The sequence below is a fragment of the Subtercola sp. RTI3 genome (assembly GCF_035018625.1).
Taxonomy (GTDB): Bacteria; Actinomycetota; Actinomycetes; order Actinomycetales; family Microbacteriaceae; genus Subtercola; species Subtercola vilae.
The window spans coordinates 1-42,819 of the sequence record NZ_JASJXO010000034.1 but is presented as its reverse complement, the minus strand read 5'-3'; the positions used below and the strand labels follow the sequence as shown (position 1 = coordinate 42,819).

At 68.2% G+C, this 42,819-nt stretch carries 33 protein-coding genes; 17 read left to right on the top strand and 16 right to left on the bottom strand.

Features of this window, described 5'->3' with window-relative positions; all coding sequences use genetic code 11:
- Nucleotides 1-372: 372 nt before the first annotated feature.
- Nucleotides 373-1,365: a rhodanese-related sulfurtransferase gene (locus QN358_RS12750; protein WP_323512609.1), complete on the top strand. Its 993-nt coding sequence runs from the start codon at nucleotides 373-375 to the stop codon at nucleotides 1,363-1,365.
- On the opposite strand, the gene QN358_RS12745 is transcribed toward QN358_RS12750, so the two are convergent.
- Nucleotides 1,282-2,742, bottom strand: coding sequence for an LssY C-terminal domain-containing protein (locus QN358_RS12745; RefSeq protein WP_323512608.1), 1,461 nt, complete (start codon nucleotides 2,740-2,742; stop codon nucleotides 1,282-1,284). The two genes, QN358_RS12750 and QN358_RS12745, sit on opposite strands and share 84 nt — an antisense overlap.
- 176 nt (nucleotides 2,743-2,918) lie before the next feature.
- On the opposite strand from QN358_RS12745, the gene QN358_RS12740 reads away from it, so the two are divergent.
- From QN358_RS12740 to QN358_RS12730, 3 genes are read left to right on the top strand one after another with little or no spacing between them, the layout of a single operon-like run.
- Nucleotides 2,919-3,833 carry an ABC transporter ATP-binding protein gene (locus QN358_RS12740; protein ID WP_136642967.1) on the top strand — a complete coding sequence of 305 codons (915 nt, stop codon included), beginning with the start codon at nucleotides 2,919-2,921 and terminating at the stop codon, nucleotides 3,831-3,833.
- Nucleotides 3,830-4,648, top strand: a complete 819-nt coding sequence (locus QN358_RS12735; RefSeq protein WP_323512607.1) for an ABC transporter permease — start codon at nucleotides 3,830-3,832, stop codon at nucleotides 4,646-4,648. Before QN358_RS12740 ends, QN358_RS12735 begins: the two co-directional genes overlap by 4 nt.
- A 26-nt stretch (nucleotides 4,649-4,674) precedes the next feature.
- On the top strand, nucleotides 4,675-5,700 hold the full coding sequence (locus tag QN358_RS12730; RefSeq protein ID WP_323512606.1) for an MDR family oxidoreductase: 1,026 nt from the start codon (nucleotides 4,675-4,677) through the stop codon (nucleotides 5,698-5,700).
- A 46-nt stretch (nucleotides 5,701-5,746) separates the two neighbouring features.
- Here the strand turns inward: QN358_RS12730 and QN358_RS12725 are convergent, their stop codons facing one another.
- The 12 genes from QN358_RS12725 to hemE form a co-directional block, all read right to left on the bottom strand.
- Nucleotides 5,747-6,133 carry a hypothetical protein gene (locus tag QN358_RS12725; RefSeq protein WP_136642965.1) on the bottom strand — a complete coding sequence of 129 codons (387 nt, stop codon included), beginning with the start codon at nucleotides 6,131-6,133 and terminating at the stop codon, nucleotides 5,747-5,749.
- 4 nt (nucleotides 6,134-6,137) lie between these two features.
- Nucleotides 6,138-7,526 carry a glutamate-1-semialdehyde 2,1-aminomutase gene (hemL, locus tag QN358_RS12720; RefSeq protein WP_323512605.1) on the bottom strand — a complete coding sequence of 463 codons (1,389 nt, stop codon included), beginning with the start codon at nucleotides 7,524-7,526 and terminating at the stop codon, nucleotides 6,138-6,140.
- Nucleotides 7,527-7,580: 54 nt separating this feature from the next.
- The gene (hemB, locus tag QN358_RS12715; RefSeq protein ID WP_136642963.1) at nucleotides 7,581-8,552 is read right to left on the bottom strand and encodes a porphobilinogen synthase; all 972 of its coding nucleotides are present in this window, start codon (nucleotides 8,550-8,552) and stop codon (nucleotides 7,581-7,583) included.
- A 90-nt stretch (nucleotides 8,553-8,642) separates the two neighbouring features.
- The gene (locus QN358_RS12710; RefSeq protein ID WP_136642962.1) at nucleotides 8,643-9,434 is read right to left on the bottom strand and encodes a uroporphyrinogen-III synthase; all 792 of its coding nucleotides are present in this window, start codon (nucleotides 9,432-9,434) and stop codon (nucleotides 8,643-8,645) included.
- Entirely contained in the window at nucleotides 9,431-10,417 is a 987-nt protein-coding gene (hemC, locus tag QN358_RS12705; RefSeq protein ID WP_323512604.1) for a hydroxymethylbilane synthase, read from the bottom strand. Before hemC ends, QN358_RS12710 begins: the two co-directional genes overlap by 4 nt.
- 97 nt (nucleotides 10,418-10,514) lie before the next feature.
- A complete protein-coding gene (locus QN358_RS12700; protein WP_323512603.1) occupies nucleotides 10,515-11,726 on the bottom strand; it encodes a ferrochelatase in 1,212 nt (403 codons plus the stop codon).
- On the bottom strand, nucleotides 11,723-12,505 hold the full coding sequence (gene hemQ / locus QN358_RS12695; protein WP_323512602.1) for a hydrogen peroxide-dependent heme synthase: 783 nt from the start codon (nucleotides 12,503-12,505) through the stop codon (nucleotides 11,723-11,725). Before hemQ ends, QN358_RS12700 begins: the two co-directional genes overlap by 4 nt.
- A 50-nt stretch (nucleotides 12,506-12,555) precedes the next feature.
- Nucleotides 12,556-12,909, bottom strand: a complete 354-nt coding sequence (locus QN358_RS12690; RefSeq protein WP_136642959.1) for a DUF3618 domain-containing protein — start codon at nucleotides 12,907-12,909, stop codon at nucleotides 12,556-12,558.
- The gene (locus QN358_RS12685; RefSeq protein WP_323512600.1) at nucleotides 12,902-13,375 is read right to left on the bottom strand and encodes a phage holin family protein; all 474 of its coding nucleotides are present in this window, start codon (nucleotides 13,373-13,375) and stop codon (nucleotides 12,902-12,904) included. Before QN358_RS12685 ends, QN358_RS12690 begins: the two co-directional genes overlap by 8 nt.
- A gap of 17 nt (nucleotides 13,376-13,392) precedes the next feature.
- Entirely contained in the window at nucleotides 13,393-13,716 is a 324-nt protein-coding gene (locus tag QN358_RS12680; RefSeq protein ID WP_237280450.1) for a hypothetical protein, read from the bottom strand.
- Between the two features lie 48 nt (nucleotides 13,717-13,764).
- Nucleotides 13,765-15,324, bottom strand: a complete 1,560-nt coding sequence (locus QN358_RS12675; RefSeq protein WP_323512599.1) for a protoporphyrinogen/coproporphyrinogen oxidase — start codon at nucleotides 15,322-15,324, stop codon at nucleotides 13,765-13,767.
- Nucleotides 15,325-15,346: 22 nt separating this feature from the next.
- Nucleotides 15,347-16,489 carry a uroporphyrinogen decarboxylase gene (gene hemE / locus QN358_RS12670; RefSeq protein WP_237280448.1) on the bottom strand — a complete coding sequence of 381 codons (1,143 nt, stop codon included), beginning with the start codon at nucleotides 16,487-16,489 and terminating at the stop codon, nucleotides 15,347-15,349.
- Nucleotides 16,490-16,583: 94 nt separating this feature from the next.
- Here hemE and QN358_RS12665 point away from each other — a divergent pair, with 94 nt between their 5' ends.
- Nucleotides 16,584-17,993, top strand: coding sequence for a glutamyl-tRNA reductase (locus tag QN358_RS12665; protein ID WP_323512598.1), 1,410 nt, complete (start codon nucleotides 16,584-16,586; stop codon nucleotides 17,991-17,993).
- An 11-nt stretch (nucleotides 17,994-18,004) separates the two neighbouring features.
- Entirely contained in the window at nucleotides 18,005-19,036 is a 1,032-nt protein-coding gene (locus QN358_RS12660) for a GNAT family N-acetyltransferase (protein WP_323512597.1), read from the top strand.
- 74 nt (nucleotides 19,037-19,110) lie between these two features.
- On the opposite strand, the gene QN358_RS12655 is transcribed toward QN358_RS12660, so the two are convergent.
- Nucleotides 19,111-20,010 (bottom strand): serine hydrolase, encoded by a 900-nt coding sequence (locus QN358_RS12655; RefSeq protein ID WP_136642955.1) that lies wholly within the window; start codon nucleotides 20,008-20,010, stop codon nucleotides 19,111-19,113.
- A 28-nt stretch (nucleotides 20,011-20,038) separates the two neighbouring features.
- Nucleotides 20,039-22,051: a M13 family metallopeptidase gene (locus QN358_RS12650; protein WP_136642954.1), complete on the bottom strand. Its 2,013-nt coding sequence runs from the start codon at nucleotides 22,049-22,051 to the stop codon at nucleotides 20,039-20,041.
- A gap of 88 nt (nucleotides 22,052-22,139) precedes the next feature.
- On the opposite strand from QN358_RS12650, the gene QN358_RS12645 reads away from it, so the two are divergent.
- Nucleotides 22,140-23,591 carry an MATE family efflux transporter gene (locus QN358_RS12645; protein WP_323512596.1) on the top strand — a complete coding sequence of 484 codons (1,452 nt, stop codon included), beginning with the start codon at nucleotides 22,140-22,142 and terminating at the stop codon, nucleotides 23,589-23,591.
- Between the two features lie 38 nt (nucleotides 23,592-23,629).
- Here QN358_RS12645 and QN358_RS12640 read toward each other — a convergent pair whose 3' ends face one another.
- The gene (locus tag QN358_RS12640; protein WP_323512595.1) at nucleotides 23,630-24,433 is read right to left on the bottom strand and encodes an MBL fold metallo-hydrolase; all 804 of its coding nucleotides are present in this window, start codon (nucleotides 24,431-24,433) and stop codon (nucleotides 23,630-23,632) included.
- Between the two features lie 228 nt (nucleotides 24,434-24,661).
- Here QN358_RS12640 and QN358_RS12635 point away from each other — a divergent pair, with 228 nt between their 5' ends.
- From QN358_RS12635 to QN358_RS12590, 10 genes are all read left to right on the top strand, one after another.
- Nucleotides 24,662-30,721, top strand: a complete 6,060-nt coding sequence (locus QN358_RS12635) for an Ig-like domain-containing protein (RefSeq protein WP_323512594.1) — start codon at nucleotides 24,662-24,664, stop codon at nucleotides 30,719-30,721.
- Nucleotides 30,722-30,773: 52 nt separating this feature from the next.
- Complete coding sequence (locus QN358_RS12630) at nucleotides 30,774-31,751, top strand: AAA family ATPase (protein ID WP_136642950.1); 978 nt, start codon at nucleotides 30,774-30,776, stop codon at nucleotides 31,749-31,751.
- Between the two features lie 55 nt (nucleotides 31,752-31,806).
- Entirely contained in the window at nucleotides 31,807-33,213 is a 1,407-nt protein-coding gene (locus tag QN358_RS12625; protein ID WP_323512593.1) for a DUF58 domain-containing protein, read from the top strand.
- Nucleotides 33,213-35,618, top strand: a complete 2,406-nt coding sequence (locus tag QN358_RS12620; RefSeq protein WP_323512592.1) for a transglutaminase-like domain-containing protein — start codon at nucleotides 33,213-33,215, stop codon at nucleotides 35,616-35,618. Before QN358_RS12625 ends, QN358_RS12620 begins: the two co-directional genes overlap by 1 nt.
- Nucleotides 35,615-37,210: an RDD family protein gene (locus tag QN358_RS12615; RefSeq protein ID WP_323512591.1), complete on the top strand. Its 1,596-nt coding sequence runs from the start codon at nucleotides 35,615-35,617 to the stop codon at nucleotides 37,208-37,210. The genes QN358_RS12620 and QN358_RS12615 overlap by 4 nt, the downstream gene beginning before the upstream one ends.
- Nucleotides 37,207-38,073 carry a PP2C family protein-serine/threonine phosphatase gene (locus QN358_RS12610; RefSeq protein ID WP_323512590.1) on the top strand — a complete coding sequence of 289 codons (867 nt, stop codon included), beginning with the start codon at nucleotides 37,207-37,209 and terminating at the stop codon, nucleotides 38,071-38,073. Before QN358_RS12615 ends, QN358_RS12610 begins: the two co-directional genes overlap by 4 nt.
- A complete protein-coding gene (locus QN358_RS12605; RefSeq protein WP_323512589.1) occupies nucleotides 38,073-39,629 on the top strand; it encodes an FHA domain-containing protein in 1,557 nt (518 codons plus the stop codon). Before QN358_RS12610 ends, QN358_RS12605 begins: the two co-directional genes overlap by 1 nt.
- Nucleotides 39,626-41,380, top strand: coding sequence for a serine/threonine-protein kinase (locus tag QN358_RS12600; protein WP_323512588.1), 1,755 nt, complete (start codon nucleotides 39,626-39,628; stop codon nucleotides 41,378-41,380). Before QN358_RS12605 ends, QN358_RS12600 begins: the two co-directional genes overlap by 4 nt.
- Nucleotides 41,377-42,156 (top strand): hypothetical protein, encoded by a 780-nt coding sequence (locus QN358_RS12595; protein ID WP_323512610.1) that lies wholly within the window; start codon nucleotides 41,377-41,379, stop codon nucleotides 42,154-42,156. Before QN358_RS12600 ends, QN358_RS12595 begins: the two co-directional genes overlap by 4 nt.
- 3 nt (nucleotides 42,157-42,159) lie before the next feature.
- The coding region (locus QN358_RS12590) for an FHA domain-containing protein (protein WP_323512587.1) at nucleotides 42,160-42,819 on the top strand (660 nt) is incomplete at its 3' end.

Here is a 42,819-nt window from a genome sequence, read left to right as displayed (position 1 = left end):
TTCACGACCGCGCAACGGGCCGCTATGGCCGCACGGGATGGTGGGTGTGTGTGGCCGGGCTGCGACCGCGGCCCGTCGTGGTGCGAAAGCCACCATGTTGATGACTGGAAACACCAAACGTATGCTCCCGGGCGTACAGATATCGATAACGGGGCGCTGCTGTGCCACTTCCACCACACACATGTGCATTCCTCTGAGTGGAAACTCGCCATGCAGAACGGCGTCCCGGTTTTGATCCCACCGAAAAGCATTGACTGGGAACAAACCCCACGACCATGCAGTCAAATCAGATCCAGACGACGCGGACCCTTGCCCACGGCACCGCTACCACCATGGGTAAGACAGCCGCTTTACCGCGACTAAAATCGTGGGGTGGCCGTTTCGAAGATCATTCTGTATTACGTTTTTGCGCCACTAGCCGACCCCGATGCCCTGCGGTTATGGCAGCGCGACCTGTGCGAGAGTTTGGGGCTTCGCGGGCGCATCCTGCTGTCGCAGCACGGCATCAACGGCACTCTCGGCGGCGAACTCGATGCAGTGAAGAAGTACCTTCGCAAGACCCGCGACTACCCAGCGTTCAAGAACCTTGACGTGAAGTGGAGCGAAGGCACCCCCCTCGACCCTGCTACCGCGACCACTCAGGCACCGCACGGCTTCTCCCCCGATTTCCCCCGCCTGAGCGTAAAGGTGCGCGACGAGATCGTCAGTTTCGGCGCTCCCGGCGAGCTGGTCGTGGACGATCAGGGTGTCGTGGGCGGCGGCACCAAACTCTCACCCCATGAACTGCACACCCTGGTAGAGGCGAAGAAACTCGATGGCGAAGACGTCGTGTTCTTCGACGGGCGCAACGGTTTCGAGGCCGAAATCGGTCGCTTCGACGGAGCAGTCGTTCCCGATGTCGCCACCACCCGCGATTTCGTTGCCGAACTCGACAGTGGCAAGTACGACCACCTGAAGTCGAAGCCCGTCGTCACCTACTGCACCGGCGGCATCAGGTGCGAGGTGCTCTCGTCACTGATGGTGTCGCGAGGGTTCGAGAACGTCTTTCAACTCGACGGTGGCATCGCCCGCTACGGCGAGACGTTCGGCGACAGCGGGCTCTGGCAGGGCTCGCTGTATGTGTTCGACAACCGGCTGTCGCTCGAATTCACGTCTGACGCGAAAACGATTGGTGCGTGTTACCGCTGTGGTGCATCCACCAGCGAAATGCAGAATTGCCACGACCTCGCCTGTCGCGAACAGCTGGTCATCTGCCCAGCCTGCGCGGCCGAGGCTGTGCCTTCATGCAGCCTGCACCCGACGAGCGAGCGCACGCCGAGCACGCCGGCGATCGCGGCGCTCCCGCACGAAGACGCGCGCATCTGAGCTCGAGAGCGCGAACAGCACGAGAATGTCGAAGCTGAGGTTCACCAGACCCGTGGCGAGCGTGACGCCGATGCCCGTGGTGATGAAGTCGGCAGCAACAAGAGCGACAGCCACCAGGCTCAGCGTCATGGCAACGAACCGCGCCCAGTTGAACCCCCAGAACATCAGCTGCGCCAGAAGCAGGTAGCCGAGGAAGGCGGAGGCGGCTGCGCCGACGACGATCCACAGCACGATGTTCGCGAGCTGGTCGCTCGTGATGTCACTACCCGACGGCAGGTCGATGCGAATCGTCGCCACTGAGTCGGCCCACGTTGTGATCAGCGAAATGACCGACCCCAGACCGATCACACCGCGGGCGATCATCAGCAGATAGCTCAGGTAGATCGAGATGGGCCGCTTCACCCGGTTCGATGCCGCGGTGTTTCGAGCATTCTGCACCACGGCCTGGCCGAGCAGCGAGGCATCAGCCGGCAGCACAGCATCATCGACCTCGGCGGCCCCGGCGGCGCCCTCTGGCGACACGTCGAGTGCGGTCAGCGTGATCACGGGCAGATCGCCGTCTGTGGTGATGGCATCTCCACCGCCGTTGACAGCGTGGTAGCCGGTCGAGAAGTTGCGAATCACGCTCACCGACGCGGCGGGGTTGGCCTGCTCGATGGAGTTCACGATGTGGTCGCGCTCTTTGTCGGTCTCGCGTTCGATGCGATGGGTCACCTGCAGAGTGAAGAGCGAGAGACCCACGTTGCGGTCGTACGTTCCCGCGGCCATCCATTCGGCCGAATGCCCGCCGGGAAGCAGCCAGCCCTCTGGCGTCTTCCAGAAGCGCACGTGGTGACGTTTTGCAGGGTTGCCCGCCACCTCCTGCTGGTACGTGAAGTCTTGAATGGTGCCGAACAAGTAGAGCGGGCTGACCGGCGCATCAGAGTAGCTGCGGCGAAAGAGCGTCGACGTCACGATGCGCAGAGAACTGCGAAAACCCACCTCGTCGGCCCGGTGCCAGCCTGCCGCGAGCATCGCCGTGTGCAGCTGCGCCTCAGCGCCGAACAGCGCCAGGTTCACCGGGTCGCCCAGCAGCCCCTCGTGCGTGCGGGCGCGGCCGATGAAGTAGTCGGGCACATAGATGAGAGTCAGCATGCTGTGGATGCGCGGCAGCAGCAGATACGCCAGCAACACCCAGAACACCAGCAGAAACCACACATACTGCAGCCCTCGGCTGAACGATTCGGTGAAGACGAGGTAGGCGAGCCAGGCCGCCGCCACAGCCCCCAGAAAGAAGTACAGGTTGTCGAGAAGCCGCGGCAGAGACACCCGCCGCCGACCCGGAGCGAGCGGGCTACGGGGTGCGATGCCGATCTTTTCGAGCACACTGCCTGCCATGCTCCAACCGTATGGCAAACACGCCGCGAAAACACCGGGCGGACACCCTCGGCTGAGTCCAGGCAGTCGCGCCCTCCCGACCGTGCGCCGAGGAGCCCCCACCCCCTAAGGTGGAGGCACCCACCCGCACGCGATGTGTTCGCAGTTTCACCCTGTCGTGCACCGAGAGGAACCTGATGCCCGCCGGCGTCACCATCGAATTCACCCACTTGACGAAGCGCTTCGGCTCGGGTTCCGGCTCCGTCGACGCCGTGTCAGACCTGTCGTTCACCGTCGAACCAGGGCAGATCACCGGTTTTCTGGGCCCCAACGGCGCCGGCAAGACCACAACCCTGCGCATGCTGCTCGGGCTCGTGGCGCCCACCTCGGGCACCGCCACCTTCGGCGGCGTCTCGTACCGCTCGCTCGCGCACCCGCTGAGCACGGTGGGTTCCGCGCTCGAGGCCGCAAGTTTTCACCCGGGGCGCACAGCCGCAGACCACCTGCGCGTCTATGCCCAGGCCGCTGGCCTACCCCGCCAGCGCGTGGGCGTCGTTCTCGAGCAGGTCGGGCTCGAACAGTACGGCTCGCGCCGCGTCGGGGGCTACTCCCTCGGCATGAGGCAACGACTCGGCCTCGCGAGCGCACTGCTGGGCGACCCGAGTGTGCTGGTGCTCGACGAGCCCATCAACGGGTTAGACCCGGAGGGCATCCGGTGGATCCGCCTGTTTCTTCGCCAGCTCGCCGCCGAAGGCCGCACCATTCTCGTGAGCTCACACCTTCTCTCAGAGGTGCAGCAGAGCGTCGACGAGGTCGTCATCATCGCGCACGGCACCCTCATCCACCGTGGCTCACTCGCCAGCCTCGACATGACCGAAACCCGGCAGGTGATTGTGGATGCCCCCGACCGCGTCGCCCTACAGCTGGCCCTCACCGCCGCCGGCTACCACTTCAGCAGCCTGCGAGGAGGCGTCATCGTAGAGAACGCTGATGCCGAGGCTGTCGGACGCACCGCCTTCGACGCCGGAGTCACCCTCAGCTCGCTCTCGCAGAAACGCACCGGCCTCGAAGACTCGTTTCTCGCGCTCGTCGGCGAAGAGGGAGCCCTGTGAGCGAGCAACCCGTGCGCCAGCTCGGCCACGCCATCCATGCCGAGTTCACCAAGATCACCACCACACGGCTCTGGTGGATGCTCGCCCTCATCATGATCGTCTATGTAGCCCTCGTCGCCGGCGGCCTCACCGCCATTCTGGCTTCAGTGGGCGGCAGCCGCGGCCCGCAGATCACCGATGCCCAGCGCGCACCGCTCATCTACAGCTTCGGTTCGTCGATCGGCTACGTGTTTCCCGTGCTGCTCGGCGCCCTTGTCACCACGTCGGAGTTTCGGCACAAAACCCTGACCCCCACTTTTCTGGCGATGCCCCGCCGCGGCCGCATCCTCGTCGCCAAGCTCGTTGCCCTCACCGTGTTCGGCGGGCTGTTCGGCGTTCTCGCAATGGCCTCCTCCATCGGCGCCGGTTCGGGTGTCATGGCCCTGTTCTCACAGGATGCCCGGCTCACCGACCCCGCCATCTGGGCGCTGGCCGGCCGAGCCGTTCTCGCCATGGCCCTCTGGTGCTCGGTCGGAGTCGGCCTCGGCGTCCTCATTCCCAGCCAGGTGGCGGCCATCGTCATCGTGCTGGCGTTCACCCAGTTCGTCGAACCCATCCTGCGCTTCGCCTCGGGCCTCACCGACGTCACCGCCCAGATCGGGCAGTATCTCCCCGGGTCGGCCAGCGACGCCCTCGTCGGCTCCAGCTTCTACTCGCTCACAGCGCCGACCGTTGTGGGACTCGACTGGTGGCAGGGTGCGCTCGTCTTGCTCGCCTACGCCGTCGCGGCGAGCTTTCTGGGCTTCTTCACAAGCTGGCGGCGCGACGTCACCTGAGCCCTTTCGCGGCGTAGGCTTTTGGCATGTTCAGAAGCATTGTGGTCACCGAAGACACGCCTGCAGAGCCGGGCACCGCCGAACTGCGAACCGTCGACGACGACTTTCTGCAACCCGGTGCCGTGACCATCGCCGTCGAATATTCGAGCGTCAACTACAAAGACGGGCTGGCCCTCGCCGGGTCGCGCGGGGTCGTGCGCAGCTTTCCGCTCATCCCCGGCATCGACCTCGTGGGCACCGTCGTTTCGGTCGACGAGGGCGGCGCAACCAGCCAGGCCAGTGCCCGGTTCGCACCCGGAGACCACGTCATCCTGAACGGCGATGGCATCGGCGAGAAGTTCTTCGGAGGCTTCTCTGAACGCGCGCGGGTGCGCCCGGATGCCCTCGTGAAGCTGCCCGCAGGGCTCACCGCCAAGCGGGCGGCCGCCATCGGCACCGCCGGCTTCACCGCGATGATCGGAGTGCTCGCACTCGAGAAGCTGGGCATCCAGCCGTCGTCGGGCGAGATTCTCGTCACCGGAGCCGCCGGCGGCGTGGGCTCGGTCGCCATCGCGCTGCTCGCCGGGCGCGGCTACAGCGTCACCGCCTCGACCGGGCGGGCAGACACCGAAGGCGACTACCTGCGGAGCCTCGGAGCCACCACCCTGCTCAACCGCTCAGAACTGGCCGACCCGGGCAAGCCGCTGCAGAAGCAGCGCTGGGCCGGCGCCATCGACTCGGTGGGCAGCACGACGCTTGCGAACATCGTCGCCCAGACGAACTACGGCGGCTCCGTCGTGAGCTGCGGGCTCGCCCAGGGCGCCGACCTGCCGCTCTCCGTGATGCCGTTCATTCTGCGCGGGGTGACGCTCACGGGCGCGAACTCTGTCGAAGCACCCATTGCCCTTCGCGAAGAAGCCTGGGCCGCCCTCGCCGCCGAGCTCGACCCGGCCCTGCTCGACTCGATGACCAACACCATCGGCCTCACCGACGTGCTCGGCCCGGCCGGCGCGGGCTCTCGCATCCTCGCCGGCTCGGTTCGCGGTCGCACCGTCGTCGACGTGCGCGCCTGACCCGCGCACCCCGCCGGCAAAAAGGGGCGGCGGGTACCGGGTAGAGCTAGTCTGCGGCGATCGCGGTGGGGTCGGCGGCCTCGAGCGGCGGCAGGCGGAGGGCGCGCAGCAGCGTGAGCGAGTGCTTCGTCGTCACGATGATGCGCGAGAACTCCGAGTTCTCGAGGTCGATCACCACCGACGTACGCGTGCCTTTGATGAGCAGAAAGTCTTTGCCGTCGTGGTACTTCCACGACCCGATGGCGAGCGTCAGCGGCACGGCCGTTCCGGGAGCCCGGATGCCGCGCACCCACACCCACGGGTCGTCGGTGAGCACGGCGGCCCGGATGTTCTCGAGCGGCACCTCGATGTCGCTGCGCCTCAGCGCCATGATCTTCTCGGCTCGCGTCAACCTGATCTCGAGGCGATCGGGATGCACGAACAGAACTGACATGCCCCTAGTCTGCCGGTGAAACCGCGGCAGCGGCGCGAGCCGCGCCCGGAAGGGCAGACACGATGCGCTCGAGAGCCGCGTCGTCGTAGGCAGCCGACACGAACCAGGCCTCGAACACCGACGGCGGCAGTGAGACACCGGCGTCGAGCATGTGATGGAAGAACGGCGCGTACCGGAACGACTGCTGCTGCTGAACCTCGGCGTACGTTCGGGGGCCAGCGAAGGCGCGCCCGCTCTGCCACTCGCCGAACGCGAAGCTGAACAGGTTGCCGGCGCGCTGCACCGTGTGCGCAACGCCTTCGGCACTCAGCGCCTCTGAAACGGCGGCCGAGACGATGGATGCCGCACTGTCGAGCGTGGCGTACACCGAAGCATCGGCGAGCCTCAGTGTCGCAAGGCCCGCGGCCACAGCCACCGGGTTGCCGCTCAGTGTTCCCGCCTGGTAGACCGGGCCGAGAGGGGCCAGGTAGTCCATGATGTCTGCCCGCCCGCCGAGGGCCGCCAGGGGCATCCCGCCGCCGACAACCTTGCCGAAGGTGAAGAGGTCGGGCTGGTAGGCCAGGTCGGCACCGAGGTCACGGGCATCCGCGCTGCCTGTGACACTGCCCCCGCCCACCTCGAGCCCCCACCACCCGGCGGCGCTCACACGGAACCCCGTGAGCACCTCGTCGACGATCAGCAACGCACCGTTCTCGTGCGCGATACCGGCCAGCGCAGCATTGAACCCGGGGTCGGGCGCCACGACCCCCATGTTCGCGGCAGCGGCCTCGGTGATGAACGCGGCGATCTGACCGGGGTAGGCGGCGAACACCTCGCGCACGGCGTCGAGGTCGTTGTACGGCAGCACGAGTGTCTGCGCGGCGGTCGCCGCCGTCACCCCTGCCGAACCGGGCAGCGCCAGCGTCGCCAGACCCGAACCGGCCTCGGCCAGCAGCGAGTCGGAGTGCCCGTGGTAGTGCCCGGCGAACTTCACCAGCAGGTCACGCCCGGTGAACCCGCGGGCGAGACGGATGGCCGTCATGGTGGCCTCGGTTCCGGTGGAGACCAGCCGAACCTTCTCAACCGGTGAGAGCCCGCCCGCCGTGACGCGCAAACGAATGGCCTCGGCCAGTTCGGTCTCGCCAGGGGTGCTGGCCCCGAACGAGAGGCCCCTGGCCGCGGCATCCTGAACCGCCTGAATCACCTCGGGGTGCGCGTGCCCCAGAATGGCCGGCCCCCATGAGTTCACGAGGTCGACGTATTCGACCCCGTCGGCGTCGGTCACGTGCGCCCCCGACGCCTTCACCATGAACCGCGGAGTGCCGCCCACCGAGCGGAACGCCCGCACCGGCGAGTTCACGCCCCCCGGGATCGACAGGCTCGCGCGGGCGAACAGAACGTCAGACTCAGACACGGTGGTGGCCTCTCTCAAAACTACGGCTGCTCGAAAACTGGGGCTGCTCGAAAACTACGGCTGCTCGCGCAGGGTTCGGGCGATCTCGGGCGCGTAGTACGTGAGCACGACGTCTGCTCCGGCGCGACGGATGCTCGTCACCGACTCGAAGATGGCTCGTTCACGATCGATCCAGCCGTTCGCTGCCGCGGCTTCGATCATCGCGTACTCGCCCGACACCTGGTAGGCCCACACCGGAACCGGCGACATGGCGGCCACGTCGGCCAGAACGTCGAGGTAACTCATGGCCGGCTTCACCATGACGATGTCGGCGCCCTGCTCGAGGTCGAGCATGGTCTCGTGCAGGCCCTCGCGGCGGTTGGCCGGGTCTTGCTGGTAGGTCTTGCGGTCGCCACGCAGAGTCGACCCGACCGCCTCGCGGAACGGGCCGTAGAACGCTGAGGCGTACTTGGCCGAGTACGCGAGAATCGCCGTGTTCTCGAACCCCTGGGAATCGAGAGCATCGCGCACAGCGGCCACCTGGCCATCCATCATTCCCGAGAGCCCCAGCAGCTCTGAGCCCGATTCGGCCTGGGCAATGGCCATGTCGCGGTAGCGCAGCAGGGTGGCGTCATTGTCGACCCGCCCGTCAGCGTCGAGAACACCGCAGTGGCCGTGGTCGGTGAACTCGTCGAGGCACAGATCGGTCTGCACCACGAGCGCATCGCCCACCTCGGCGACCACCACACGCGTGGCCTGGTTCAGAATGCCGTCGTAGTCGGTGGCCCCCGAACCCACCGCGTCTTTGGCGTCGGGAACACCGAACAGCATCACGCCACCGAGCCCCAGGTCGGCGGCCTCGTTCACGGCCGCGCGCACGCTCTCAGTGGTGTGCTGCAGGATACCGGGCATCGAATTCAGCGGGCGCGGCTCGCTGCCCTCGCGCACGAACAGCGGCAGTACGAGGTCGGCCGGGTTCAGCCGGGTCTCGGCAACCAGTCGGCGCATGGCGGGAGTAGCGCGAAGGCGGCGCGGGCGAACGTTCATGCCTTAAACCCTACGCGTGTGCAAGGGCTGTAAGCACCTATTGGGGACGGGCAGAGTCGATCCATGCCCATCGCGTCACGGCCCGCGAGGCTACAGAGAGGCGCGAGCCGTTTCGACAAGGGCGTTGATGAGCGATACCGACGAGCGTTCGGCGGCGATCAGGTCGACGCGGAGGCCGTAGGAGCGGGCATCCTGGGCCGTCACCGGCCCAATGCACGCGACGATGGTCGACACCGGAACCGGCCCGAGCTGCAGCTCGACCTGCTCGGCAACGCTGCCGGAGGTCACGAGAATGGCGCGATAGAGGCCTGCCGCGATGTCGGCCTTGATGGTGGGGTCGACCGGCACTCCGATGGTGCGATAGGCGATGACCGATTCGACCGAATGGCCTCGCTTGATGAGGCCGTTACTGAGCACGGGCTTCGCGAGCGCGCTGCGCAGGGTGAGAATGCGAAGCGATGCCCCGGCTTCTTCGAACTGCTTCATCTCGCTCAGTAGCCCGGTGGCCGAGTTGTCTTCGAGCGGCACGAGGTCGACCTTGTACCCCGCCAGCGTGAGCGCAGCAGCGGTGGTCTCGCCGACTGCGGCAATACGAGTGGATGCCGGAACCGTCGCCTGATGCGCAGAAAGCACGTCTACCGTGGTGGCGCTCGTCACGGTCAACCAGTCGAAGGCCCCCGTGGCGAGTCGTTCGAGAGCGTTCTCGAGCGCAGCAGAGTCTTCGGTGGGCGCGAAGTTGATGAGCGGGGCGACCGTGGGCGCAGCACCCATGGCGCGAAGGTCGGAGGCGACGCCGTGGCCCCAGGGCCCGCCGCGCGGAACGAGCACGCGCCAACCGGCGAGCGGCTTCGTGGTGGTGGGGCCCGTTGTGCTGTCGCTCACGAGGCCGCTCCCAACTCGGCGAGCTCGCCAGCGCCGTCGCTCAGAAGCTGCAGGGCGATGTCTGTTCCGAGGCCCACCGCGAGGGCGTCTGCCTCGGCACCGGACTCTGCGGCGGCACCGGAGTCTGCGGCGGCACCGGAGACAAAGAAACCGGCCGGGAGCTTCACCGAATTCGTGCTGCCGAGTTCGCTCGACCCGTCTGCGCTGTACACCACGGCGGTGAGGGTCAGCGTGTCGCCGTCGATGGCAGCCGAGGCGCCGATGGGTGCCGTACACCCTGCCTCGAGAGCCGCAAGCACCGCACGTTCGGCGGCGATCGAAATACGAGTGGCGGGATGCTGGATGAGTGCCAGTTCGGGAATGCTGTCCTCCTCGCGCGCTTCGATGGCCAGTGCACCCTGGCCGGGAGCGGTCGGCCACAGTGCGAGATCGAAGAATTCGGAGACAGCATCGAGCCTGCCCAGCCTGGTCAGCCCCGCGGCAGCAAGCACCACAGCGTCTAATTCCCCGCTCGACACCTTTGCCAGCCTGGTGTCGACATTACCTCTAATGTCGACAACAGTGGCATCTGGCCTCAGACTCAGCAGCTGGGCGACGCGTCGGGGCGACCCCGTGCCGATCGTGGCGCCTTCCGGCAACTCGGCGAGGGTCAGGCCATCCCGCGTGATGAGGGCGTCGCGCGGGTCTTCGCGGCCCGGAACCGCACCGAGCACGAGGCCCGGGTACGCCGCCGTGGGCAGGTCTTTGAGCGAGTGAACGACGAGATCGCACTCACCCGCGACGAGTGCCGCCCGCAGCGCACTCGCGAACACGCCGGTGCCACCGATGCTCGACAGAGACGCCCGCGAAGTGTCACCTTCGGTCGTCACGACCGTGATGACCACGTTGACACCGGTCAAACGGGTCAACTCAGCGGCGATCATGCCCGTCTGGGCGAGCGCCAGAGCGCTTCCGCGCGTGGCGATGGTGAGAGTGCGAGGCATCAGTGAGAAACGATTCGGTTAGTGTCGGTGCGATGCGGGCCCGTTCTGGGGGCCCGTTCAGTGAGCTGAATGTCTGAATCAGCCAGGTGAACGCGATCTACGGTGCCAGACCAGCCAAAGCCGGCTTGAAGCCGAGGCGAACGTTCTCGCAGCAGCCCGAACGACACACGTCATACCACGGCCCCAGCTCGGTCAGCGAAGGGCGTTCGGCAGTCGGTGTTCCATTCACGCGTTCGAGCACCAAGTCAATCAGCCCCTCGACGTACTTTTTGTGCACCCCGGGGGTAGGAACACGAACACTGTACAAATCGTTATCTGCAGCCGTCACGGTGGCCTCGTTGTCGAGATCCCACTTCACCTCCATGTGGTCGCTCACAAATCCGAGCGGAACGATCACGACCGCACGAATGCCGCGTGCGGGCAGTTCGCCAATCGCGTCGTTGATGTCGGGCTCGAGCCACGGCTGCGTGGGCGGGCCACTTCGTGACTGAAAGACGAGCTGCCACTGGGGCATGGATGTACGACCCACCCCGACCGCGGCCATCACGACCTCGGCCACCGCCCGGTGTTGCGCTTCGTACGCGCCGCCCGCCCCGAAACCGCGCTCGGGCGGACCAGACCTGTCGGCGTCACTCGAGGGAATCGAGTGCGTGGTGAACAGAACCTCGACCTCGGTGGCGAGGTCGATACCGGGCCGCGCCTGTTGCACCTGGGCCAGGCCGTCGGCGAGCCCGTCGATGAAGGGCGCGACAAAACCGGGGTGGTCGAAGAACTGACGCACCTTGTCGATCTGGATGACGCCGTTCAGGCCGGTCTCGTCGAGCGCCTTCGCGTAGTCTTCGCGGTACTGGCGGCAGCTCGAGTACGAGCTGTAGGCGCTCGTACCGATGGCGATGAGCTTCGTGTAGCCGGCCTCGTTCGCCTCGACGAGCGCGTCGCGCAGGTACGGGTCCCAGTTGCGGTTGCCCCAGAGCACGGGCAGATCGATGCCGCGGGCGGCGAGTTCGTGTTCGAGGGCCGCCTTCAACTCACGGTTCTGCTCGTTGATCGGGCTGATTCCGCCGAACGCACGGTAGTGGTGGGCAACCTCTTCGAGGCGCTCTTCGGGGATCCCGCGGCCGCGGGTGACGTTCTTCAGAAAGGGAATCACGTCGTCTTGGCCTTCGGGTCCACCGAAGGAGGCGAGCAGAATCGCGTCGTACGCCACGGCGACCGTGACGTGCTCAGGGCCTTGCGCGGCGGCGGGTGTCGCGCCGCGTACGAGGTCGGGCGCGACGTCTGTTGATGCGGGGGTTGATGCATCGGTCACAGGAGTACCTCCACGATGTCGGTGGTGGGAATGCGGCGGCCCGTGAAGAACGGCACCTCTTCGCGAACGTGGCGACGGGCATCCGTCTGCCGGAGGTCACGCATCATGTCGACGAGGTTCAGCAGGTTCTCGTCTTCGAGCGCAAGGATCCACTCGTAGTCGCCGAGGGCGAAGCTCGCAACGGTGTTCGCCAGCGTCGTGCGAAAGGCGGCGCCCTTCATGCCGTGGTCGCGGAGCATCGCGCTCCGCTCGGCGTCGGGCAGCAGGTACCACTCGTACGAACGCACGAACGGGTAGACGGTCACCCAGGTCTGCGGCGGTTTGCCCAGCATGAACGAGGGCATGTGGCGCTTGTTGAACTCCGCGTCGCGGTGCACACCGAGCGCGTTCCACACCGGCGCGAGCGTGCGGAGCAACGTCGTGCGGCGCAGCTGGCGAAGGGCCCACTGAAGGGTCTCGGGGGTGTCGCCGTGAATCCACACCATGAGGTCGGCGTCAGCACGCAGGCCCGATACGTCGTACCAGCCGCGCAGGGTCACGTCGCGCTGTTCGATGCGTGCGACGGCCGCGTCGAGTTCGGCCACAGCCGCCGCAGCGGCACTGCCGGCCGTAGCGTCACTGTCAGCCACAGCATCACTGTCAGCCAGGCCGAGCGGCGCATGCCGGTCGCGGGCGAAAACCGCCCATAGGGCGTACCCCGTAACCATTTCTCCGGCCGGCTCACTGGTCGAAGCGATGGTCGAATTGGGCATGGCCCGATCGGATGTCGGGTTTGTCATTGTCTTCTTTCTCGGCCGGCGACCCAGGGTCGGCGCCGGCAATTGGCCACTCAGCGCCGGGTAAGAGCGCGAACACCCAGCCAGATGCCGGTGCCCACCACAGCCGCGGCACCGGCAGCGCCGGCCACCAGAACTGCGGGGTTCTCCTCGCGGAGTGTCTTGATCTTCGCCTTCACGCGCCGGGCAGCCATTGTGGCCTGCTTCGGAACGTTCAGCTTGTACTCGATGGCGTCAAGAGTCTCAGCGAGGTCTTGGCGGTTCTTCACGACGTCTTTCTGAATCTGCTCGTGACTGCGTGTGTCGGTGGGCTTGTCAGGTTTCGCCGGCTGGTTCTTCTTCAGCCCTGCCGCTGCGGCCTTCGATGCCGCACCGAGCGGTGCGCTCGCGTGTGAGATGTCACTCATGTTTGGCACCCAGTTCTTTCGTGTCGCCGGAAGCTTTCGTCTCGCCGGGAGCTTTCGTCTCGCCCAGCCCCTTGACCGCGTTGACGTCTTTCTTCAGGCTCGTGATCGACTCTTCGGACACCGGCGGAATGCCCTTCTTGATCGACGACACCCCGACAAGAGCGAGGATGATCGCGATCACCAGTAGCCCGGCCGCCACGATGAGGGCCGACAGCCACGCCGGCAGCGCGGTGGCGATGCCGAGAATAGCGGCGGCCACCAGCACGGCGAACACGAAGAACAGCAGAAAGAGTGCTGCCGCAATGAGCCCGGCACCGATTCCCAGCTTCGAGAGCCGCTTGACGACCTCGGACTTCAGCAGGGTGAGCTCGTCTTTGACGAGGGTGGTGACGAGGCTCGGCAGGGCCGAAACAAGTTCAGCCAGTGACTGTTTCTGCTTCGGGTTGGGGGTCGGGATACTGGTCACGAAACGTTCCTCCCCGCTCAGGCCGCGGGCGGCGTGAGCGGCGGTTTCGTTGCAGACGCTGGTGCCGTCTGACGGTACTCAGAGACCCCGGTGCCGCTCGAACGGTCGAGGTGCAACAGCGAACCGAGCAGTTTTCTGATCTGCTTGGCCAGCCCGCCCGACGCAGCGTCGATGCGCTGGTTGGCAAAACCCTTCAGGGACGAGACCCCGGCCTGCACCGGCTGCGACGACCACACCTTGTCTGCACCCGCCTTGATCTGCTCGTAGCGTTTACGGCCGGCTCTGGAGCCGAGTACGTAGCCTGCACCGATGCCGACCACGAAAAGCAGCTTTCCGCGCATGATTACTCCGATCAGTCGTGAGTTGCTTATCTGAAATAAATCGTAGACCTATGACCTGTGCAGACGTGCAGCGAGCTCAGAGGCCTTGACTCTGCTTCCGTCAATGACGTACGCGAGGCCCGTGCCCGAAATCCACGCGCCGACGACCTCGAGTCCCGGATGCTCGTGTATTGCCTCGACCAATTCATCGACCCGAGCACGGTGGCCTCCCGTCGCGAAGGCCAGCGAGTCACGCCACTCGGTGAGGGCGAACCCCTGCACCATCGTTTCGTCGAGCGGAGTGTCGAGCAGGGTGCTGGCGTCGGCCAACGCCTGTGCCTGCGTCACCGCGCTCGGTGCCTGGCCCTCCCCGCCACGACCGTACGACAGCCGCACCACGTGACGGCCGGGCCCGGCGTCGCGGGCGAGCCACGGCCACTTCGCGGTGGCGTGCGTGAGTGCCTTTGCGCCCACCGAGGTCACGTCTTCTGCCACCAGCACGCCACTGCCGCGCGGAGCCGCGTCGAGCGCGGGCGCGTCGAGCACCAGCGTGGCCAGCGTCACGGCACTCGAGCCGGGCCATTCGCTCGAGCGCGTGAGCGCGGCGAGGTCGCTCGGTTCGCTGAGATCGCCGAGGCCGCTTGAGGCCGCAGGTCCAGCGAGGTCGCTGGGGGCTGCGTCAGCGGGTGGCATAGACGCCAACAGGGCGAGGGCGGCGCGAAAACCCGCGGCGACAACGACCCCGTGCGAGCCGAGAACTGCGCCGTCGCCGAGCACGGTCATCCACTCGGCCTGGCCGGGCGTGTTGTTCGGCACCCGGCGGATGCCCGCGACAACACTGCCGAGGCGCACGTCGACCCCGAGGCGCGCACAGTCGGCCACGAGGGCGTCGACGAGACGGTACATTCCGCCGTCGATTCCGCCGACCGCCGAGCCTGCTCTCGCGCCCGCCACCCCGTTTGCCGCACTGGCCCCCGTGATGTCGGGTCGCGCGCCCTGCGCCGCCGCAGCGCGCCGCGCGATGAGCGACATCACGGCGCCCGAGAGCGACCCCTGCGTCGTCATGGCGGCGGTGAGCCCCGGGGCGACGGCGTGAACATCCACGAGGTCAGGATGGGCCGAGTGCACGCCAGAGACGATGGGCGCCACAAGACGGTCGAGCACCTTCTGGCCCATGCGGCGACGCACGATGTCGCCGAGATCAGTCTCGCGGCGCACCCGAACGAGCGGCATGTACCGGTCGAGTTGGGCGCGAATGGCGCCCGACCAGCCGATGATGCGGCGCACGTCGTCGGCCAGCGGTACTCCGGGAATACCCAGCAGCGTGTTCTTGGGCAGGGGCGCCGCGAACCCGTCGAGCTGAACCCACGCGCCCGCCGGATTGGGCGACACGATGGCGTCGGCAAGCCCGATTTCGGCGAGAAAGCGGGCCACGGTTCCGCCACGGGTGGCGTAGCTCTCTGCTCCGCTGTCGAGCCGGATGCCCGCCACCGTGTGCGTTGCAACACACCCGCCGGCTTCGTCGGCCGCGTCGAGCAGCGTCACCCCGAAGCCCTTTCGTGCGAGCTCGCGGGCAGCGACCAGGCCGCCGACCCCGGCGCCGATGACGACGATGCTCTTCAGTGCCACTCCGTGCTCCGGATTCTCTGAACTACGCCGCGGGTGCGGCAGCATTGTCGTGCACGAACTTGACCAGCCGGGTGATGACGGCCGGGTCGGCATCCGGTGGCACCCCGTGCCCCAGGTTCAGCACGTGCGACGGAGCCGCCGTGCCCCGCTCGAGCACGTCGAGAATGTGGGCTTCGAGCACGGGCCACGGTGCGGCCAGAAGCGCGGGGTCGAGGTTTCCCTGCAGCGGAACCCCTCCGCCGAGACGGCGAGAGGCTTCGTCGAGCGGAATCCGGTAGTCGACCCCGACGACATCGGCGCCCACATCATGCATGGCCTTCAGCAGTTCGCCCGTGCCCACGCCGAAGTGCACGATCGGCACCGTGCGAACGGCTGCGTCTGTTGCCCCTGAAATCGAATACGTCAGCCCGTGCACCCGCGCCAGCGCCAGCTTCGAGGCCGGAGCCACCTTCTCCACGTAGTCCTTCAGGCTCAGCGCGCCCGCCCACGAGTCGAACAGCTGGGCGGCACTCGCCCCGGCCACGATCTGCGCGCGCAGGAACGCCCCGGTGACGGTGGAGGTCCACTGCATCAGCGCCTGCCACGTCTCGGGGTCGGAGTGCATCATGGTTCGCGCGGCGATGTGGTCTTTCGACGGTCCGCCCTCGACCATGTACGCGGCGAGGGTGAAGGGGGCGCCGGCGAACCCGATGAGCGGGGTGTCGCCGAGCGCGGCGACGGTGAGGGCGACCGCGTCGGAGATGGGCGCCAGGGCCGACTCGTCGAGCACCGGGAGAGCCGCGACATCCTGAGCCGTACGAACCGCCGAGCCGAGCACGGGCCCCTTGCCCGCAACGATCGACACGTCGACGCCTGCGAGCTTCATGGGCACCACGATGTCGCTGAAGAAGATGGCCGCGTCGACACCGTGCCGGCGCCAGGGCTGCAAGGTGATCTCACTGGCCATGGCGGGGTCGAGGCACGCGTCGAGCATGTCGGTGCCAATTCGCAGCGCCCGGTACTCGGGAAGGGAGCGGCCGGCTTGGCGCATCAACCACACGGGCGTGACGTCGCCGCGCACCCCCTGGTACGTGGTGACGAGAGGTGACGCTGAGGTTCGGCCGGTCTGCAACGGATGCCCGGCGGGAAGCTCGGCGACATCGCTGGTGTTCACGTTGAAAGTCACGTGCTCCAGTGTCTCAAACTTTGCTGCACAGGCTGTCTACTACAGCTGGTAGAAAAAGGTCGGTACTCGCAGCAAAGTCGCCTACGATGGGTTGGTGTTGATCTGCCTGACTGCCAGTCATCGAAACGCGAGCTTCGACCTCCTCGAGAAGCTCTCTGTTGGCGCACCGTCGGTGGCTCCGCAGCTCGTCGCGAACAGCGATTTCATCCAGGGTGCTGTCGTTCTGGCGACCTGCAACCGCTTCGAGGCCTACCTCGACGTCGACGAACCCCTCACCGCCGGCTGTGCACTCGCCGCCCGTGAGGTCATCGACGCCGTGAGCGCCGCCTCGTTCGTCGACTCAGGCGACGTGATCGACGCCATCACCGTTCTGTCGGGCGACACTGTCGCCGAGCACCTGTTCTCGGTGTCGAGTGGGCTCGAATCCGTTGTCATCGGCGAAGAGGAGATCGGCGGGCAGGTGAAACGCGCCCTGCAGACGGCGCGAATCGAAGGCACCACGTCGTCGGCTCTCGAACGACTGTTTCAGCGGGCATCCCACACCTCACGCGACGTGAAGACGAAAACCGGTGTCGGCGGAGCGGGTCGCTCGCTCGTTCGTCTCGCCCTCGAACTGGCCGAGAGCCGCGTCACCGACTGGGCCGCCACTCGCGTTCTGCTCATCGGCACGGGCAAGTACGCCCGCGTGAGCCTCGCCGCCCTGCACGAACGCGGCGTCACCAACGTCACCGTGTACTCGCCGTCGAGCCGCATCGCGCCCTTCGCCGAGCGTCTGTCTGTTCCGCAGGTGTTCACGCCCGGCCTCGACGCCGTGCTCGCCCAGAGTGACGTGGTGGTGGCTGCGAGCCAGTCGCCGACCTACGTGCTCTCTGCCGCGCACTTCACGGCGGCAGCGGCCCGGCCGAATGCGCTCGAGCGTCGCCTGGTGATCGACCTCGGCCTGCCGCGCAATATCGACCCGGCCGCCCAGCATCTGCCCGGCGTCGAGCTGCTCGACCTCGAGACCATCAGCTTGCACGCCCCCATCGACGAGTTCAAGGCCACCACGAGCGCTCGGGCCATGGTCGACGAGGCTGCGGCGGAGTTCACCGCCGCCCGCGTCGAATCAGAGGTCACGCCGGCCGTGGTAGCGCTGCGCGGGCACTTCTTCGACGTGCTCGACGCCGAGATCGCCCGGGCCCGCGCCCGCGCGGGTGACGACGCGGCGGCCAGCGAGACCGAGGCTGCGCTTCGTCACCTCGTCGGCGTGCTGCTGCACACGCCCTCTGTTCGGGCCCGCGAACTCGCCCGGGCCGGCGAGAGCGAGTCGTTCGTGTCGGCGCTCGACGCGCTGTTCGGCGTGCAGCCGGCGGCGGCAGCGCAGGTCACGCCTCTTCCGACGATCGTGCCTGTGTTGCCAGCCGCGTCGGCTCTGCCCGCCGGGCCTGGGGCCGGGCTCGGCAGAACAGGCACCGCCGCACGCGATGACAACTCGCCGCGCACCGGCACAGCCGCCGCATCCTGACCCGCCGGCCCGTGGTCAGTTTCACCGAACCGCTGCACACCGAGCGCCTGGTGCTGCGGCTGCTCGCCGAGAGCGACCTCGCCGACATCCACGCCTACCAGCGCCTGCCCGAGGTCACCCGGTTCATGCTCTGGAACGTTCGCACCCTCGACGAGTCGCGCGAGCACCTCACCCGGCGCCTCACGATGACCCGCCTCGAGAACGACGGCGATGTGCTCGTCGTCGCGGTCGAGCTTCCCGGCACGGGTGGTTCGCCGGCACGGCTCATCGGCGAGATCACGGTGTTTCTCCGCAGCACCGCCTCCCGACAGGCCGAGATCGGCTGGGCCTTCCACCCCGACTTTCAGGGGCAGGGCTACGCCACTGAGGCGGCCGGCCGGATGCTCGACTACGCCTTCACCGAACTGAACGCGCACCGCGTGCACGCCACCCTCGACCCTCGCAATAGCTCGTCATCGGCCCTCGCCGAACGGCTCGGTTTGGTGCTCGAGGCCCATTTTCGCGAAGACACATTCTTCAAGGGCGCCTGGGGCGACACCGCTGTCTACGCGATTCTGCGGTCGGCGTGGGCTCAGTCCGGAGCTGACCAGGCCGGCGTTACCGCGATGGCTTCGGCTGGGTTGCTTGCCCGGCCCGGGGCCGGGCTCCCGACCATCCGCGTGGCCGCCGTCGTGCTGCTGCGCGGGCGCCGGGTGCTCATGGTCACCGCACGCGGGCGCGACGTGCTGTACCTGCCGGGCGGCAAGATCGATGCGGGAGAGACAGCCGCAGAGGCCGTGGCCAGGGAGAGCCGCGAAGAGATTGCGGTCGAGCTCGAGCAGCAGAGCATCCGGGAGCTGTTCACGGTGACAGTGCAGGCGCATGGCGAGCCCGACGGGCGACTGGTTGCGATGACGCTGTTCGCCGCCACGACCGCTGACGAGCCAGTGGCGTCAGCCGAGGTCGACTCGGTGCACTGGGTCACGTCGGCCGATGCGGGGCGGTGCCCGCCGGCCGGGGTCGAGACGCTCGAACGGCTGGTGGCCCTCGGCCTCATCGACTGAGGCGCACGCGGTACCATCCTGACGATCACCGTGTGATCGTCAGCGAGAGTTTCGGATGGGGGGGCTCGGGCGGCTCAGTGCACGTACTCGAGAATGTCAGTGCCGAGCGTTCGCATGCCGTCGAGCACGGCGAGGCGCCCGTTCAGGTCGGCGTCGTTGAAGCGCATCGTGACGGCGTACGCCACGCCGGCGCGGGGGCCGCGCAGCACGCCGGCCTCCGTTCGGATGCCTTTGCCCGTGCCCGTCTTGTTCACCAGCAGCAACCCGTGGTCGGAGTGGGTGTGCGACAGCGGATCGAGCCCGAACGCGCTGGCCACCATCGAGAGGTCGGCGCCGAGGCCGAGCCACGAAAGCACCTGTTGGCTCGTGGCGACGTCGACCACGGTGCCCTCGGCCAGGTTGCGAAAAAGCGTGCTGAGTTCGCGCGCCGAACCGACGGAGAGGTGCGGGGCGTCGTCGGGGCCCCGATGGTCGCGCACTTTGTCGAGCAGGAACGTGCGGCTGAGACCCAGCGACTCCCCGCGCTCACGCACCTTGTCGAGACCGATGTGCCGCAGCAGAACGTTGGTGGCGAGGTTGTCGCTGGAGGATGCGATGAGAACGGCCAGGTCGGCCACCGGCAGCATCGGCACCTGCAGATGCTGCCACAGCCCGGTGTCGGCCGCCGAGTCGACAACCGTGCGGTCGAGCAGGCCGTGCGCCGAGGTCTCGCGCTGCGTGAGCCTGGCGGCCACCTCGATCAGAAGCAGAACCTTGCCGAGGCTCGCGGTGGGCACCGACAAGTGGTCGTCGATCGAGAAGAGCACCTTCTCGCTCTCGACGTCGAGCGCCGAGGCGGTGATCTGCACGCCGGAGAGAGCGAGGTTCGTCAGCGAGACGAACCCGCGCCGAAAAGTGTCGGTGTCGTGCGCGGCGGCGCTCGACCGACGCCCGCTCGGCAACTCCGAACCGGCCCTCCGTCGATCTCTGCGCATCACTCCGTCACCTACCTCAGCGCTTCTCTCACCAAATGGTCACACGGTCTTCGGGGGCGAGCCACAGGGCGTCGCTCTCGCTGACATCGAACGCCTCGTAGAACTCTGCGATGTTGCGCACGATCTGGTTGCAGCGAAACTCGTTCGGCGAGTGCGGGTCGATCGCCAGCAGGCGAATCACTTCTTCGTCACGCGACTTCTGCTGCCACGCCTGCGCCCACGACAGGAAGAACCGCTGGGCGCCGGTGAGCCCGTCGATCACGGGCGGTTCTTCGCCGCCCAGTGAAATCAGGTACGCCTTCCACGCTATGCCCAACCCGCCCAGATCGCCAATATTCTCACCGATGGTGAGGGCGCCGTTCACGTGCTGGCCGGGCACCTGCAGGGGGGCGAGCGCGTTGTACTGCTCGATGAGCGAGGCGGTCAGCTTCTCGAACGCTTCGCGGTCGGCGGATGTCCACCAGTCGGTGAGCTTGCCGTCGCCATCGAAGCGCGAACCCTGGTCGTCGAACCCATGGCCGATCTCGTGGCCGATGACCGCACCGATTGCGCCGTAGTTCGCCGCGCCATCCCGTGCCTCGTCGAAGAACGGATACTGCAGAATGGCCGCGGGAAACACGATCTCGTTGAACCCGGGGTTGTAGTACGCGTTAATCGTCTGCGGGGTCATGAACCACTCGCCACGGTCGAGCGGCTTGCCCACCTTGCCGAGCTCACGCTGAAACTCGAACTCGTTGGTCGCCCGCACGTTGTCGAACAGGCTCGAGGCGTCGAGCTGTAGGGCGGAGTAGTCGCGCCAGGTGTCGGGAAAACCGATCTTCGGAGTGAACTTGCCGAGCTTCTCGAGGGCACGCGTGCGGGTCTCGGGGGTCATCCAGGCCAGGTCGGTGATCGACTGCCGGTAGGCCTCGATGAGGTTCTCGACGAGCACATCCATCGCCTGCTTCGCCGTGCCGCCGAAGTGGCGTTCGACGTAGATGCGGCCGACAGCCTCGCCCATCGAGCCCTCGACGAGTGAGACGCCGCGCTTCCACCGGTCGCGCATCGAGGGGGTGCCGGTGAGGGTGCGCCCGTAGAAGTCGAAGTTGGCCTCGACGAAGTCGGCGGGGAGAAGGGCGGCCGCGCCATGGATGATCTTCCACGCCAGCCAGTCTTTCCACTGCTCGAGACGGTCGGCCGTGATCAGCGACGAGAGACCTTCGAGAAAGCTGGGTTCACGCACGACGAGTTCGTCGAAGACGCCGGCGGGGGCATCCAGAGCATCACGCCACAGAGTGAGGGTGCCGGCCGGCGAACCCTCGGCCGCGGAGCCCGCGAACAGTGCCAGCAGGTCGGCCCAGCTGAGCAGGTTGTACGTGGCTTGGGCGTCGCGGGTGCGCACGTTGTCCCAGTGGTGGCTCGCAAGGGCGGTCTCGAGATCGAACACGCGTTGGGCCCGCTCGGGAGGGCTGCCCGCATCGGCCGCAGTGGCCCGGTCGACCGCGCTGCCCGTGTCGGCGAGCTCGAACATGCGCTGGATGTGCGCCACATACGCCTCTCGCACGCTCTCGAACTTCTCTTCGCGGTAGTAGCTCTCGTTCGGCAGCGACAGGCCGCCCTGGTTCACGAAGACGAGGTAGCGCTCGGGGTTGCCCGGGTCGTTGTCGACAAAGGTCTGAAAGAAGCCACTGACGCCCTGGCGCTCGAGCCGGCCCACCGTGCGCACGAGGTCTTCGACCGACGAAACGTTGCTCACGAGGGCCAGCTGGGCGTCGATGGGCGAGGTGCCGAGCTCTTCGATACGGGCTTCGTCCATGAAGCTCGTGTAGAGGTCGCCGAACTTGCGCTCCTCGCTGCCCTCGACTGCGCCCTGCGCCTCGACGATGATCTGCTGCACGGCCTTCTCAGCCTCTTCGGCGAGCTCGTAGAACGACCCGAAACGGGCCTTGTCTTCGGGAATCTCGGTGCGCGCGATCCACTTGCCGTTGACGTGCCGAAACAGGTCGTCTTGGGCCCGAGTGGCAGGGTCGAGTTCTGTGGTTTTGATACCCGATTCGTTCATGCCTTCAGCATAAAGGAGCACTCCAGCGGTTCGGCTGTGAGCCGCAGGCCGGTGCAGAACGGGCGCATCAGCCCGCTACCGTGAAGGGATGCCCACCCCGAGCCTCAGCCGAGACATCCTGCGCCTCGCGGTGCCGGCGCTCGGCGCGCTCGTGGCCGAGCCTCTGTTTCTGCTCACCGACACCGCCCTCGTCGGCCACCTCGGCGAGGTGCCCCTGGCCGCACTCGGAATCGCGAGCGCCCTCATCCAGACCGTCATCGGCCTGCTCGTCTTTCTCGCCTACGCCACCACGCCCGCCGTCGCACGCCTGCTCGGCGCGGGTGATCGCCCCGGTGCACTGCGGGCCGGCATCGACGGGCTCTGGCTCGCCCTGCTGCTCGGCGCCGTCGTCGTACTGCTCGGCCTCGCCTTCTCAGCGAACGCGGTCGGGCTCTTCACATCAGACCCCGCGGTCGCGACCGACGCCACCACCTACCTCACCGTGTCGCTCGCCGGCCTGCCCGCCATGCTGCTGGTCATCGCCGCAACCGGGGTGCTGCGTGGCCTGCAGAACACCCGCACCCCGCTGGTCGTCGCCGTCTGCGGGTTCGCCGCGAACGCGGGGCTCAACGCCCTGTTCATCTACCGCGGGTCGTGGGGCCCCGGCTGGCCCGAGCTGGGGTTCGGCTGGGGCATCGCCGGGTCGGCCGCCGGAACCGTTGTGGCGCAATGGGCGATGGCACTCATCTACCTGCTCATCGTCGTGCGCGCGGCCCGGGCAAGTGGGGCGAGCCTTCGGCCGGGGCTCTCCGGTGTGGGGTCGGCGGCGGCATCCGGAGGCTGGCTGTTCGTGCGCACGGCCAGCCTGAGGGCGGCGATGCTCGCCACGGTAGCGGTCGCGGCCACGTTCGGGGTGGCTGAGCTGGGAGCGTTCCAGATCGCGCTGACGCTGTTCGCGACCCTTGCCTTCGTTCTGGATGCCCTGGCCATCGCCGCGCAAGCCCTCGTCGGTCACGGGCTGGGCTCCGGCGACGTTCAACGGGTGCGGTTTCTGCTGCGGCGACTCATCGTCTGGTCGCTCGGTGTCGGCACGGTGCTCGGAGCGGCCGTCGCCCTCCTCGCCCCCGTACTCGGGCCGGTGTTCTCGGCGAGCCCCGAAGTTCAGCACGGGGTGACCGTCACCGCGCTGGCGATGGCGGCGGGCATCCCGCTGGCCGGCTTCGTGTTCGTGCTCGACGGCGTACTCATCGGCGCCGGCGACGCGCGGTACCTCGCGCTCTCGGGCCTGGTCAACCTCGCCCTCTACGCGCCGTTGCTGCTGCTCGTGCTGTGGTTGCACCCCGCTGCCGCGGCCGACGGCGGTTCGACCGCGTCGGACCCCGTCGCTCACGCTGCTGGAGCCGTCACCACCCCAACTGGCGGTCTGGCCGATTCGCACGCCCTCGTCTGGCTCTGGGCGGCCTTCGGCTACGGCTACATCGGCGCTCGCGCCCTCACCCTCGGCCTTCGCGCCCGCACCCCGCACTGGATGCGCCTCGGCCCCACCCCGACCCCCGCATGACCCGCCTGCGCGGCAGAGGCGGGCGACACGCGGAGAGCTCAGACGGTGAAGGTCTGGCCCGGCAGGGCCAGCGCGACGGCTCCGGCGAAGGTGGTGGCGGCGCGACGGCGCGCGGCGGCGGGGGTCAGGCCCAGCGCGAGGTGCGTGAGCAGCAGAGTCGATACCCCGGCAGACGTGGCGGCCCGGCCGGCGTCTTCGGGGGTGAGGTGAACGTACTCCTCGCCCCGGGCCGGAGCCACGTCGTACCCGGCCTCAGCGAGCAGCGTCGACGACTCCTCGGCCATCTCCACGAGCGACGTGCACGGGCCGGTGTCGCCGGAGTAGGTGAAACTTCCGTCATCCGGCACCACCTCGGCCCCCGCACTGCCCCGTTCGACGCCGAGCCCACCGACGTCGGTGACGGTCAGCGCGAACGCCGGCACGCCGTGCGACACCGGCCCCCACGCCAGCGCCAGTTCGCCCACGAGCGCCTCGCCCCAGCCGTGCATCTCGGTGAACTCGAAGACCTCATGGAGCCCCTCGGCCGCATCGCCGCCGAGGTAGGTGGCGAGCCGCTCGTCGAGCCCCTCCGGGCCTATCAGCCGGATGCGCCGCGCCGCGCCCACTTTTGTGGCCCGCAACGCGTAGTACGCCACCAGCAGGTCGGCCGAGTGATCGGCGTGCCGGTGCGAAACCCAGATGGCGTCGAGCGAATCGAGGGTGGTGTGACGCTGCAGTTCGGCGAGGGTGCCGGTGCCGGCATCCACCAACACCTGCGTCTCACCCGAGGCCAGCAGGTACCCCGAGCACGCATTGCCGGGAACAGGGAAGGGCTGGGCCGTGCCGAGAATGGTGAGCTGCATACAGCCCACCGTACGGGCAAGACCTCGCACCGTGCGGGCACCACCTCGCCGCACGGTGGCACGAGGCGCAAGGCCGCGACCGAACCCAAACGTAAGGCGCACCCGCGCGTATACCTCGCGCAAACATATTTGGGCCCTAGCAGAACTCATGTTTGAATGGCTGCGTTGGTTTTTCTTCACCCGAAGTTGAGAGACCCGACTGTCAGTCGACGATGGGGATAAAACAACGTGAGGCTCTTCGAGGCCATGCGTCGCCGAAAGGCGACGGTCGCATCTGTGGCGACCGTTTCGGTGGTTTCGCTCGCCGTCACGACCATGGCCCTCTTCTACCAGGGCATCACCACCGCGAACGTGCAACTCAACGATGGTGGCGTGTGGGTCACCAAGCCCAGCGGCCTGCTGCTCGGCCACCTCAACTACCCCTCGCAGGTGCTCGACGGGGGCCTGCGCATGACCAGCGGCACCTTCGACATTCTGCAGAACGGCGAGACCGTCATCGCCGTCGACCCGTCGTCGTCGACCCTCAGTGTGGTCGACCCGGCCACCGTCTCGGTGGGCAACCCGGTCGCCATCCCGGCCCAGGCAGAGGTCTCGCTGGGCGCCAACACCGTTTCAGTGCTCGATGCCTCGACCGGGCTGCTGTTCTCGAGTACCGCCGCCGCGGTCGCGAACTTCACGGCCAACCCCGACACTCCTCTCTACAAGCTCGGCGCCGGAGCCTCGGCCACGGTCGATGACACCGGCACGATTCACGGCCTCTCGCTGGCCGACAAGCAGCTGGTGAGCATCCCGGTCGACGACCAGGGCACCGCGGGCGACCCTGTGACGGCTGCGCTCGGCACGGTTCCGGATGATGCACAGCTCTCGCTCGCCACCGTGGGCACCCGCGCGGTGGTGTTCGACAGCGTCAATGGCGTGCTCTACCTCCCGGGCGGCAAGCAGGTGAGCGTCGCCGACTCGAAGGGCGGCATCCTTCAGCAGAACGGCCCGGATTCCTCGTCGGCCCTCATCGCCACCACCACCCAGCTGATCAGCCAGCCCCTCGACGGCAGCACGGCGACCAGCACCTCGTCGGGCAAACCCGGCAAGCCGGCCCCACCCGTGTTTCTCAGCGGTTGCGCGTACGGCGCCTGGGCGGGCGCCTCGACGTATGTACGCGACTGCGCCGGCACCGCCAACGATGTGTCGAGCACCATCGACGGCCTGCCCGACAACGCCGACCTCGTGTTTCGGGTCAACCGTGACGTCGTGGTGATCAACGACCTCACGAGCGGCGCCGTATGGCTCGTGAACCAGAACATGAAGAAGGTCGAGAACTGGGACGACGTGGTGCCCCCACCCGACCAGACCCAGACCAACGAAGAAGACAACACCACAGAAGAAGAGCTTCAGCAGATTCTGCCGAACCGCACCGATCAGAACAGTCCGCCCATTGCCGTCGACGACAAGTTCGGCGTTCGGGCGGGCCGCACCACGGTGCTGCCCGTGCTCGACAATGACTCCGACCCCGACGGCGACGTGCTCACGGCCACCCTGAACGGCGCCGAACCCCCGCTCGGCACAGTGCAGAGTATTCTCGGCGGCGCAGCCCTGCAGATCGCCGTGCCGGCCGACGCGACGGGCACGGGAACTTTCTCGTACAGCGTCGACGACGGGCGGGGCGGGAAGGCCACGGCAACCGTCTCGCTCACGGTGAAGGCGCCGGGCACGAACGAGGCACCGGTCGAGAAGCGCGTCGCCACCATTCCCGTGGAGCAGAACTCGACCGTCTCGTACAACGTGCTGCCCGACTGGATCGACCCCGACGGCGACGACCTGTTCGTGCGCTCGGCCACCGCCGACGGCGCGAACCAGGTTCAGTTCCGCGCCGACGGACAAATCACATTCACAGCGCTCGACGCTGACCCGGGCCGCAAAGACGTGAAAGTCGTTGTGAGCGACGGAACACTCGACACCGAGGGCACGATTCACTTCGAGGTTCGGGCATCCGGAACCCTCGCCCCCGTCACCAACGCCGACCACTACATCACCCGCCCGAACCAGCAGGTCACCGCCTCGCCGCTCGCCAACGACCTCAGCCCGAGCGGCGCGCAGCTGCGTCTCGCGAAGATCAACGAGGTCACCGGAGCCACCGTGGTGCCGGACTACACCACGGGCACCTTCACCTTCATCACCCCGAACCCGGGCACCTACTACGTGCAGTACCTCGTCACCGACGGCCCCAAGACGGCTTCGGGCCTGGTGCGAGTGGATGTTCTCGCCAGCGTCAACGCAGACGACCCACCCATTGCCGTGCGAGACACCGCCCTGCTCACCAAGGGCCACAGCGTGCTCGTGAATGTGCTCGCGAACGACTTCGACCCGGCCGGCGGCATTCTGGCCGTGCAGTCGATCGACAACCCGGCCGACTCGGGCGTGGCCGTCGAGGTGCTCGAGCACGAGACGCTGCGCATCACCGACTCGCCGGGCATCACGTCGCCCACGACGATTCACTACACGGTGACGAATGGCACAAAATCGGCGGTGGGCGAGGTGTTCGTGATACCGATTCCGGCGCCCGCGAAACTGCTGCCGCCGGTCGCGGTCAACGACACGGTGACGGTGCGCGCGGCAGACGTGGCGACGATCCACGTGCTCGACAACGACTACAGCCCGAACGGCGACACCATCTCGCTCTCGCCCACGCTCGTGCAGCCGCTCATCGCACCAGCCGACGGCGACATGTTCGTGGCGCAAGACACCCTGCGGTTCAAGGCCGGCCCGGTGGCGAAGACCGTCTACACGACCTACGAGGTGGTCGACAGCCAGGGCCAGCGCGCTGCCGGGTATGTGACCATTCAGATCATCGGCAACGATGCCGGCGCCAACTCCCCGCCCCGGCCGCGCGACGTCACCGTGCGCGCACTGCAGGGCACCACCGTGCGCATCCCGATTCCGCTCGACGGAATCGACCCCGACGGCGACTCGGTGTCGCTCATCGGGCAGGGCACCGCGCCCGCGAAGGGTCGCATCACGAGCGTGGGCGAATCGTGGCTCGAGTATGAGGCGTACCCCACGTCGACCGGCACCGACACCTTCACCTATGTGGTGCGCGACCGACTCGGCGCCGAAGCGACCGCCACCGTACAGGTGGGTATCGTGCCCTCGGCGAGCGCCAACCAGAGCCCGTACGCCGTGCCCGACGCCGTGAGCGTGCGCCCGGGGCGAACAGTGGCGGTGGATGTTCTCGCCAACGACTCCGACCCCGACGGTGACCCGATTCTGCTCCGCGACAACGGCCTGCAGGTGCCCGACGGAGTGACGGCCGTGGTCAAGCGCGGGCGGGTCGAAGTGACGGCCCCGCAGACCCCCGGTCAGTACACCGTGCAGTACACCGTCGTCGACCAGTACGGCGCCACCGCCGTGGGGCCGCTGCTGGTCACCGTCGACCCGAACGCGGTGCTCGTGGCGCCCATCGCCCGCGACGACGTGGTGGTAGCGGCCGACGTCATCGGCAAGGCGACAACCACGGTTCCCGTGCGGGAGAACGACGACGACCCTGACGGCACGGTCGACGACCTCACCGTGAGTTCAGACAACCCCAACGCCAGCATCACGGCCGACAACCAAGTGACGGTCACCCTCACCGGTGACGCCCAGATCGTGACCTACACGGTCACCGACCCCGACGGTCTGAAAGCCTCGGCATTCATCTTCGTACCGGGGCTGGCCGACCTGCACCCCACCCTGAAGCCCGGCGTCAAGCCGATCACGGTCAACAGCGGCGAGACCATCAGCGTGCCACTGTCGCAGTATGTGCTCGTGAACAGCGGCAAGACCGCACGTATCACCGAGGCCGGCAAGGTGAGTGTGGCGCACGGCAACGGCTCATCGCTCGTCACCGACGAGACCACTCTCACCTACACCTCGCAGGCCGGGTACTACGGGCCCGATGCGCTGAGCTTCGAGGTCACCGACGGCACCGGGCCCGACGACCCGCTCGGCAAGAAGGCCGTGCTGGTCATTCCCATCACTGTTGTCTCGACCACGAACATCTCGCCCACGTTCCTCGGCGGCAGTGTCAACGTCGCGCCGGGCGGAGATGCCGACAAGCTGAACCTCCGCACGCTCTCCCGCGACCCCGACCAGGGCGACCTCGAGAAGCTCAGCTACTCGGTCGTGGGCTCGCCGAACCCCGGCATCACCGCCTCGATCGACGGCCAGACGCTCAGCGTGTCGGCTTCCGGCTCCGCGGCCAAGGGGCAGAGTACCTTTCAGATTCAGGTGACCGACGGCCAGAGTGCGCCCGGCACCGGCGCGATCACGGTCAACGTACTCACCTCCATCCGGCCGATGCCGTCGGCGGTCGACGACACCATCCCGCAGGCCGACCAGGGCAAGACCCGCTCGGTGAGCGTGCTCGACAACGACTACAACCCCTACCCCGAGACTCCGCTGAAGATTCTCGATGCCGTCGTTGAGACAGGCAACGGCACCGCCAGCGTGAACGGCAGCCAAGTCGACGTGACGCCCGCGAGCGACTTCGTCGGCACGATGGTGGTGCGCTACCGCATCACCGACGCCACGAACGACCCGCTGCGGGTCGCCGACGGCCGTATTCGACTCACCGTGCAGGGCCGCCCCGATACCCCCACCACGCCGAGTGTCACCTCGATTCAAGACAAGACTGTCGTGCTGTCGTGGGTGCCGCCGAGCGACAATGGCTCCTCTATCACCGGGTACACAGTGAAGAGCCCGCAGGGCTACAGCAAGCAGTGCCAGTCGACCACCTGCACGCTCGACGGCCTCACCAACAACGTCGAATACACCTTCACGGTGACCGCCACCAACGCAGTCGGCACCTCTGACGCCTCGCCCTCCTCCGGCATCGCCCGGCCGGATGCTCGCCCCAGCGCCCCCGCAGCGCCCACGCTCATCTTCGGCGACAAGAGCGCAACCGTGAACTGGGTCACCCCGCCCACCACCGGCTCGCCCGTCACCTCGTACAACCTCGAGATCTCGCCCGCCCCCGCCGCCGGAACCGTGCAGAAGACCGGCGTCACCGGCAACAGCACGGTGTGGAACGGCCTCGAGAACGGCGTGGCGTACCAGGTGCGCATCCAAGCCGTGAACCGTGCCCCCGACCCGAGCGATTTCAGCCCGTACTCGGCCACCGTCATTCCGGCGGGCAAACCGGATGCCCCGGCCGCACCCACCACGACCCGTCTCGAGCCCGTGGGAGACAAGGCCCAGTTGCAGGTGAACTGGGTTGCCCCGGCCAACAACGGTGACGCGGTCTCGGCGTACACGCTGCAGGTTCTGCTCGGAGGATCCGTGGTCAACACCCTCCCCGAGGGCACCGCTACGTCGCAGGCCATCGAAGTCGCCACCTCAGAGAGCGACTACACCTTCATCGTCACCGCGGCCAACAAGGCCGGCACCGGCAACCCCTCCGGCCCCTCGGCGCCCCGCCGCGCCTTCGTGGCCCCCGGTGCACCCGGCAACGTGAGCGCCACCGCCGGCGACAACCAGCTCACGGTGTCGTACTCGCCCGCCGCCGGCAACGGCGCGAAAGCCAGCGAGCTCGCCTACCAGTACAGCCTCAACAACGGTGGCTGGAACAGCATGCCCGGCAACAAGGTCATCACGAGCGGCGTCTCGAACAACAATGACTACACCGTGCGCGTTCGGGCCGTCACCCAGCTCGACGGCGAGACCTACAACGGTGCCGCGAGCACTGCCTCGAACTCGGTCTCGCCCTACGGCGCCCCGAACAAGCCCAGCACCAGCGCCTCACCTGGCAACCAGAGCGTCACCGTCAACTGGTCGTCGGTCGCCCGCAACGGCCGCGACTACCACATCGAGATCAAGATCGACTCGGGCGGCTGGGAGAACGTGGGCACAGCCGGTGGCAGCCGTACCATTCCAGCCGGCTACAGCGACACTCACAGCATCACCGCCCGCACGGTCGACGTCACCGGTGCCGTGAGTGGAGAGAGCTCATCATCGGCGACGTCTGAGAGCAAACCCACGCCTACTGCCACCATCTCTCCCGGCGGCGCCTGCAACGTCAAGGGAATCGTCAACTGCACGTACATCAAGATCACCGTGCACAACTTCGACGGCAGCTCAGTGACCTGTACCTGGAACTCACGCTCCGATGGCATCAAGACCACCTCGGTGTCGGCGCCCGACGGAACCAGGACACCCGGCTGGTACACCGACGACCGCCAGGGCACCGGCTACGAGCTTGAAGTTCAGGCGAATTACATCAACTGTGGCGGCGTGACACCGACGGTGTCGCGATGACCCGGCACGTGCATCCAGAACCCCCACATCTGACCGAGAGAAGAGCAGCCCTGTGACAATGACCCCCGAGCAGGCGACCTGGTTCGCCGGCACCTTCGACCGTCTCGTGCAGAACGTCGGCCAGGCCGTGCTGGGCAAGCCGCACGTGATTCGTCTCACGATCATGGCCATGATCGCCGAAGGCCACGTGCTGCTCGAAGACGCGCCGGGAACCGGCAAGACGTCGCTTGCCCGCGCCATCGCGGCCACCGTGCAGGGTTCGCACCAGCGCATCCAGTTCACCCCCGACCTGCTGCCCTCCGACGTGACCGGTGTCACCATCTACGACCAGAACTCGCACCTGTTCGAGTTTCACAAGGGCCCGGTGTTCGCCTCGATCGTGCTCGCCGACGAGATCAACCGCGCGTCGCCGAAGACCCAGTCGGCGCTGCTCGAGGTCATGGAGGAGTCGAAGATCACCGTCGACGGCGTCACGCACGACGTCGGCCGGCCGTTCCTGGTCATCGCCACCCAGAACCCCATCGAGCAGGCCGGCACCTACCGGTTGCCCGAGGCCCAGCTCGACCGCTTTCTGATCAAAACCTCCATCGGGTACCCCGACCTCGCCTCGGCCGAACTGATTCTGGCGGGTGCTTCGATTCGCGACTCGTCGGCGAAGCTCAGCCCCGTCATCACCACCGCCGCCGTGGCCGACATGGCCGACCTCGCCGCCACCGTGCACGTCGACAGCGCCGTGCTGAGGTACACCGCTCAGCTCGCCGAAGCGACACGGGATGCCCCCGAAAGCCGCGTCGGCGTCTCCGTTCGCGGTGCCATGGCCCTCATTCGCGCGGCCAAAGTCTGGGCGGCTGCCCAGGGACGAAACTTCGTGCTGCCCGACGACATCAAAGAGCTGGCGGCTCCCGTGTGGGTGCACCGCTTCGTGCTCGACCCGGAGGCCGAGTTCTCGGGAACCACCGCCGAGCAGGTGCTCGCCCGCGTGCTCGCCGATGTTGCCGCGCCGCAGGCCCGCCAGTCGGTCGCCGTCTGAGACCCGCGCTCCGCTGCCCATCGTAACCACCCGAACCTGACCCGAGACGCCCCTCATGACCGACACGCGACCCCCTCGGAACCGAGCCACGCCGGCCCGCTCACATCGAGCTTCGGCGCGCACGAATACGGCCCGCACCGGGGCGGCGGCGGCGGGCGCCGCACGGTTCGCCGCCGCGCGCGGGGCGTTGGCCGTACGGGTACGCTCCGGTGGCGCGGCCGTGGGCAGGCTCACCGTGGTGAAGGTGGCCGTGCCGAGGGTGCGGGCCGGGGCATCCGGAGCCTGGCAGCACGCCTCACCCGTCGTCGGCGGCGTGCTCGGTGTCGTGTCGGGGTTCGGCTGGGCCGTACTGGGTGCTGCGATCGTCGCCCTCGTGGTGGGCCGCGCGTTCGGCTGGCTCGAGCTGACCGTGCTGGGCGGGGCCCTGCTGGCCGCTCTGGTGCTGTCGGTGATCTTCATCGTGGGCCGGTCGGCGTACTCAGTGACGCTCAACCTCGCCGCGAACCGTGTGGTTGTGGGCACGCGGGCGGTGGGCAGCATTGTGGTGGGCAACGCCTCGACGCGGGCGCTGCTGCCGTCGCGCGTCGAGCTGCCGGTGGGCGGCGGGTTCGCGTCGTTCCAGGTGCCGCGGCTCGTGCCGGGCGCTGAACACGACGATCTGTTCGGCATTCCTACGGCGAAGCGGGCCGTCATCACCGTGGGCCCGGTGCGATCGGTTCGCGGCGACCCCCTGGGGCTGCTGCGGCGGGAGATTCGCTGGACCGAGCCAGAACTGCTGTTCGTGCATCCGCAAACCGTGCGCATCGACGGCACCTCGGCTGGCTTCATTCGCGACCTCGAAGGCCAGACCAGCCGGGTGCTCTCGAGCGACGACGTCTCGTTTCACGCCCTGCGGGAGTACGTGCCGGGAGACGACCGCCGAAACATCCACTGGAAGACCTCGGCCCGCACCGGCGTTCTCATGGTGAAGCAGTTCGAAGAGACCCGTCGCTCGCACCTCGCGCTCGCCCTCTCGACCAATGCCGCCGACTACGCCACCGCCGATGAGTTCGAGCTCGCCATCTCGTCGTGCGGCTCACTCGGGCTGCAGGCGCTGAAAGAAGAGCGCGACGTCACGGTCATGGTTCAGGGCAGCACTCTGCACTCCGAAACAGGTCGCCGGCTTCTGGATGACCTGTCGAGCCTCGAGCAGACCGAACGCCGCGACACCATCGTGCACCTCGCGAAGGTCGCCGGCCAGCAGGTACCCGACGCGTCGGTCGCGGTGCTGATGTTCGGAGCGCAGGTCACCGCCACGCAGCTGCAGGCGGCCACCGTGTACATTCCGCTCGGCGTGCGCATCATCGCGGTGAGCTGCCGGCCGGGCGCTGCGGTGTCGCGGCGCATGATCGGCGACCTCACGCTGCTCACCATCGGCGCGCTCGACGAGCTGCCGGCGGCGCTTCGGCGGGTGAACAGCTGATGGCGAACCGCCCTGCCGCCCCCGCCACGGCCACCCGCCCGGCCTGGCGCTGGGCCCTCGACCTCGCCGCCATGGTGGCCCTCCTCGCGGCCGGCATCGTGGGCTTCGGCCCCGCGTTCGGCGGCACCGGCTACCTCGTCGCCGCGGCCGGCGGCCTCGTTCTCGGCCTGGTCATCGCCGTGCTCGGCGCCCGGTTCGCCCTCAACCTCTTCGTGCTGCTCGCCGCCACCCTGCTGGCTTACCTGCTGTTCGGCGGAGCCTTCGCCGTGCCCGCGTCGACCCTCGGCGGCATCGTTCCCACCGTCGACACCGTTCGCCAGCTCGCGCTCGGCATCGTGTTCTCGTGGAAAGACGTGCTCACCCTGCAGATACCGGTGGGCGGTTTTCCCGCGGTGCTCATCGTGCCCTTTCTCACCACGCTCGTCGCCACGGTTCTGGCGGGCAGTTTCGCGCTGCGACTGGTTCGCCGGGCGGCCTGGGCCCTCGTTCCGGCTGCCGCGCTGTTCGTCACCGCGATCGTGTTCGGCACGCGCGATGCGGCGGCCCCGGTCATCCAGGGCCTGGTGTTCGCGGGTGTCGCGCTGGTCTGGTGGGCGTGGCGCCGTGCTGAACTGCGTGCGGCCGAGAACCAGGCGGGCGCGGGGCCGGCCCAGGCAAACCAGACTCGCGCGAACCGCCGCGGTGCCACAGCGGGCAGTGCAGCCGACGCCCTCAGCCCCGAAGCCGCCGCGACGGCCCGCAGCGTTCGCACCGTGCGCCTCGCCAGCGGCGCCGGCCTCGTGGTGGTCGCCCTCGCCCTCGGCGCCGTCGCCGGCGGAGCCATCGGCGCCCCCGCCTCCCGCGACGCTCTCCGCGACCAGATCGACCCACCCCTCGACGTCAAGAACTACGCCAGCCCTCTCGTGTCGTTTCGCAAATACGTGCGCGACGACAAGTCGAACGTGCTCTTCTCGGTCGAGGGCCTGCCCGACAACGCCCGCATCCGCCTCGCCACCCTCGACGCGTACGATGGCATCGTCTACAGCGTGGCGGGCGACGGTTCGGCCGCCTCTGGCACGTTCCAACGCATCAGCGGCGAGGTTCCGGGCACTGCCGCCGGTACCGCCACCCACGCCACGCTGAACGTGACCATCGGCGACCTCACCGGTGTCTGGATGCCCGACGCCGGCTCGCTCGAATCCCTGCAGTTCACCGGCCCCCGTGCCGCAGCCCTCACCACCACGTTGCACTACAACGCCGCCACCGGCGTCGCCCTCACCACCGACTCCCTGCAGAAAGGCGACACCTACACGGCCGACGTCGCCATCCCCGCTGTACCAAGCGACGACCAGCTGAAGAGCGAGCAGACAACGAAACTGACGATGCCGAAGGTGACCGGTGTTCCCGACGACATCGGCACCCTCGCCACGAAGTACGCCGGCGACGCCAGCGACCCACTCACCGAGGTGCGCAACATCGCCACCAGCCTCAGCCAGGGCGGTTTCTTCAGCCACGGCCTCGAAGGCGAAGCGACTTCCCGCGCCGGCCACGGCGAAGAGCGCATCGCCGCACTGCTCGCCGCCGCGCAGATGGTCGGCGACGACGAACAGTACTCGGTGGCCATGGCCCTGATGGTGCGGGAGCTCGGGCTGCCTGCCCGCGTGGTGATGGGGTTCTACCCCGACACCTATGCCGGGGCATCCGCCACCCAGAACATCACGGGCGACAACCTGCACGCGTGGGTCGAGGTCGACTTCGCCTCGAGCGGCTGGGTCGCGTTCGACCCCACGCCGCCCAAAGACCAGGTGCCCACCGCCGAGGCACCGAAGCCCAAATCAGACCCCAAGGCGCAGGTGCTGCAGCCGCCGCCCCCGCCGCAGGAGCCCGCCCAGTTGCCGCCGGATGTCCGCACCGACAACTCCGACCAAGACCAGCAGCCCGACGCGGCCGGCATTCCCACCTATGTGTACTTCGCCGCGGGCGGTGGACTGCTGCTGCTGCTCATCCTGATCGCCCCGCTCGTCGTCATCGGGGCGCTGAAGCTGCGGCGCCGGCGGCGGCGCGAGACGGCCGCACGGGCCGCCGATCGGCTGAGCGGCGGGTGGGACGAGATCGTCGACCGCGCAAGCGACCTCGGCACGCTCCTGCCGCCTGGCATCACCCGGCGGGAGGGCGCCGTGGCCCTCGCCGACACGTATCCGACCGTCTCGGTGATCGATGTCGCCCAGCGCGCCGACAACGGAGTGTTCGGGCCGGGCGAGCCCTCGGCCGCCGACGTCTCGACCTTCTGGAACGAAGTTGACGCTATCGTCGAAAGCATGACGGGGTCGCAGAGTCGCTGGCGTCGGCTGAAAGCACGGTTGTCGCTGCGGTCGTTCCGGGCCAGGCGCCGGGCCGCACAGTCGAACGGAAAGAAGCAGTCATGACGAATGCCCAGCCCCCCGCGACGCCGGCCGCCGGGCCGCAGCCGTGCGTGCAGTGCGGCTCTCCGGTGCCCGCCAACGCGCAGTTCTGCCTCGCCTGTGGCACTCCCGTCTCGTCGCGCACACGGGTGACCGCGCTCGGGACTTCCCCGCTCGCGCCTGCGGATGCGGTGGTAGCGGGTGGGGCAACCGGTGCGTCGTGGCCGACAACCGACGTTGCCGGCGAGGGCAGCGAGCCGGGCGTTCTGGCCGGCAACTACGGCTGGCGCATCCTCGCGTTCGCCCTCGACGGCGTCTTCGGCGGGGTCATCACCCTTCTCGTCATCATCATCGTGGCTGTCGGCGGCGGCTTTCGCGGCGGCACCTCGGGCGGCACGGCAGCCAGCGGCGGCGTCTCGGGCGGCGTCAGCATCACCGGCCTGCCCTTCGTGCTGGTCATTCTGAGCGCCTACCTCTACCCCCTCGCCAGCCTCTTCATGCAGGCTTTTCTGGGCTACAGCTTCGGCAAACTCCTCACCGGCCTCCGGGTTGTCAGCGTCGACCGCCCCACGACCCCCGGGCTGCTCCGGATGCTCCTGCGCGACATCATCGTCTTCGCCGCCAGTCTCGTCTTCGGTATCGGCCAGCTCGTCGTCTACCTGTCTCCCCTCTGGGATCCCCAGAGACTCAACCGCGGCTGGCACGACCGCGTCGCCCACACCTTCGTCATCGATGTGCGCCGCGGCCGCAACCCGCTGCTCGCGCCGCCCGCCACCGACCCGTCGGCCTTCGCGCCTCCGGCCGCCAGCCCCGCACCCGGCCTCTTGCCCGTGCCCGCTCCCGCTCCCGCTAGTACCCTGCCCGCCGAAGCCGAACCGGCCGTGAGCTTCTCGCCGCCAGAGGTACCGTCGCCTGCTCCCCTCATCGCGAGCGTGCCCGGCTTTGCCCCACCGCCACCGGCAGCCGCGTTCGCCCCAGCACCGCGTCCCGACGAAATCGCCCCACCGCCCGCCCCCGGTGCCTTCGCCTCCACCCCGGTGCCGCCCGAAACGACGGGCGACGCTCGCTTCGGAGCTGTGGTCGACGCCTTCGACGACCTCGACGTCGACAGCACCCGCCTGGCCGACCTGCGCCGGCCAGCTGCGGTCGCCGCGGCCCCGACCGCCGGGCTCCCCGCCGTCCCTGTCACGCCGGCCACCCCCCGCCTCGCATTCCGATTCGACAGCGGCGAGCTCTTCGTCGTCGACCGGCCCGGCGTGCTCGGTCGCGACCCGATCGCCCCAGCCGCCCCAGCATCCGCACCCTCGACACCAGAAGCCACCCCCAGGGCCGATCCCCTCAGCGCCGATCCCCGCAGCACAGATCCCCGCCGCGCCGATCCCCTCATCGTGCGCGTACCCGGCGACGCAGCCTCGGTCTCGAAGACGCACCTCACCTTCGGGTTCTCTGCCACCGCGCCGACCCTGTGGATCGTCGACCGCGGCTCCACCAACGGAACCGTTCTCGTGCAGGGCGGCCGAAACCTGCCGCTCGTCTCGGGCGAACCGCTCACCGTTCGCGCGGGCGACACGGTTCGCATCGGCACGCGATCTTTTCAGGTGGAGGAGGCCTCGTGAGTGCATCCCGAGCCCCCGAGTCGCTCGCCCTCGACTCGCTCACAACCCGAGTGGGCGCCGCCACCGACGTCGGCCTGCAGCGCGCCACCAACGAAGACGCGTTCTTCGCCGAGTTTCCCGTCTTTCTGGTCGCCGACGGCATGGGCGGCCACCAAGCCGGCGAAGTGGCCAGCGCCCTCGCCGTCGACGCCTTCGCCTCACTGGCGGGCAGCGCCTCGGTGACCCCCACCGAACTCCGCCTCGCCTTCGACCGCGCGCGAAGCGCCATTCTCGCCATCGCCAGTACCGGCCCGCGCACCGCCGGCACCACCGTCTCGGGCGTCGCGCTGGCATCGAACGAAGGCGCCGCCTACTGGCTCGTCTTCAACCTCGGCGACTCGCGAACCTACCGCCTCAACGACGGCGTTCTCGAGCAGATCAGCGTCGACCACTCGGTGGTTCAAGAGCTCGTCGACGAGGGCGAACTCGACCGCGCAGCGGCAGCCGCGCATCCGGGCCGCAACATCATCACCCGGGCCCTCGGCGGCGGCGGCGACTCGCGCCCCGACTACTGGCTCGTGCCCGTCGAACCCGGCGACCGCATCATGATCTGCTCCGACGGCGTCTCGGGCGAACTCGAAGACGACGCAGTCACCCGCATTCTGCTTGCCGAAGCCGACCCACAGGCCGCGGCCACCCGCCTCGTTCACGAGAGCCTGCTGCGCGGCGGCCGCGACAATCTGACGGCTGTGGTCGTCGATGCGTTCGACTCGACTCCGGATGCCCCACCGCCCCCGCTCGCCCCCACCACGTCTGACGGTCACGAGCCCCGCGACGAAGACACCATCCCGCGGGCGGCAGCTGGCGCCGGAAGGAACACCTGATGCCCGATCTGCGGTACCTCCCCGGCACCTGGCGCGCCGTCGTCACTCGCCACGGAGTCGCCCTTCTGCCCCCCAGCGTCTCTCCTGACGTGCTCGAGCAGGTGTGGCACGCTCTGGCCGACGGCCGCGGTTTCGGTGCCGTGCTCGAATCGCTCTCGGGTGCCTTCGGATCCGGCCTCGCTGCCATCCCCCCGTTCGCCGTCGCCACGTTCGGCCCGACCGCCGTTCCCGTCGGGGCTGCAGATACTGGCGGGGCTGCAGATACAGGCGGGTCTCCGGATGTTCGGCTCGCCGTGCGCGGCGCCCTCACCATCAGCGTCAGCACCACCGAGCCTGCCAGCGGCACCCCAAGCTCCTTCGATGTCTCCGGCGCCGACATCACCACCTGGAGCGAACGCGTCGTCTCCTCTGCCACCGCCCTCACACTCTCGGTCGGTGCTCCCGCTTCAGACCCCGCCGCCTCACACCGCACCGGTGACTGGTTCGCCATCTCCGACGGCATCGTTCTCACCGACGCGGTGGGTATCACCCTCACTGGCGTCGTGAGCGATCCGCCCGCCGCCCTACCTAAACCCACACCTGCACCTGCACCTGCTCCAGCTCCAGCTTCGGCCCCCCGAGTTCAGCCAGCAATTGCGCTGGCCATCGAGGAGACATCGGATCCTGACGATGACCTGAGCCACACCCGCACAGATATTCCCGACGAGGCGTACGACCACCTGTGGGGTGCCACCGTCGTCAAGTCGGTCGAATCCGCGGCCGTTCGCGACATCGACGACGAAGAAGACGAAGACGGAGCCTCCGAACCCGCACCGCAACCCGTTGCGGTAGGAGAACCGCCTGCGAACCGCCCCCCATCGGAGTGGACAGCCCCGCCCGCCACGGGTCTCATCGACCGTGTGCCCGGTTTCGCCGCCGTCGGCGCTCCCGCCCCGGTCTCGGTCACCCCGAACCGCACGCCCGCCCCGCCTTCGCCGGCACGGGCACCCTCGCCCGCAGCACAAGCACCCGCAGCACAAGCAGCAGCAGTAAGAGCAGCAGCACTGCCGACAGGCTCCACCGACGACGACCACGACGGCATGACCGTGACCGTCAGCGAGCTCGACGCCCTGCGCCGACTGGGCGCCGCGGGTGACGCCGCGTCCGACGCCACTGCAGCTACCGATGGCGAGCAACCGAGCACAACGGGCCCAGACCCCCGGGCATCCGGCACCGGAACCGGACGCATAGTGCTCTCAACGGGCGACATCTTCGCCCTCGACCGAACCCTCATCGTGGGCCGACGCCCCCGCGCGAACCGCGTCGACGCCGACCGCATGCCGACGCTCGTCACCGTTCCGAGCCCCGAACAAGACATCTCGCGCAACCACCTCGAGGTGCGCACCGAGGGTCGGCACGTGCTCGCTGTCGACCTTGCGACGACGAACGGTTCCGTGCTGCACCGCGACGGCACTCCGCCCGCCCGCATCACCCCGCGTGAACCTGTACTCGTGCTGAACGGCGACCTCATCGACATCGGCGACGGCATCACCCTCACCTTTGAGGGCCTCTCGTGAGTTCACGTCGCCCACCCTCGTTGCCGCCCGAGATTGCGGGCTTCAGCTACATCGAACTGCTCGGCTCCGGCGGCTTTGCCGACGTGTTTCTCTATGAGCAACGGATGCCCCGCCGCCGCGTCGCCATCAAGGTGCTGCTGCCCGAAACCCTCACCGATGGTGCTCGTGAGAGCTTCGACGCCGAAGCGAACCTCATGGCACAACTGTCGACGCATCCGTCGATCGTCACCATCTACCAGGCCGACATTTCGGCCGACGGCCGCCCCTACCTCGCCATGGAGTACTGCTCGCGCCCGAACCTCGGCGCCCGCTATCGACGCGAGAAGATCGGGGTGGCCGAGGTTCTGCGCATCGGAGTGCAGGTCGCCGGCGCCGTCGAGACCTCGCATCGCGCCGGGATTCTGCACCGCGATATCAAACCAGCGAATATTCTCACAACGGAATACAATCGCCCCGCCCTCACCGACTTCGGCATTTCGGTGGCACTCGTGGGCGGGGGCGACGGCCAGGGTGGCAGTGGCGGGCCCGGGGGTGCCGGTGCCGAGCAGGAGACCGTCGGCATGTCGATTCCCTGGTCGCCACCCGAGGTGTTCGGTGCCGTGTCGGCCTCGGGTTCACCCGCCGACATCTACTCGCTCGGCGCGACCGTCTACACGCTGCTGGCCGGCCGCACACCCTTCGAGGTGCCGGGCGGCGCCAATGCGGGAATCGACCTCATCGCGCGCATCCAGTCGGCCGCACTGCAGCCCACCGGCCGCGCAGACGTTCCCGAATCGCTCGAACAGATTCTGCGCGTCGCCATGGCGAAACGCCCCGCCGACCGCTTCACCTCGGCCCTCGAGTTCGCCCGGGCACTCCAGAAGGTGCAGCTCGAGCTGAGCCTCTCGGTCACCCCCGCCGATGTACTCGACGACGCCCTGCCCGCCGAGACAGCAGAAGAGGAAGACGACGGAAACACCCGCATTCGCGGCATCGTCACCATCGACCCGACGGCCCACAACACCTCCTCCGGCCGTCAGCCAAGCCCCTCGCATGCGCCGCCCGCGCCCGCTCAGGGGTGGTCAGCGGCACCTGCTGGCCATGCCGTTCCACCCGTCGACGCCACTCAGCTGCGTTCCGGCGCCGCGGCGAGCGCCGCAACCACTGCCGCATCCGGGCAGGGCTTCGGCACCGGCACCTCACCTGGTCTCTCACCCGCACCCCGCCTCCCTTTCGGTTCACCCCACGACGCCGCATCCGGTGCCCCGGCGGTCGAAGAGACCGTGCACCGCGCTCCGAACCCCGGCCACACCCCCGGGCACGCCCCCGGGCACGGCGCAACCACGGCCGCACCCCCGAGACGGCGCGCCCTCCCCGTCATCATCGGCGCCTCGGCCGTCGTGGTCGTCCTCGCCGTGCTCGGCATCGTCTTCGCCGTGAACGCGGGTAACGGAAGCCCAGCTGCCCAGGCCAGCACGGCACCGGATGCCCCCGTGAACATCGCTCCCGCCGAAACCGTCTCCCCCGCCACCGGTCTCACCAGCACCGCGGGCGCGGGTGGGGTGGTCTTCACATGGGCGAACCCGGCTCCCAAAGCCGGAGACGTCTACCTGTGGGGCGTCGTCACCCCGGGCGCAGAGCCGAAGCTGGCCTCGACACCCGACCCCACGGTCACCGTGCCCGCACCGACATCGGGGCAGGTGTGTGTCGAGGTGAGCATCCGCCGCACCGATGGCCATGCGTCAGACCCCGTGACGGCGTGCGCACCGTGAGCGTCGCCGGCACCCCAGAGACGGTGGGCCCTTCCGGGAGCGCCAGCAACGACGCGAGCATCGAGTTCTGCGACGAATGGTTCGCCCTCGACCCCGCCACCGCCTTCAACATCGGCCGCGACGCCGACCTGCACATCGACGACAACCAGTACCTGCACCGCCACTTTCTGCAGATCGACTTCAGCGAGGGCCTCTGGTGGCTCCGCAATGTGGGGTCGCGGCTGTCGGCCACCGTCACCGATTCGTCGGGCACCGTGCAGGCGTGGCTGGCTCCGGGCGCGCGGCTTCCGCTCGTGTTCCGGCTCACCACCGTGGTCTTCACAGCCGGGCCGACGAGCTACGAGTTCAGTGTGCACACCTCTGCGCCCCCGTTCATCGACTCGTCGCCCACACCCGACGGCAGTGGGGCGACCACGGTCGGCGCCATCGCGTTCACTGCGTCTCAGCGCCTGCTCATCGTGGCACTGGCCGAGCCCATGCTGCGGCGCGACGGGTCGGGCACGAGCGAGATTCCCTCGTCTGCGGCCGCCGCCGAGCGCCTCGGTTGGGTGCTCAGCCGCTTCAATCGCAAACTCGACAACGTCTGCGACAAGCTGAATCGCGCGGGAGTCGACGGCCTCCGCGGCGGAGTCGGCGCCCTCGCCACCAACCGGCGCGCCCGCCTCGTGGAGTACGCCGTTCTCTCCCGCCTCGTCACCAAAGCCGATCTCGCGCTGCTCGACGAGGCCGCACCCGCAGCCGCATCCCCATCCGCACCTCCCACCGGCAGGCCCTGACCCATGCGCATCAAGATCACCCTCACCCGGCCCGGCGGCAGCCAGGTCGACCTCGCCGTCACCGCCGACGCCACCACCAGCGTCAGCAACATCGCCGAGGCGCTCTTCGTGGCCGACCCGACGAACGCCGTACGCATCCGGCCGCAGGCACAGCCCGGCACGGGCACGCCGACCGACCCCACCTCGAACCTGCTCGAGTCGGGCTTTCGCTCGGGCTCCGTGGTCGAGATCCGCCAGTACAGCGAGAACTTCGACGCACCCGGCTCGGGCCGTGGCCCCGCCGCTGCGACCGTGCGCGTGCTGAGCGGCCCCGACGCCGGCACTGAGTTCGAGCTGCCGTTCGGTTCGAGCTACATCGGCCGCGAGCGCGGCATCGACGTACGCCTCAGCGACACCCTCGTATCCAAACGCCACGCCCGCATCAACATCGGCGAGAACGTCGAGATCATCGACATGAATTCGGCGAACGGCCTGCTGATGGGCGGCGAACAGGTCGCCCGCACCACCCTCACCAGTGCCGACGTCGTGGTGCTCGGCGACACCGCGATCTGCATCGTTCCACTGCAACGACTCGGTGGCGCCGCACCCAGCACCCCCGTCATCGAGTTCAACCGCTCACCACGCGTCGTTTCGCGCTACCCCGGCTGTCTCTTATACACATCT

What these genes read in the sequence shown, in the direction of transcription:
- hemC (WP_323512604.1), bottom strand. Translation starts at nt 10,417, where the DNA reads ATGCCTCGCACTCTCACCATCGCCACGCGCGGAAGCGCTCTGGCGCTC.
- QN358_RS12740 (WP_136642967.1), top strand. Translation starts at nt 2,919, where the DNA reads ATGCCCGCCGGCGTCACCATCGAATTCACCCACTTGACGAAGCGCTTC.
- QN358_RS12640 (WP_323512595.1), bottom strand. Translation starts at nt 24,433, where the DNA reads ATGCAGCTCACCATTCTCGGCACGGCCCAGCCCTTCCCTGTTCCCGGC.
- QN358_RS12645 (WP_323512596.1), top strand. Translation starts at nt 22,140, where the DNA reads ATGCCCACCCCGAGCCTCAGCCGAGACATCCTGCGCCTCGCGGTGCCG.
- QN358_RS12615 (WP_323512591.1), top strand. Translation starts at nt 35,615, where the DNA reads ATGACGAATGCCCAGCCCCCCGCGACGCCGGCCGCCGGGCCGCAGCCG.
- QN358_RS12650 (WP_136642954.1), bottom strand. Translation starts at nt 22,051, where the DNA reads ATGAACGAATCGGGTATCAAAACCACAGAACTCGACCCTGCCACTCGG.
- QN358_RS12690 (WP_136642959.1), bottom strand. Translation starts at nt 12,909, where the DNA reads ATGAGTGACATCTCACACGCGAGCGCACCGCTCGGTGCGGCATCGAAG.
- hemB (WP_136642963.1), bottom strand. Translation starts at nt 8,552, where the DNA reads ATGAACGTTCGCCCGCGCCGCCTTCGCGCTACTCCCGCCATGCGCCGA.
- hemQ (WP_323512602.1), bottom strand. Translation starts at nt 12,505, where the DNA reads ATGACAAACCCGACATCCGATCGGGCCATGCCCAATTCGACCATCGCT.
- QN358_RS12725 (WP_136642965.1), bottom strand. Translation starts at nt 6,133, where the DNA reads ATGTCAGTTCTGTTCGTGCATCCCGATCGCCTCGAGATCAGGTTGACG.
- QN358_RS12680 (WP_237280450.1), bottom strand. Translation starts at nt 13,716, where the DNA reads ATGCGCGGAAAGCTGCTTTTCGTGGTCGGCATCGGTGCAGGCTACGTA.
- QN358_RS12605 (WP_323512589.1), top strand. Translation starts at nt 38,073, where the DNA reads ATGCCCGATCTGCGGTACCTCCCCGGCACCTGGCGCGCCGTCGTCACT.
- QN358_RS12730 (WP_323512606.1), top strand. Translation starts at nt 4,675, where the DNA reads ATGTTCAGAAGCATTGTGGTCACCGAAGACACGCCTGCAGAGCCGGGC.
- QN358_RS12745 (WP_323512608.1), bottom strand. Translation starts at nt 2,742, where the DNA reads ATGGCAGGCAGTGTGCTCGAAAAGATCGGCATCGCACCCCGTAGCCCG.
- QN358_RS12625 (WP_323512593.1), top strand. Translation starts at nt 31,807, where the DNA reads ATGACCGACACGCGACCCCCTCGGAACCGAGCCACGCCGGCCCGCTCA.
- QN358_RS12620 (WP_323512592.1), top strand. Translation starts at nt 33,213, where the DNA reads ATGGCGAACCGCCCTGCCGCCCCCGCCACGGCCACCCGCCCGGCCTGG.
- QN358_RS12655 (WP_136642955.1), bottom strand. Translation starts at nt 20,010, where the DNA reads ATGCGCAGAGATCGACGGAGGGCCGGTTCGGAGTTGCCGAGCGGGCGT.